Source organism: Aminobacter sp. J41 (assembly GCF_000526635.1).
Taxonomy (GTDB): Bacteria; Pseudomonadota; Alphaproteobacteria; order Rhizobiales; family Rhizobiaceae; genus Aerobium.
In genome coordinates this window covers 56,747-113,552 of sequence record NZ_JAGL01000008.1, presented here as the reverse complement: position 1 = coordinate 113,552, position 56,806 = coordinate 56,747, and the positions used below count along the sequence as shown (strand labels likewise).

General features: G+C 62.5%; 49 protein-coding genes, 2 tRNA genes, 1 other RNA gene and 1 pseudogene. 26 read left to right on the top strand and 27 right to left on the bottom strand.

Going from position 1 to position 56,806, the window contains the following annotated elements; genetic code table 11:
* The first annotated feature begins 58 nt into the window (after positions 1-58).
* On the top strand, positions 59-1,543 hold the full coding sequence (gene tig, locus L630_RS0108045) for a trigger factor (RefSeq protein WP_024847751.1): 1,485 nt from the start codon (positions 59-61) through the stop codon (positions 1,541-1,543).
* A 227-nt stretch (positions 1,544-1,770) separates the two neighbouring features.
* Here the strand turns inward: tig and radC are convergent.
* The 3 genes and pseudogenes from radC to L630_RS0108030 form a co-directional block, all read right to left on the bottom strand.
* Positions 1,771-2,481 (bottom strand): annotated as a pseudogene (radC, locus tag L630_RS21165) (DNA repair protein RadC).
* Between the two features lie 55 nt (positions 2,482-2,536).
* The gene (gene map / locus L630_RS0108035) at positions 2,537-3,370 is read right to left on the bottom strand and encodes a type I methionyl aminopeptidase (protein WP_024847750.1); all 834 of its coding nucleotides are present in this window, start codon (positions 3,368-3,370) and stop codon (positions 2,537-2,539) included.
* A 90-nt stretch (positions 3,371-3,460) separates the two neighbouring features.
* Complete coding sequence (locus tag L630_RS0108030; RefSeq protein ID WP_034329672.1) at positions 3,461-4,900, bottom strand: aldehyde dehydrogenase family protein; 1,440 nt, start codon at positions 4,898-4,900, stop codon at positions 3,461-3,463.
* A gap of 212 nt (positions 4,901-5,112) precedes the next feature.
* Between L630_RS0108030 and L630_RS0108025 the strand changes: the two genes are divergently transcribed.
* Together L630_RS0108025 and L630_RS22415 are read left to right on the top strand one after the other, a co-directional pair.
* Complete coding sequence (locus L630_RS0108025) at positions 5,113-5,343, top strand: hypothetical protein (protein WP_024847748.1); 231 nt, start codon at positions 5,113-5,115, stop codon at positions 5,341-5,343.
* 152 nt (positions 5,344-5,495) lie between these two features.
* The gene (locus L630_RS22415; protein ID WP_280940237.1) at positions 5,496-6,014 is read left to right on the top strand and encodes an Rrf2 family transcriptional regulator; all 519 of its coding nucleotides are present in this window, start codon (positions 5,496-5,498) and stop codon (positions 6,012-6,014) included.
* Here L630_RS22415 and L630_RS0108015 read toward each other — a convergent pair.
* From L630_RS0108015 to L630_RS0108005, 3 genes are read right to left on the bottom strand one after another with little or no spacing between them, the layout of a single operon-like run.
* On the bottom strand, positions 5,969-6,427 hold the full coding sequence (locus L630_RS0108015; RefSeq protein ID WP_024847746.1) for a MarR family transcriptional regulator: 459 nt from the start codon (positions 6,425-6,427) through the stop codon (positions 5,969-5,971). The two genes, L630_RS22415 and L630_RS0108015, sit on opposite strands and share 46 nt — an antisense overlap.
* Complete coding sequence (locus tag L630_RS0108010) at positions 6,424-6,822, bottom strand: rhodanese-like domain-containing protein (protein ID WP_024847745.1); 399 nt, start codon at positions 6,820-6,822, stop codon at positions 6,424-6,426. Before L630_RS0108010 ends, L630_RS0108015 begins: the two co-directional genes overlap by 4 nt.
* Before the next feature lie 18 nt (positions 6,823-6,840).
* Positions 6,841-8,460: a fumarate hydratase gene (locus L630_RS0108005; RefSeq protein ID WP_024847744.1), complete on the bottom strand. Its 1,620-nt coding sequence runs from the start codon at positions 8,458-8,460 to the stop codon at positions 6,841-6,843.
* A 256-nt stretch (positions 8,461-8,716) separates the two neighbouring features.
* Here L630_RS0108005 and L630_RS0108000 point away from each other — a divergent pair, with 256 nt between their 5' ends.
* The 3 genes from L630_RS0108000 (at position 8,717) to L630_RS21155 (ending at position 13,836) form a co-directional block, all read left to right on the top strand.
* Positions 8,717-10,762 (top strand): L,D-transpeptidase family protein, encoded by a 2,046-nt coding sequence (locus tag L630_RS0108000; protein WP_024847743.1) that lies wholly within the window; start codon positions 8,717-8,719, stop codon positions 10,760-10,762.
* A 101-nt stretch (positions 10,763-10,863) separates the two neighbouring features.
* Positions 10,864-10,938, top strand: a tRNA-Val gene (locus L630_RS0107995).
* Between the two features lie 330 nt (positions 10,939-11,268).
* A complete protein-coding gene (locus L630_RS21155) occupies positions 11,269-13,836 on the top strand; it encodes an EAL domain-containing protein (protein ID WP_144708895.1) in 2,568 nt (855 codons plus the stop codon).
* Positions 13,837-13,855: 19 nt separating this feature from the next.
* Here L630_RS21155 and L630_RS0107985 read toward each other — a convergent pair whose 3' ends face one another.
* From L630_RS0107985 to L630_RS0107970, 5 genes are all read right to left on the bottom strand, one after another.
* On the bottom strand, positions 13,856-14,077 hold the full coding sequence (locus tag L630_RS0107985; protein WP_024847741.1) for a ribbon-helix-helix domain-containing protein: 222 nt from the start codon (positions 14,075-14,077) through the stop codon (positions 13,856-13,858).
* The gene (locus L630_RS0107980; protein WP_024847740.1) at positions 14,074-14,271 is read right to left on the bottom strand and encodes a DUF4169 family protein; all 198 of its coding nucleotides are present in this window, start codon (positions 14,269-14,271) and stop codon (positions 14,074-14,076) included. Before L630_RS0107980 ends, L630_RS0107985 begins: the two co-directional genes overlap by 4 nt.
* A gap of 7 nt (positions 14,272-14,278) precedes the next feature.
* Positions 14,279-14,818, bottom strand: coding sequence for an SspB family protein (locus L630_RS0107975; RefSeq protein WP_024847739.1), 540 nt, complete (start codon positions 14,816-14,818; stop codon positions 14,279-14,281).
* A gap of 137 nt (positions 14,819-14,955) precedes the next feature.
* Positions 14,956-15,312: a transfer-messenger RNA gene (gene ssrA, locus L630_RS22410) on the bottom strand.
* Positions 15,313-15,434: 122 nt separating this feature from the next.
* The gene (locus tag L630_RS0107970) at positions 15,435-15,650 is read right to left on the bottom strand and encodes a hypothetical protein (protein WP_024847738.1); all 216 of its coding nucleotides are present in this window, start codon (positions 15,648-15,650) and stop codon (positions 15,435-15,437) included.
* Between the two features lie 226 nt (positions 15,651-15,876).
* On the opposite strand from L630_RS0107970, the gene L630_RS0107965 reads away from it, so the two are divergent.
* The 7 genes from L630_RS0107965 to L630_RS0107935 all read left to right on the top strand — a co-directional run bounded on the left by L630_RS0107965 (position 15,877) and on the right by L630_RS0107935 (position 22,288).
* Positions 15,877-16,671, top strand: a complete 795-nt coding sequence (locus tag L630_RS0107965) for a thymidylate synthase (RefSeq protein WP_024847737.1) — start codon at positions 15,877-15,879, stop codon at positions 16,669-16,671.
* A 31-nt stretch (positions 16,672-16,702) separates the two neighbouring features.
* Positions 16,703-17,707: a DUF4424 domain-containing protein gene (locus L630_RS0107960; RefSeq protein WP_024847736.1), complete on the top strand. Its 1,005-nt coding sequence runs from the start codon at positions 16,703-16,705 to the stop codon at positions 17,705-17,707.
* Between the two features lie 13 nt (positions 17,708-17,720).
* Positions 17,721-18,224: a dihydrofolate reductase gene (locus L630_RS0107955; RefSeq protein ID WP_024847735.1), complete on the top strand. Its 504-nt coding sequence runs from the start codon at positions 17,721-17,723 to the stop codon at positions 18,222-18,224.
* Between the two features lie 157 nt (positions 18,225-18,381).
* Positions 18,382-19,476 carry an FtsH protease activity modulator HflK gene (hflK, locus tag L630_RS0107950; protein ID WP_024847734.1) on the top strand — a complete coding sequence of 365 codons (1,095 nt, stop codon included), beginning with the start codon at positions 18,382-18,384 and terminating at the stop codon, positions 19,474-19,476.
* A complete protein-coding gene (gene hflC / locus L630_RS0107945) occupies positions 19,476-20,435 on the top strand; it encodes a protease modulator HflC (RefSeq protein WP_024847733.1) in 960 nt (319 codons plus the stop codon). The genes hflK and hflC overlap by 1 nt, the downstream gene beginning before the upstream one ends.
* The gene (locus L630_RS0107940) at positions 20,432-20,617 is read left to right on the top strand and encodes a DUF2065 family protein (protein WP_024847732.1); all 186 of its coding nucleotides are present in this window, start codon (positions 20,432-20,434) and stop codon (positions 20,615-20,617) included. Before hflC ends, L630_RS0107940 begins: the two co-directional genes overlap by 4 nt.
* A 141-nt stretch (positions 20,618-20,758) precedes the next feature.
* Positions 20,759-22,288 (top strand): DegQ family serine endoprotease, encoded by a 1,530-nt coding sequence (locus L630_RS0107935; RefSeq protein ID WP_084465845.1) that lies wholly within the window; start codon positions 20,759-20,761, stop codon positions 22,286-22,288.
* A gap of 7 nt (positions 22,289-22,295) precedes the next feature.
* On the opposite strand, the gene L630_RS0107930 is transcribed toward L630_RS0107935, so the two are convergent.
* Positions 22,296-22,865: a GNAT family N-acetyltransferase gene (locus L630_RS0107930; protein ID WP_024847730.1), complete on the bottom strand. Its 570-nt coding sequence runs from the start codon at positions 22,863-22,865 to the stop codon at positions 22,296-22,298.
* Positions 22,862-23,749 carry a phosphoserine phosphatase SerB gene (gene serB, locus L630_RS0107925; protein ID WP_024847729.1) on the bottom strand — a complete coding sequence of 296 codons (888 nt, stop codon included), beginning with the start codon at positions 23,747-23,749 and terminating at the stop codon, positions 22,862-22,864. The genes L630_RS0107930 and serB overlap by 4 nt, the downstream gene beginning before the upstream one ends.
* On the opposite strand from serB, the gene miaA reads away from it, so the two are divergent.
* Entirely contained in the window at positions 23,748-24,677 is a 930-nt protein-coding gene (gene miaA, locus L630_RS0107920; protein ID WP_024847728.1) for a tRNA (adenosine(37)-N6)-dimethylallyltransferase MiaA, read from the top strand. The two genes, serB and miaA, sit on opposite strands and share 2 nt — an antisense overlap.
* Before the next feature lie 9 nt (positions 24,678-24,686).
* Here miaA and L630_RS0107915 read toward each other — a convergent pair whose 3' ends face one another.
* Positions 24,687-26,531: an ATP-binding protein gene (locus tag L630_RS0107915; RefSeq protein WP_024847727.1), complete on the bottom strand. Its 1,845-nt coding sequence runs from the start codon at positions 26,529-26,531 to the stop codon at positions 24,687-24,689.
* A gap of 327 nt (positions 26,532-26,858) precedes the next feature.
* On the opposite strand from L630_RS0107915, the gene L630_RS0107910 reads away from it, so the two are divergent.
* From L630_RS0107910 to L630_RS0107890, 5 genes are all read left to right on the top strand, one after another.
* Entirely contained in the window at positions 26,859-28,649 is a 1,791-nt protein-coding gene (locus L630_RS0107910; RefSeq protein ID WP_245263681.1) for an acetolactate synthase 3 large subunit, read from the top strand.
* 47 nt (positions 28,650-28,696) lie between these two features.
* Complete coding sequence (ilvN, locus tag L630_RS0107905) at positions 28,697-29,275, top strand: acetolactate synthase small subunit (protein WP_024847725.1); 579 nt, start codon at positions 28,697-28,699, stop codon at positions 29,273-29,275.
* A gap of 67 nt (positions 29,276-29,342) precedes the next feature.
* On the top strand, positions 29,343-29,939 hold the full coding sequence (locus L630_RS0107900; protein ID WP_024847724.1) for a LysE family translocator: 597 nt from the start codon (positions 29,343-29,345) through the stop codon (positions 29,937-29,939).
* Between the two features lie 46 nt (positions 29,940-29,985).
* Positions 29,986-30,483, top strand: a complete 498-nt coding sequence (locus tag L630_RS0107895) for a hypothetical protein (protein WP_034329710.1) — start codon at positions 29,986-29,988, stop codon at positions 30,481-30,483.
* A 56-nt stretch (positions 30,484-30,539) separates the two neighbouring features.
* Positions 30,540-31,667: an ATP-dependent RecD-like DNA helicase gene (locus tag L630_RS0107890; RefSeq protein WP_024847722.1), complete on the top strand. Its 1,128-nt coding sequence runs from the start codon at positions 30,540-30,542 to the stop codon at positions 31,665-31,667.
* On the opposite strand, the gene L630_RS0107885 is transcribed toward L630_RS0107890, so the two are convergent.
* Entirely contained in the window at positions 31,664-32,065 is a 402-nt protein-coding gene (locus L630_RS0107885) for an STAS/SEC14 domain-containing protein (protein WP_024847721.1), read from the bottom strand. The two genes, L630_RS0107890 and L630_RS0107885, sit on opposite strands and share 4 nt — an antisense overlap.
* 111 nt (positions 32,066-32,176) lie before the next feature.
* Between L630_RS0107885 and L630_RS0107880 the strand changes: the two genes are divergently transcribed.
* The 4 genes from L630_RS0107880 to ilvC all read left to right on the top strand — a co-directional run bounded on the left by L630_RS0107880 (position 32,177) and on the right by ilvC (position 36,694).
* Positions 32,177-32,917: a pyridoxine 5'-phosphate synthase gene (locus tag L630_RS0107880; RefSeq protein ID WP_024847720.1), complete on the top strand. Its 741-nt coding sequence runs from the start codon at positions 32,177-32,179 to the stop codon at positions 32,915-32,917.
* A gap of 70 nt (positions 32,918-32,987) precedes the next feature.
* Positions 32,988-34,898, top strand: a complete 1,911-nt coding sequence (locus L630_RS0107875) for a potassium transporter Kup (protein WP_024847719.1) — start codon at positions 32,988-32,990, stop codon at positions 34,896-34,898.
* A 96-nt stretch (positions 34,899-34,994) separates the two neighbouring features.
* A complete protein-coding gene (locus tag L630_RS0107870) occupies positions 34,995-35,648 on the top strand; it encodes a TetR/AcrR family transcriptional regulator C-terminal domain-containing protein (protein ID WP_024847718.1) in 654 nt (217 codons plus the stop codon).
* 26 nt (positions 35,649-35,674) lie between these two features.
* The gene (ilvC, locus tag L630_RS0107865; RefSeq protein WP_024847717.1) at positions 35,675-36,694 is read left to right on the top strand and encodes a ketol-acid reductoisomerase; all 1,020 of its coding nucleotides are present in this window, start codon (positions 35,675-35,677) and stop codon (positions 36,692-36,694) included.
* A 62-nt stretch (positions 36,695-36,756) separates the two neighbouring features.
* Here the strand turns inward: ilvC and L630_RS0107860 are convergent, their stop codons facing one another.
* Complete coding sequence (locus L630_RS0107860; protein WP_024847716.1) at positions 36,757-37,197, bottom strand: BA14K family protein; 441 nt, start codon at positions 37,195-37,197, stop codon at positions 36,757-36,759.
* A gap of 151 nt (positions 37,198-37,348) precedes the next feature.
* Between L630_RS0107860 and L630_RS0107855 the strand changes: the two genes are divergently transcribed.
* Complete coding sequence (locus tag L630_RS0107855; RefSeq protein WP_024847715.1) at positions 37,349-38,464, top strand: endonuclease/exonuclease/phosphatase family protein; 1,116 nt, start codon at positions 37,349-37,351, stop codon at positions 38,462-38,464.
* Complete coding sequence (locus tag L630_RS0107850) at positions 38,461-39,198, top strand: NUDIX hydrolase (protein WP_024847714.1); 738 nt, start codon at positions 38,461-38,463, stop codon at positions 39,196-39,198. The genes L630_RS0107855 and L630_RS0107850 overlap by 4 nt, the downstream gene beginning before the upstream one ends.
* Here the strand turns inward: L630_RS0107850 and L630_RS0107845 are convergent.
* The 3 genes from L630_RS0107845 to L630_RS0107835 are packed head-to-tail and all read right to left on the bottom strand — an operon-like array spanning position 39,184 to position 42,528.
* Positions 39,184-40,392, bottom strand: a complete 1,209-nt coding sequence (locus tag L630_RS0107845) for an ABC transporter permease (protein ID WP_024847713.1) — start codon at positions 40,390-40,392, stop codon at positions 39,184-39,186. The two genes, L630_RS0107850 and L630_RS0107845, sit on opposite strands and share 15 nt — an antisense overlap.
* A complete protein-coding gene (locus L630_RS0107840; RefSeq protein ID WP_144706764.1) occupies positions 40,392-41,105 on the bottom strand; it encodes an ABC transporter ATP-binding protein in 714 nt (237 codons plus the stop codon). The genes L630_RS0107845 and L630_RS0107840 overlap by 1 nt, the downstream gene beginning before the upstream one ends.
* Positions 41,106-41,109: 4 nt before the next feature.
* Positions 41,110-42,528 carry an efflux RND transporter periplasmic adaptor subunit gene (locus L630_RS0107835; RefSeq protein ID WP_024847711.1) on the bottom strand — a complete coding sequence of 473 codons (1,419 nt, stop codon included), beginning with the start codon at positions 42,526-42,528 and terminating at the stop codon, positions 41,110-41,112.
* Between the two features lie 327 nt (positions 42,529-42,855).
* Here L630_RS0107835 and L630_RS0107830 point away from each other — a divergent pair, with 327 nt between their 5' ends.
* Complete coding sequence (locus tag L630_RS0107830; protein ID WP_024847710.1) at positions 42,856-43,884, top strand: PAS domain S-box protein; 1,029 nt, start codon at positions 42,856-42,858, stop codon at positions 43,882-43,884.
* 375 nt (positions 43,885-44,259) lie between these two features.
* Here L630_RS0107830 and L630_RS0107820 read toward each other — a convergent pair whose 3' ends face one another.
* The 8 genes from L630_RS0107820 to L630_RS0107785 all read right to left on the bottom strand — a co-directional run bounded on the left by L630_RS0107820 (position 44,260) and on the right by L630_RS0107785 (position 56,596).
* Entirely contained in the window at positions 44,260-45,624 is a 1,365-nt protein-coding gene (locus tag L630_RS0107820) for an HlyD family type I secretion periplasmic adaptor subunit (protein ID WP_024847709.1), read from the bottom strand.
* Entirely contained in the window at positions 45,621-47,753 is a 2,133-nt protein-coding gene (locus tag L630_RS21150) for a peptidase domain-containing ABC transporter (protein WP_034329660.1), read from the bottom strand. The genes L630_RS0107820 and L630_RS21150 overlap by 4 nt, the downstream gene beginning before the upstream one ends.
* A gap of 6 nt (positions 47,754-47,759) precedes the next feature.
* Positions 47,760-48,056 carry a hypothetical protein gene (locus L630_RS0107810; protein WP_024847708.1) on the bottom strand — a complete coding sequence of 99 codons (297 nt, stop codon included), beginning with the start codon at positions 48,054-48,056 and terminating at the stop codon, positions 47,760-47,762.
* Positions 48,053-49,291, bottom strand: a complete 1,239-nt coding sequence (locus tag L630_RS0107805) for a GTP-binding protein (protein ID WP_024847707.1) — start codon at positions 49,289-49,291, stop codon at positions 48,053-48,055. Before L630_RS0107805 ends, L630_RS0107810 begins: the two co-directional genes overlap by 4 nt.
* 7 nt (positions 49,292-49,298) lie before the next feature.
* Positions 49,299-54,740 (bottom strand): DUF4082 domain-containing protein, encoded by a 5,442-nt coding sequence (locus tag L630_RS0107800; protein WP_024847706.1) that lies wholly within the window; start codon positions 54,738-54,740, stop codon positions 49,299-49,301.
* A gap of 180 nt (positions 54,741-54,920) precedes the next feature.
* Positions 54,921-55,493, bottom strand: coding sequence for an NADPH-dependent FMN reductase (locus L630_RS0107795; RefSeq protein ID WP_024847705.1), 573 nt, complete (start codon positions 55,491-55,493; stop codon positions 54,921-54,923).
* Positions 55,494-55,654: 161 nt separating this feature from the next.
* Positions 55,655-56,260: a glutathione transferase GstA gene (gene gstA / locus L630_RS0107790; protein WP_024847704.1), complete on the bottom strand. Its 606-nt coding sequence runs from the start codon at positions 56,258-56,260 to the stop codon at positions 55,655-55,657.
* 260 nt (positions 56,261-56,520) lie between these two features.
* Positions 56,521-56,596: transfer RNA gene (locus tag L630_RS0107785), tRNA-Lys, on the bottom strand.
* Positions 56,597-56,806 lie beyond the last annotated feature (210 nt).

Here is a 56,806-nt window from a genome sequence, read left to right as displayed (position 1 = left end):
CGCACGCTGAACGGCGAGCCGCCGGACCCGGCGGCTAGACGAAGACAAAGGTTTTGAGATGCAGGTTACCGAAACGCTCAACACGGGGCTGAAGCGCCAGATCAAGGTGATCGTCCCAGCCTCCGACCTGGAAGCCAAGCTCACTGAGCGGCTTTTCGCGGCTAAGGATAAGGCACGCATCAACGGCTTCCGTCCCGGAAAGGTGCCGATCCAGCACCTGCGCAAGATGTACGGCAAGTCGTTCATGGCGGAGGTCGTCAACGAGATCCTCAACAACTCGACCCGCTCGATCCTGGAGGAGCGCGGTGAGAAGGCTGCGATGCAGCCGGAAGTCATCATGACCGAGGATGAGGCCGAGGCCGAGAAGATCCTCGCCGGCGCTGCCGATTTCGAGTTCTCGCTCGAGTACGAGGTTCTGCCGGAGATCGAGCAGAAGGACCTGTCCACGCTCAAGATCACCCGCCTCGTCTACGACGTTCCGGAAGAGGAAGTTAACGAGCACGTTGAACAGGTCGCGAATTCCGCGCGCACCTACGAGGAGAAGAAGGGCAAGGCCGAGCAGGGTGACAAGGTCACCTTCGACTACCTCGGCAAGATCGACGGCGAGGCCTTCGAGGGCGGCGCTGCCGAGGATGCCGATCTCGTCCTTGGCTCCAACCAGTTCATCCCGGGCTTCGAGGACCAGCTGGTCGGCCTCAAGGCCGGCGAAGAGAAGGTCATCACTGTCACCTTCCCTGAGCAGTACCCGGCCGCTCATCTCGCTGGCAAGGAAGCCACTTTCGACATCAAGGTGAAGGCTGTCGCCAAGCCGGCCGAGCTCGAGCTGAACGACGAAGTCGCCAAGCAGCTCGGTCTTGAGAGCCTCGAGAAGCTCCGCGAAGTCGTGAAGGGCCAGATCGAGAGCCAGTACGGCGCGGTTACCCGCCAGAAGGCCAAGCGCCAGCTGCTCGACGCGCTGGATGAGGCCTACAAGTTCGAGGCTCCGTCGAAGCTGGTCGACGCTGAGTTCAACAACATCTGGGCCCAGGTCAACAACGACCTCGCTCGCGCTGGCCGCACCTTCGCTGACGAAGGCACCACCGAGATCGAGGCTCGCAACGAGTACCAGCGCCTTGCAGAGCGCCGCGTCCGCCTCGGCCTGGTCCTGGCCGACATCGGCGAGAAGGCCGGCGTCCAGGTCACCGACGAGGAGCTGCAGCGCGCCCTGTTCGACCAGATCCGCCGCGTCCCGGCGAGCCAGCAGCAGCAGGTCTACGAGTTCTACCGCAGCAACCCGAACGCGCTCGCAAGCATCCGCGCGCCGCTGTTCGAGGAGAAGGTTGTCGACCACCTGCTGACCGTCATCTCCGTCGACGACAAGAAGGTCTCGAAGGACGAGCTGCTCGCTGATGACGAGGAAGGCGAGGGCGAGGCCAAGGAAGAGAAGAAGCCGGCCAAGAAGGCTGCTTCGAAGGCCAAGGCTGCCGATGAGGCAGGCGAGGGCGAGGCCAAGAAGAAGGCCGCTCCGAAGAAGAAGGCCGCCAAGGACGACGCTGCCGAGTAAGCGCTCCTGGCAAGGAATCGAAAAGGCCGCCTCCGGGCGGCCTCAGACTGCTGACAAAGTTCCGCGAGCCTTCAAATCAGACTTGTTGATTCCGATCCGTTCTCACTTTGACTCTGAGACGTTCCGTGAATCTCGGTCTCCGGAAAGGTGCGTCGAGGGTTTGTCAACAAACTGAGGCCGCCTCCGGGCGGCCTTTTTGTTTGCGTGGAGTTCCGAGGAGCCGCTGGTCAGATCAGCTGCAAGCCCTTCAGGCTCGCATGGCCGTGCTTGCCGATAATGATGTGGTCATGGACGACGATGTTCAGCGGCCGCGCGGCCTCGATGATGAGCTTCGTCATCTCGATATCGGCGCGCGAGGGCGTCGGATCGCCGGAGGGATGATTATGGACGAGGATGATGGCGGTCGCCGACAGTTCCAGCGCGCGGCGAGCCACCTCGCGCGGATAGGCGGGCGTGTGGTCGACCGTGCCGACTTGCTGCACTTCGTCGGCGATCAGCACGTTCTTCTTGTCGAGAAAGAGGATGCGGAACGTCTCGCGTTCCTAGAACGCCATTGCCGTGCGGCAATAGTCGAGAACCTGCTGCCAGGTGCCGAGTAGGGGGCGCTTTGCGATCTCGCCACGCGTCATGCGGCGCGCGGCTTCGGCGATCACCTTGATGTCCAGCGCGACGCTGTCGCCTACGCCGCGCACTTCGCGCAGCAGGTGCGGCGGTGCGCCTAAGACCTCCGCAAAGGAGCCGAAGCGGGCAATCAGCGCCTTGGCTATTCCCTTGGTGTCGGCGCGCGGGATCGAGCGGAAGAGCAGGAGCTCGAGGAGCTCGTAGTCGGCGAGGGTGGTGGCCCCGTTTTCAAGGAAACGGTTTCGGAGGCGATCGCGATGGCCGAGATAGTGTGGCTTGTCCGCCTTCCAGGGCGGCGCAGGAGCCGGTTGCGGCATGGCAACCGGGAACTCGGAGAAGAAGCCGCGTTCGTCTTCTTCCCCGCCCGTCATGTCACTTCCCGATCGTGATGCCGGGGGCAAACAGGCCCGCCGGGGAGAGGGTAAAGACCTCGCAGCCGGTCTCGGTGACGCCGACCGCATGCTCATACTGCGCGGTAAGCGAACGGTCGCGGGTGACAGCCGTCCAGCCGTCCGACAGCACCTTCACATGCGGCTTCCCGAGATTGATCATCGGCTCGATCGTGAAGATCATGCCTGGGCGCATCTCGACACCCTCGTTGGCATGCCCGTAGTGCAGGATGTTCGGCGCGTCGTGGAACAGGCGGCCGACGCCGTGGCCGCAGAAGTCGCGAACCACCGAGCAGCGCTCGGCCTCGGCGTAGGCCTGGATCGCGGCCCCAATCGCGCCGGTGCGTGCGCCGGGCTTCACGGCAGCAATACCGCGCATGAGGCATTCGTGCGTGACTTCCAGCAGGCGCTCCGCGGCACGCTTGATCTGGCCGACCGGGTACATGCGGCTGGAATCGCCATGCCAGCCATCAACGATGTAGGTGACGTCGATGTTGACGATGTCACCCTCGCGCAGCGGCTTGTCGTCCGGAATGCCGTGGCAGACGACGTGGTTGATCGAGGTGCACACCGAGCGCGTATAGCCGCGGTAGTTCAGCGTGGCCGGGAGAGCGCCGTTGTCCATGCCGAACTCGAACGCGAAACGGTCGATCTCGAGCGTCGTTACGCCGGGTTTCACGAATGAGACGAGTTCGTCGAGGCAGCGCGCGGTAACCTGGCAGGCCTTGCGCATGCCTTCAAAGGCTTCCGCGTTGTAGAGACGGATCTGACCGGTATTGCGAAGCGGTGCCGTCTCCGCATCGAGATAAGTGACCATTTGGCCGCTACCATCCTAGAAATTTACCAGTCCTTCATTTCGCACCGAAGGCGCTCGGGTTCAAGGGGTGCGGGTGCAAGGCTGCCGTGCTTACGCCGGCCAGCCCGACACTGCCTTGATCTCCAAAAACTCCTCGAGGCCAAAGACACCGCCTTCGCGGCCGATGCCCGACTGCTTGTAGCCGCCGAAGGGGCTGCCGGGAGCATTCGACTTGCCATTGAGATTGACCATGCCGCTGCGCAGCTGGCGGGCAACGCGGCGCGCACGCTCCGGATCGCCGGTCTGGATGTAGCTCGACAGGCCGTAGGGCGTGTCGTTGGCGATGGCGATCGCCTCTTCCTCGGTCTCGAAGGGAATCATCGCCAGCACCGGCCCGAACACTTCCTCCCGGGCGATCGTCATGTCGTTGGTCACGTCGGCAAAGACGGTTGGCCGGACATAGTAGCCGCGATTGAAACCTTCCGGGCGGCCCGGACCGCCGGCGACGAGTCGCGCGCCTTCCTTTATCGCAATTTCGATCAGGCGCTGGACCTTGTCGAACTGGGTCTGTGAAACCAGCGGACCGATGTGGTCGCCATCCTCGGCCGGGTTGCCGACGCGCACCTTCGCGGCGTGACGTGCGGCGACTTCGACAGCCTGATCGTAGACTGGACGCTCGACCAGCATGCGGGTCGGCGCGTTGCAGGACTGGCCGGTGTTCTCGAAGCAGTGGTTGAGACCGCGCACCACTGCATCTTCGACATCCGTGTCGGCAAAGACGAGATTTGGCGACTTGCCGCCAAGTTCGAGCGCAACGCGCTTCACTGTGTCGGCCGCGGCCTTTGTGACGGCGACGCCGGCGCGGGTTGAGCCAGTGAACGACATCATGTCGATGCCCGGATGGCGCGACATGGCCTCGCCGACGGTCGGGCCGTCGCCGTTGACCATGTTGAACACGCCGGCGGGGAAGCCAGCCTCGTCCATCATCTCGGCGAAGATGATCGAGGAAATCGGCGCGATTTCGGAGGGCTTCAGCACGACCGTGCAGCCGACGCCGACGGCCGGCACCACTTTCAGCGCCACCTGGTTCATCGGCCAGTTCCACGGCGTAATCAGGCCGCAGACGCCGATCGGCTCGCGGATGATCCGCTCATCCTGGAATCGGTCGTTCAGTGGATACTCGAACTGGAAGCTTTTGAGAGCGTAGATGAAGTTGCGGATGTGGTAGCTGCCCGCAGCCGCTTGCTCCTCGATCGCGAGGCGAATCGGGGCGCCCATTTCCTCGGAAATCGCCTTGGCCATTTCCTGCGCGCGACGCTTGTAGATCTCTAGTAGCCTCTCGACCCGGGCGACTCGCTCCTCGTGCGGCGTTGCCGCCCAGGCAGGGAAGGCGCGACGCGCTGCTTCGACCGCGATGTCGACATCCGCTTCGGAACCGAGCGAAATGATCGCGTAGGGCTGCTCGTCGGCGGGATTGATGACTTCGAACTCCCACGGCTTCACCGGCGGGACCCACTTGCCGTCAATGTAGAAATCCGTCCGTCGCAACATTCCGCTGCCTCCTCAAAAACTCTGCACGCCTGACAGTCCATAGCCGGTTTCGAAGGCTACGGCACCTGGTGCGACACGTGATTCATCATGTGCGTAAACCACATATGTGGACCGCCGCCCGATCATTAAAATGCGGGCTTTCCCGTTTTACCTATGGAAACGGTTGCGGGCGCAAACCCGTCGCACATGGGGGGCGACATGGAGAGATGCCTGTGACCACGACCTTTCCGGCCGTACGCCGCCATTTGGAGGAAGCCTATCGCCTGCTCGGTGGGAACGATGAACTGAGCGAAAGAACGCGACAGGCTCTTGATATCCTGATCGACGCGCTCCTCGCTGCCGAGTATCGTGCGCCCCGGAGGAGCGCGACGATCATCGATTTCCCGGCGCAGCCAAAGCCAAGGAAACGGGGACAGATGTCTTCGCAGCCGACCGGCAAGTAGGCGCGCTGCAGCGGGCGTCGCATATCCGTTAGGCAAACGCGCAATTCTGTCGCATTTGCTGTTGTATGTGAGAAGCGCCGGGCCTATCAGACAAGCAACGGATGCGGCTAGGGAAATACTCGGCAGCCGCCACAACCAGTCGGCGGGGCCGACTGTCTGCAGGGCGCGAGCGATGCTCACCAGAAAGGGCAAAATACGGGCTGAAGGCATTGATGCACCTGGCGCATCTGCCGCCTGGTCAGTTCGAGTTCGTCAGCGAGATCGCAATCGCCAATAACATCCCGAAGAAGTTTTTGGACGCGATTTTGGGCGAGCTGCGCAATGCCGGCTTCGTCCATAGCCGCAAGGGCAAGGATGGCGGCTACCGGCTCGCCAAGCCAGCTTCCGAGATCAAGGTCGGTCATGTCATCCGCGTGCTGGATGGCCCGCTGGCTCCGATTCCCTGCGCCAGCCAGACCAGCTACCAGCGCTGTGAGGATTGCGACGAGGCGACCTGCCAGGTCCGGCATGTGATGCTGGAGGTTCGGCAGGCCGTGGCAACGGTGCTCGATAATCGGAGCCTTGCCGAGATGCGCGACGCGGCCATGACGACGTGGCGACGGTGCTGCTGCGTTCGCAGGGCTGATCAGTCTTCGCCGGTATCCAGCATCTGCTCGATTCGCCGCATCTGATCGCCGAGCGCATCGCACTGGGCAGGCGTTGACTGCGCCATCACCTTGTCGAGCAGCTGCGTGTAGACCTTTAACGCCTCCATCAGCTTCTGGGTGCCTGTGTCGGTCAGGTAGAGGCGGATGATGCGCTTGTCTTTAGGGTCGCCCTCGCGCCGGACCAGCCCTTGCGTCTCGAGCTGCGGTACCAGCATGGTGATGTTCGAGCGGCCGACGAGCAGCTTTCGCGCCACTTCGTGCTGCGACATGCCGGGGTGACGAAAGATGTTCATCATCACGTCGAGCTGGCCGATCTTGAGGTCGAGCGCCGCAAGCTCGCGGGTAAGCGCACGCACAACCGCTTTTTCCGCCCGCACCAGCGCAATCCAGTTGCGGAAGCGCGGATTGTCCCAAGGGAGGGCGCCGGTTTCGCTCATGCCCGCTCGCGCGGGGCCGTGTCGACCGGAAGCTCCGCCTTCTTCCAGGCGCCAAAACCACCCTCGATATGCATGACGGGTTCAAGCCCCATGTCTTGCGCGGTCTTGGTGGCAAGCGCTGAGCGCAGCCCGCCAGCGCAGAAGAAGATGAAGGTCTTGCCGCTGGCGAAGATCGGCTTGTGATAGGGGCTTTCCGGATCGATCCAGAATTCGAGCATCCCGCGCGGCGCGTGGAATGCTCCGGGTACGCGGCCTTCGCGATCCAGCTCGCGCGGATCGCGAATGTCCACCAGGACGACATCGTCCGACTGCGCCAGACGATGCGCCTCTTCGGGCGTTACGGCCCTGATCGCGGCATTGGCTTCTTCGAGTAGTTGCTTGTAGCCTTTCCTCATCGCCATGCCGCAGATCTCCTAGCCGAGGTTGAGTTCCTTGAAGAAGTCGTAGCCCTTGTCGTCGATGACAATGAAGGCGGGGAAGTCCTCGACCTCGATGCGCCAGATCGCCTCCATGCCGAGTTCCGGATATTCGACCACCTCTACCTTCTTGATGCAATCCTGCGCGAGACGCGCGGCCGGACCGCCGATCGAGCCGAGGTAGAACCCGCCATGCTTGGCGCATGCCTCGCGCACCTGACGCGAGCGGTTGCCCTTGGCAAGCATGACCATAGAGCCGCCGAACGACTGGAACTGGTCGACATACGAGTCCATACGGCCGGCGGTCGTCGGGCCGAACGAACCCGAAGCATAGCCTGCCGGGGTCTTCGCCGGGCCGGCATAGTAGATCGGGTGGTTCTTGAAGTAGTCCGGCATCGGCTCGCCGCGCTCAAGGCGCTCGCGGATCTTCGCATGCGCGAGGTCGCGTGCCACGATGATCGGGCCCGTGAGCGAAAGACGCGTCTTTACGGGGTGTTGCGACAGCGTCTTGAGAATCTGCTCCATCGGCTGGTTGAGGTCGATGCGCACGACGTGCGAGGTCAGCTTCTCCTCGTCGATGTCGGGCATGAAGCGCGCCGGGTTGGTCTCCAGCTCCTCGATGAACACGCCGTCGCGAGTGATCTTGCCCTTGGCCTGGCGGTCAGCCGAGCAGGAGACGCCGAGGCCGATCGGCAGCGACGCGCCGTGGCGCGGCAGGCGGATGACGCGGACGTCATGGCAGAAGTACTTGCCGCCGAACTGCGCGCCGACGCCCATCTGCTGCGTCAGCTTGTGGATCTCGGCTTCCATCTCGATGTCGCGGAAGGCGTGGCCTTCCGGGCTGCCTTGGGTGGGCAGGCCGTCGAGATAGCGGGTCGAGGCGAGCTTCACAGTCTTGAGGTTCATCTCAGCCGAGGTGCCGCCGATGACGATGGCGAGGTGATAGGGCGGGCAGGCCGCCGTGCCGAGGGTCAGGATCTTTTCCTTCAGGAAGTCGATCATGCGGTCGTGCGTCAAGAGCGACGGCGTGCCCTGGTAGAGGAAGGTCTTGTTGGCCGAGCCGCCACCCTTGGCGACGAACAGGAACTTGTAGGCGTCCTCGCCCTCTTCGTAGATGTCGATCTGCGCCGGCAGGTTGTTCTTGGTGTTCTGCTCCTCGAACATCGAAAGCGGCGCGAGCTGCGAGTAGCGCAGGTTCTTGCGGTTGTAGGCGTCCAGCACCCCCTGGCCGAGCCAGGCGTCGTCGCCGCCCTCGGTCCAGACGCGGCGGCCCTTCTTGCCCATGATGATCGCCGTGCCGGTGTCCTGGCACATGGGCAGCACGCCGCCAGCGGCGATATTCGCGTTCTTCAGGAGGTCATAGGCCACGAAGCGGTCGTTGTCGGTTGCCTCCGGATCCTCGAGGATCGAGGCGAGCTGCTTCAGGTGGCTGGGACGCAGCAGGTGGTTGATGTCGGAAAACGCGGTTTCGGATAGCAGGCGCAGCGCTTCCGGCTCCACCGTCAGGACTTCCTGGCCGCGGAAGGTATCCACGGAGACGTAGTCGGAAGTCAGTTTGCGGTAAGGAGTATCGTCGGAAGCAAGAGGGAAGAGATTGGCTGCTGCCGGATTGGCCATGGCTATGCGTCCCGAGTAAGGTTCGTCGATGGCAGCCTCTTAGACCATGGTCCTGAAAAGTAAAAAGGGGATTCGACTCATTCCGCAGCGTTGGAAGGCGGTTGAATGCCGCATGACCCTGCGTCGGGTTGTGCCTGTGGCTCAAAGGCCGCACACGACGCCCCGCGTGACCGCATTCGCCGGCGCGACTTAACGGATTCAGGCTGAATCACTATAGTCGGGACATGTTCGGGGAACTCGCGCAGGTAGAATATTTATGACGACCACTCGCTACGCCAGGTTGCTGGCGCTTTCGACCGCGGCCACGCTGACCGCATTCGCTACCTGCACGGCACCGGCTTCGGCGCAGACGCTGTTCGACATGCTATTCCGTGACCGGCCGCGCCATGCGCCGCAGCAGCCACCGGCCGTCATGGCTCCCCCCGAGCAGCCGAAGAAGGTGGTGACGCCGCCGAAGGTCGCCGGACCACAGTATTACACCTACAAGACGGACCCGCTGGTCCGGGTCGACTTCTCCGCGATCGTGCCGCAGCGCCAGGGTGACGGTGCATCGCTTTCCGCACCCGGCATCGACCACACCACCGTCGGCACCATCGAGGACCGGATCGAGGAAGTGCTGGAGGACGCCAAGGCAGCCGAGGTCTCAAGCCAGCCAGAAGGCGCTTCGAGCCCGGCCACAGCGCCCGAGCCGGCCTCCGACGCTGCATCGACACCGCCGTCCACCGAAACCCAGACCGAAATCACTGTCCAGGCAGAGGCACCTGCCGCTGAGCCGCTGACCGAAGAGCAAATCCGCAGCCTGCAGGACTTTGCGCTGCTGGCGGAAAAGAGCGTCGCCGAGGCGCTGGTTGCGTATTACAGCCAGGAGCCGAGCTTCATCTGGGTTGCCGACGGCGCGATCACCGAAAAGGCGCAGGCCGTTCTGAAGACGCTCTCGCAGGCTGACCAGGAGGGTCTCGACCCGCACGACTATGCTGTAACGGTGCCGGGATCGGACGCGGGCGAGGGCGCTTTTGCGGCCTTCGAGATGGAGCTGTCGGCCCGCGTGCTGCGCTATGCGCGCGATGCGCACAATGGCCGCATCGATCCGAACCGCATCTCCGGCTACCACGACTTCAAGCCGAAGGAGTTCGACGGAGTAAATCTCCTGCGCGATATGCGCGCCAGCACGGACGTCGTCGCCTTCCTCGATGGGCTGCACCCGCAGAACGCCTATTACAAGGCGCTGCGCGCGGAGCTTGCCCGCCTGCGCGAAAGCGCCGAGAACGACATCATCGTTGACCCGAAGACGGTGGTGAAGCCCGGCCAAACCAATCCGGAATTCGCAAAAATCCTGACGCTGATCAGCCGACGTGCCGACGAGACGTTCCGGCTTGAGCACGGCGACGTCCTGACGCGCCATCTCGGCAGCGATACTTATGCGCAGGAGCTGGTTCCCGTCATCAAGGCCGCCCAGCGCATGGTCGGCATCGGCGACGACGGGGTGATCGGTCCGCGTACGGTGCTAGCGATCGCCGGCGAATCGAAGGCTTCGTCGATCGAGAAGGTGAGGATCGCGATGGAGCAGATCCGCTGGCTCCCGTCCGACTTCACCGACCGGTACGTCTTCATCAACACGCCCGCATTCGAGGCGTACTACGTCGAGGACGGCAAGCAGAAGCTGTCGATGCGCACCGTCGTCGGCCGCATCGAGACGCAGACCTTCTTCTTCCAGAACGAGATCAGCTACGTCGAATTCCACCCCTACTGGGGCATGCCACGCTCGATCCTTGTTAACACCTACCTCCCGCGCGTCCTCAAGGACCCGAGCTATTTCGACCGCAACGGCTACGAGGTGGTCGACCGCAACGGCCGCGTTGTTTCCTCGACCGCGATCGACTGGTCAGCCTATGGCGCCAACATCCCGTTCGATGTGCGCCAGCGTCCGGGGGCCAACAACGCGCTCGGCGAAATGAAGATCATGTTCCCGAACCCGCATGCCATCTACATGCACGACACGCCGGACAAGCATCTGTTTGCCCGCGAGAATCGCGCACTGTCGAACGGCTGCATCCGCCTGGCCGATCCGCGCGCCATGGCGGCCGCAGTTCTCGGCTGGGACAAGGAGCAGGTAGCAAAGCGCCTCCAGGCGCCGCACGGCCGCGAGACGCTCAAGGTGAAGGTGCCGGTCTACGTCTCCTATTTCACCGCCTGGCCGGAAGAATCGGGCGAGGTCCGCTACTTCAACGACGTCTACAGCCGCGACGAAAAGGTCCGCGCGGCGCTCGACAAGGTCGGTGCGCTGCGCGCCGCGGGTGTCTGAACGACCCCAGCGGAAGAAAGCGCGGAAGGTGCATCTTCCGCGCTTGACTTGATCACGAGGCACTCGTTATATCGCCCCACTTCGCCGGTTCGGTCGGCGCAGGGCGCGTAGCTCAGCGGGAGAGCACACCCTTCACACGGGTGGGGTCACAGGTTCAATCCCTGTCGCGCCCACCATTGAAAGCCTCGGCGTTTTCAATGGATTTTTCCAAATCCGAAAATTTACCAGACAGAAGAAGCGGCTGCTGGTCACACTCTGGTCACAGCAAGATCTGTAGTCGCCGTTGCGCAAGGACCGGGACGCTTGTGGTTCCGCTCCTGCTGAACTGCGCGGCTTCGAGAAATCCTCTGGTGAGCGAGATCTATTCTTCAAGCACGCTCCTGGTCTGATATTACGCAGCGGAAACGCATTATAGAGCGTCCGGTCGCTTTTGATGTGGCGCAATGAAACCTTAATGTGTTTGAAGAAGATTGCGCTAATATACACAATCAGTGGACACGACTTTGATGGTCCGACCTCAGGACGAAGACTCTCCACGTAATACGATTTGCTCACCTGTAGGCGGGGATCAGTCGCTTTTCGATGCACTCGCATGTGCTGCCCCTGGTCTTGTCTGGGTGTGCGACGATGAAGGGCGCGTCGAGTTTATGAATTCCCACTGGTCGGCGTTCACAGGGCTTGCCCAGGAACAGGCGATGGCCCATGGCTGGCTGGATGTCATTCATCCGGCTGACGCGGCGGCTTTTCGCGCCCGGATATCGTTGGGCAAGCGCGGCACGGACAACATTCAGGAGGAAATTCGTCTCCGTTGTTCTGATGGCATGTACCATCGCCACGTCCTGCGGGTTCACCGAGTTCGAGAGGGCAAGTGGGTCGGATGCGCAATCGACGCCCACGATTGGCTCACGACCGAACTGCGTGATGCAACCCAGGGCGCGATCCTGGAGATGGTGATCTCCGGAGCGGAACTGTCGCATTTGCTCAACGAACTTTGCCGGGCTGCCGAGCGTCAGATACCCGGTGCGACCTGCAGCATATTACTGGTGGACGCCGAAGAGGGTAAGTTCGTTACCGGAAACGCTCCCAATCTCCCGAGCACTCTCATCGAAATGCTGCGCGGGGTCCGGATCGGCACCGGAGTTGGTTCGTGCGGTACCGCTGCTTTCGAAAGGCGCGATGTCATTACCACGGATATCGCCACTGACCCGTTATGGGTCGAATGGAGAAGGTGGGTGCTCCCTCTCGGGTTTCGCGCCTGCTGGTCTCAGCCGGTTTTCGCATCTAGCGGCGAGGTAATCGCTGCATTCGGTTTCTACTTCCGGGAAAATCGCTCTCCGACGCCTGCGGAAATGCGGGAGCTTGCTCGAATTCGCGGCCTTGCAACTCTTGCCATCGAACGAGCCAGGATCCTCGAGGCTCTGCGGGAGAGTGAGGAGCACTACCGCCACACGGTTGAGCAGAATCCGCAGATACCGTGGACAGCCGACCGACATGGAAACATCCTCAGCGTGTCCTCCCGCTGGACTGGGAAAACCGGCATCGCTCAGGCGGATGCCCTTAGGCAAGGCTGGCTTGAGGCTTTGCACCCCGATGATGTCGAAGCCACGGTGGCCACGTGGCAGCGCGCGCTGGCCTCCGGACAGCCCTACGACATGAACTATCGCATACGCCTGAGATCCGGGGAATTTCGCTGGATCCGTGCCAGGGCAACAGCTCGAAGGGATGAACTCGGCGCGATTATACGGTGGTACGGCACAGTTGAGGATATTCACGAACAGTATCTCGCGAACGAGAAGCTCAAGCGCCAGGCGTTCCATGATGAGCTGACGGAGCTTCCGAACCGACGGAAATTCGTTGAGGAACTGAACAGTCGCCTGCAAGCCGCTGGTGGCTTCATTTCGCTGATGGTGCTTGACCTTGACGACTTCAAGCTCGTCAACGACCGATACGGGCACATGACCGGAGATGCGGTACTCCGCTTGTTTGCCCGCTATTTGCAGCGGCTGAAGAAGGAGAATGAGTTCGTTGCCCGTCTCGGCGGCGACGAGTTCGCGATCATCTGCGAGCACGTGCGTGACGAGTCATGCCTGCTGGCGCGCGCCCGGGAAATTGAAGACAAGCTCGAAGCGTATCTGAAAACGAACAAAAAGACACGGTCATGCCGTCCGAGCATCGGATGTGCAATCGGCCGCCCCGGGGACAACCCGGATGAGGTTTTCAAGCGCGCTGACCTTGCGCTCTACGCGGCTAAGGGGGCCGGCAAGGGCATCGTGAAGCTGTTCGATCCGAGCATCCGCAGTGCCGCCTCCCGACGAAGCGAAGCGTTCGATCTCGCTCGCACAGCGCTGCGAGAGAACTGGGTCGTACCCTTTTATCAGCCCATCGTTAACCTCAAGGACCAAAGCGTCCGGGGCTATGAGGCGTTGCTGCGTATCAGGCATCCGGAGAAGGGCATTTTGGCACCAGCGGCCATCATGGATGCGCTGGACGATCCCCGCCTAGCAGATGCCATCGGTACGCGAATGATCAGCCTGGTCATTGATGACATGGCGTCGATGGCGGAAAGGGGAATGTCGCACGGGCAGATATCGATCAACCTCGCGACGGAGAACCTCGTAAATCAGGACTTCGTTTCCAACCTGCAGCATCTTCTCGCAAGCCGCGAACTGCCAAGGAAGTCCATCAAGCTCGAAATCACCGAACGCGTTCTTATGAATGAACTCGGAAGCAGGGTTATCGAGAATCTCAATGAGTTGCGCGAGAGCGGTATCGGAATTTCCCTCGATGACTTTGGGACGGGATATGCGTCTCTGGTTCATCTTCAGTCCCTTCCGGTAGATGAAATCAAGATTGATCGGTCCTTTGTCTGCGGGCTGGGAACGAAGGCGAACGAAGGTGTCATCGTTCAGGCAATGCTCGGGCTCGCCAAGGCGTTAGGACTGGTCACCGTCGCCGAGGGCGTTGAAACTCTGAGCGAGGCCCGACAGCTTACGGAATGGGGGTGCGACTTTGGTCAGGGCTATCTGTTCGGGCGCCCCTCGTCTGTTGAACAGACGAAGTCCGTGGCTGCATAAGCAGCGGCGAACGCGGATGCTAACGCGTTCCGCGTTTCACCTCCTCCAGCACGAACACCCTGAGTGCTGAGGACAGATTCGTGTCCCTCGGGCGCGTTTCATCGACTTCGGCGACGAGGGCCGCGACCGAGAGCCCGCGCTCAGCAGCGATGCGCGACAGTTCGTCGAAGAAGGGTTTTTCGAGGGAAAAGCTGGTCCGGTGTCCGCGGATCGAGATCGACCGCTTTTCGACCGTGCTCATGACTCGTCGGACTGATCTGATCGTTCGCGCCGGTGCGCTTCGATGCGCGCGATCTCGTGCTCGCGCTTGGCCCTCGCGAGCGTGCGTTCGGCCTTGGTCAGGCCGTGGAGGGTACGGTTCTGGTCGGCGACCTTTTCCTTCTCGGCGCGCGCCTTGTGCTTGCGCGCCATGCGAAGGTTGACGACCTCGCCCATGTGAAGGCTACTTCTTGCGGAACGCGTCGAGGGAGACGACGTCTGCGCCCTTGCCGGGTTCCTTCGGCTCCTCTTCGGACGGTTCCTTCTTCTCGGTGGCGACCGGCGCCTCGCGGGCAGGGGCAGGGGCGCCCGGAGCCGGCTGCAGCGTTGCCACCGGTGCTTCCGGCGCGTTCTGCACCGGTGCCGGTACCGGCACGTCGAACTCCAGCTCGAAGTTGACCGAAGGATCGTAGAAGCCGCGCACGGCGGCAAACGGCACTTCCAGCTTCTCCGGAATGTCGGAGAAGGAGAGGCCCACCTCGAACCCGGTCTCGGTGACCTTCAGGTCCCAGTACTGGTACTGGAGCACGATGGTCATCTGCTCCGGATAGCGCTCGCGGATGCGGCTCGAAATCCGCACGCCCGGGGCGTTGGTCAGGAAGGTAATGAAGAAGTGATGGTTGCCAGGCAGCCCCGTCTTCGCAACTTCTCCAAGCACCTTGCGCATCACGCCGCGCAGGGCTTCCTGGACGAGAATGTCGTAGCGAATGTGGTCGTCAGCCATAGGCGTAGGGTTTCCGTGAATCGAACCCGCTTGGTGTAGTCAAGCGCGAGGCTTGCGTAAACCGGATATAGCGCTTTGCAGCGATAGCAGCAAAGACAAACCACATGCAGATACGCGAAATTGAAGGCTGGAAGGGAAGTGGAGGTTTCTGTTGCCAGGTACCTCCGAACCCCGCCTGAAGGTGCTATCCCACAGGGCTTGATTCGAGACTATCGCGCCGCATTAAGCAGCGAGACGTGCCTCAGCATAGTTGTCGTTGGCAACTATAAGGGTAGCCCGATAACGGTGGTACAATGCCGGGAAAAAGGTCGATCTTTACACCCTCGTCGATCCTGTTTCGCCCCCATCAGCAACAGCGGCGAACCGCTGTTCCTGGTGGAGGCGCCGGGTACCGCCCCCGGGTCCGATAGGCTTATTACACCGCCCGTTTATTTCCATAGTCGGCCGAAACCGACGCCGCGAATATAGGTAGTCTCGTGCGCGATTGGAAGGGTTCGTTCACGCGGTTCGCGGGAATTTTTCGCCGCGATGTTGCGGATTTACAAAGGGCGGTGAAGAGGGGTTGGCGGGCCGGTTCAGGAGGGGGCAAGGTCAAGTGTGCCCTTCGGGCGGCTGCTTACCTTCCGCTCCGTTGCGGATCAGCATCGCGCTGCGTCGCGAGGCCCGGAAAGGGAATGACGTTGGAACTTTCCAGTGGAGCCTTTACCGTCATGATACCCGAGATCAGCAGGTCGATCGCCAGCCGCGCATTGGTCCTGAATTCGTCGTCTCCAGCCAAGTGTTGAGCCGCGCGGGCAAGATGCCAGCGTGCGAGATCGAGTTCGCAGTTCATGAGATTCCCCGGTTCGGATGACCGATTGGGTAAATGAGTCTCGCCTACAGATGGTGAACGAAACCGATCGCATTTAAGTCAATTTTGACCAGTTATGGGGTGACGGCCGTATAGCGGGCTCCCGGCTGTGCGTGGACGGCTCAATCCGTTGACAAGGGGCTTCAGACGAAAGACTCGTCAGCACGGATCGGCTAGGATCGCGCCAGAATCTCATGGATGGCGGACGATGCGGCAGTACCTCGACCTTCTTCAACACGTGCTCGACAATGGCGTCGACCGCGGCGACCGCACCGGCACCGGCACGCGCGGCGTGTTCGGCTACCAGATGCGGTTCGACCTCAGCGAGGGCTTTCCCGTCCTGACGACGAAGAAGCTGCACCTGCGCTCGATCATCCACGAACTGTTGTGGTTCCTCGCCGGCGATACAAACATTCGCTATCTTAACGAGAACGGCGTGACGATCTGGGATGAGTGGGCCGACGAGAATGGCGACCTCGGCCCTGTCTACGGCTCGCAGTGGCGTTCGTGGCCAAAGCCCGACGGCGGCTCGATCGACCAGATCGCGAATGTGATCCAGCAGATCCGCACCAATTCGAACTCGCGCCGCCTGGTGGTGACGGCCTGGAACCCGGCTGAGGTCGACAACATGGCGCTACCGCCGTGCCACTGCCTGTTCCAGTTTCATGTCGCCAACGGCAAGCTGTCGTGCCAACTCTACCAGCGGTCGGCGGATATTTTCCTCGGCGTACCGTTCAACATCGCTTCCTATGCGCTGCTGACGATGATGGTCGCGCAGGTGACGGGACTGAAGGCCGGCGAGTTCATCCACACCCTCGGCGATGCTCATCTTTATTCCAACCATTTCGACCAGGCGCGCGAGCAGCTGACCCGCACCCCCAAGCCGCTGCCGGACATGCGGATCAACCCGGAGGTCACGGACCTTTTCGCGTTCAAGTTTTCAGATTTCACGCTGGAGAACTATGTCGCAGATCCAAGCATCAAGGCGCCGATCGCGGTCTGATGCGGCAGGCGGATTGATAGGGAGGGGCACTTTGAAGAAGTATTTGCTCGCGGCGACCGCCGCATCCCTGCTCGGTGCCGCGCCGGCCCGCGCCAACGACACAATGGCCGAACTCAAGACCGGCGGACTGGTGTTCGTCCGCTCGGATGCGGTCGAGATGGAGAGCGAGGACCTTTACATCTCCGAGGACGAAGTGCGCGTCGACTACGTCTTCCGCAACACGGGTGGCGCAGACGTCGAAAGCATCGTCGCATTCCCGATGCCGGAGATCGAGGGTAACCCGTGGTCGGATGTCGCGATCCCCGACCGCGAGGCCGACAATATGTTCCAATTCACCATCGAGGTCGACGGAAAGCCGTTCGAGCCTGAACTGGAGCGGAAGGCTTACGCCGTCGGTCTCGATGTGACCGAGCTGCTGCGTCAGCACAACGTTCCGCTCAACCCTTTTGCCGAGGCAACAGTCGAGGCCGTCACGAAGCTGCCGGAAGCGGTGAAGCAGGACTGGCTCGCGCGCGGCATGCTGGTGCGCGAAAGCTGGGATGCGGGCGAGGGCATGCAGGAGCATGACGTGCCGGTCTGGTCGCTGCGGGCGACCTATTGGTGGCGGGCAAAGTTCCCGCGCGGCGAGCGCATTTCCGTACGCCACCGCTATCAGCCCAGCGTAGGCGGCACCGTTGCAGTCACCTTCATGGAGGACGGAAAGGCGACCGGTGAGGGCCTCACAGAATATCGTGACAAATATTGCGTCGACGATGCCTTCCTAAAGAGCGTCGAGCGCCGCGCGGCGGAAAACCCGGACAAGGTTGCGCCCTTCTACGAGAACTGGATCTCCTACGTCTTGACCACCGGCGCCAACTGGGCAGGTCCGATCAAGAAATTCCGGCTGGTGATCGACAAAGGCGCGGCTGAAAACCTCGTCAGCTTCTGCGGGACCGGCGTTCGCAAGACCGGCGAAACGACGTTCGAGATGACGGCCGAGGACTTTTATCCGCAGCAGGACATCAATGTGCTGCTCCTGAAGAAGATCGAGCAGTGACGGAGATCCGCATATGATCGTGACCATTGTGGTGGGTGTCGCGGAGAATGGTGTAATCGGACGCGACGGCGGCCTGCCATGGCGGCTGTCGACCGATCTCAAGCGCTTCAAGCAAACCACGATGGGAAAGCCCATCCTGATGGGCCGTAAGACGTGGGAGTCGCTGCCGAAGAAGCCGCTGCCCGGCCGCCAGAACATCGTCATCACACGCGATGCGAAATATGCCGCGGAAGGTGCGGACGTCGTTCATTCGCTCGAGGAGGCGATCGCGCTGGCCAAAGGGACGGGTGCGGAGGCTGCGAGCATCATTGGCGGCGGTCAGATCTTCGTGGACGCACTCCCGTTCACCGACCGGCTCGACGTCACCCACGTCCTCGCCTCGATCGATGGGGACACGTTCTTCCCGAACATTGACCCCGATGTCTGGAAGGTCGTGTCGAGCCAGGACTATCCTGCCGGCGAGAACGACAGCCACGCGACGCGCCACGTCATCTATGAGCGGATCCCTGGCGCATAAGGCCGCACAAAGGCTTGCGCACGCGCGAAAGGAGGGCGCTTCGCATTGAAAGCACCTGAACGCATCCCTATAACGCGATACAATGGCAACACGCGGGGGGTAGTTCCTCTGCACGTCGCGATTTCCAACGACACGATATCCTAGAAAGAGGAAATTCATGCCCTGGAGCAATCAGAACGGCGGCGGCGGCCCTTGGGGCGGCGGCAGCGGTGGAGGAGGAGGCCCCTGGGGGCAGGGGCCGCGAGGACCGAGTGGTCCGGGCGGCAATCCTCCTGATCTTGAAGATATTATTCGCCGCGGCCAGGACCGTCTGAGGCAGGCGCTGCCCGGTGGCGGCGGCGTGAACCCGGCGATGCTGGGCCTCATCGGCCTGGTGCTGGTCGTGCTCTGGTTCTTCCAGGCGATCTACACGGTCCAGCCGGATGAGCTGGCCGTCGAGCTTCGCTTCGGTAAGCCGAAGGAAGAAGTGTCCGAGCCAGGCCTGCACTTCCACTGGTGGCCGGTCGAAACTGTCGAGAAGGCGACCGTGGCCGAGCGCCTCATCAACATCGGCGACAGCCGCGCGGGCGGCGCTTCGGGCCTGATGCTCTCGGGCGACCAGAACATCGTCGATGTCCGCTTCTCCGTGGCCTACCAGGTCGCGAACCCTATGGACTACCTCTTCCGCGTCTCCGATCCGGATGCCACGCTGCGCCAGGTTGCAGAGAGCGCGATGCGCGAGGTTGTCGGCCGCCGCCCGGCCCAGGACATCTTCCGCGATGACCGCCAGGGTATCGCCGAGGACGTCCGCGAGATTATCCAGGCGACGATCGACGACTACCAGGCCGGCCTTGCCATCACCGCGATCTCAATCGAGGACGCGGCACCGCCGCGCGAAGTGGCGGACGCGTTCGAAGAGGTTCAGCGCGCCGAGCAGGACGAGGACCGCTTCGTCGAAGAAGCCAACCAGTACTCCAACCAGCAACTTGGCCGCGCCCGCGGTGAGGCCGCGCAGATCCGCGAAGAGGCTGCCGCCTACAAGACGCGGGTCGTGCAGGAAGCCGAAGGTGAAGCCCAGCGCTTCGTCTCCGTCTACGAAGAATATGCCAAGGCACCAGACGTGACACGCCGCCGCCTGTTCCTTGAGACCATGGAAAACGTTCTCCAGGGCTCGAACAAGGTCATCGTCGGGCAGGGCAACGGGCAGGGCGTGATCCCATACCTGCCGCTGCCTGAACTGCGCCCCGCCGGTCAGCAGGGAGGTAACAACTGATGGCAAACCGTATTCCAATCTTCGCTGTCATCGGCGCCATCCTCCTCTTCCTGCTGTGGTCGTCGATCTACGTGGTCAACGAGCGCCAGCAGGCGATCGTCCTGCGTTTCGGCGAGATCGTCGATGTGAAGTCTGAGCCCGGCATCTACTTCAAGCTGCCCTTCGGCTTCATGGAGGCTGACAATGTGCAGCTGATCGAAGACCGCGTCCTGCGCTTCGACCTCGATGACATCCGCGTGCAGGTATCCGGCGGCCGCTTCTACGAAGTGGACGCCTTCATCGCCTATCGCATTTCCGATCCGCGCCGGTTCCGTCTGGCCGTCTCGGGCAGCGTGCCGCTCGCCGAGCAGCGCCTGCGTACCCGCCTCGACGCTGCCCTGCGCCGCGTCTACGGTCTGCGCGGCTTTGAGGCTGCGCTGTCGGAAGAGCGTTCGTCGATGATGCGTGAGGTTCGCGACCAGCTGCGTCCGGACGCGACGTCGCTCGGTCTCGAGATCGTCGACGTCCGCATCCGCCGCACCGACCTGACGCAAGAGGTCTCGCAGCAGACTTATGAGCGCATGCGCGCCGAGCGTCTGGCCGAGGCCGAGCGCCTGCGTGCCCGTGGCCGTGAGGCTGCACAGCGTATCCGGGCCCGGGCCGACCGCGAGGTCGTCGAGATCGTCGCCGATGCGCGCCGGGAGTCGGAGATCCTGCGAGGCGAGGGCGAAGCCCAGCGCAACGCGATCTTCGCCGATGCCTTCCAGCGTGACCCCGGCTTCTTCGAGTTCTACCGCTCGATGGCAGCCTACGCGAAGGCGCTCGAGGGTACGGGAACGACCATGGTCCTCTCGCCGGATTCGGACTTCTTCCGCTACTTCGGCAGCATTGACGGCAACGCGCCGGCCAACGGTCCTGCGACCGCGCCGAACGCGACGCCGGCTCCGACGGGCGGAATCACCACCGGCGCGACCGAGTGAGTGATCTCCTAGTGGCAATAGGGCTCGTCCTCGTCATCGAGGGCGTGCTCTATGGCGGCCTGCCGAACCTTGCGAGAAGGCTGGCCGCCGAAGTGCTTTCCATGCCAGAACAGGCAATGCGCGTGGCGGGGCTTTTCGCCATGGCGCTTGGCGTTGCGATCGTGTGGCTTGTGCGAGGCTGATCTCGGCTGTCGAATCCGCACCGTCACGCGGGATTGACAGGAAATGGTTCCCGCGCGGTCGCAAACGTGCCGTATTGTTTGTCATCATCCGTGGTGAGGCCTCCGGGGCTCCAACCCACTCCTGATCCTGGTAGAATGCTCATGAAGACGTCGCTGATCGCATCCCTCTTTTCCAAGCGTTCTGCCTGCACAGCGCTCGCGCTGGTGATGCTGGGGACGTCTTCGGGCCTGACACCTTCAGTCGCGTGGGCGCAGGAAGTCACGCCCACGCCGCAGACGCCGCCGGTTCATGGGCCGGCATCGGTCGCTGACCTTGCCGAGCCGCTGCTGGAGGCGGTCGTCAACATCTCGACGACCCAGAATGGCCGACCGGCGCGCCGCACACCCGGCTCGCCGCAGCCGGGCCTGCCGGAAGGCTCGCCATTCCAGGAATTCTTTGACGACTTCTTCAATGAACGCCGCGACAACGACCGCAGCGGCCGCAAGGTTCAGTCGCTCGGTTCCGGCTTCATCATCGATGCCAAGGAAGGCATCGTCGTCACCAACAACCACGTCATCACCGACGCGGACGAGATCGAAGTCAACTTCGCCGATGGCGGCAAGCTGAAGGCCGAGCTTGTGGGCACAGACCCACAGACGGACCTTGCGGTCCTCAAGGTCGATCCAACCCTGCGCGAGCTGAAGCAGGTGGAATTCGGTGATTCTTCGAAGATCCGCATCGGCGACTGGGTCATGGCGATCGGCAATCCGTTCGGCCTTGGCGGCTCGGTTTCGATCGGCATTGTCTCGGCGCGCGGCCGCGACATTAATTCCGGCCCGTATGACGACTTCATCCAGACTGACGCCGCGATCAACCGCGGTAATTCGGGTGGCCCGCTGTTCGACATGCACGGCCAGGTCATCGGCATCAATACGGCGATCATCTCGCCCTCCGGTGGCTCGATCGGCATTGGCTTCTCGATCCCGTCGCAGCTTGCGGTTGGCGTCATCAGCCAGCTGCGTGAGTTTGGCGAGACACGACGGGGCTGGCTCGGTGTTCGCATTCAGCCGGTGACGGACGAGGTTGCTGAAAGCATCGGCCTCGACCGTTCCCGCGGCGCGCTGGTGGCCGGTGTCATCAAGGGTGGACCGGTTGACGACGGCTCGATCCAGCCGGGCGACGTCATCCTGAGCTTCGACGGCAAGGAAATTCGCCAGATGCGCGACCTGCCGCGCATCGTTGCCGAGAGCCCGGTCGGCAAGGCGGTCGACGTCGTCGTCTTCCGCAAGGGTGGCGAGGTCACCGTCAAGGTCACCCTCGGTCGGCTGGAAAACGCGGCACAGGCGGCGGGCACGGAGTCCGAGGCAGCGCCGGACGATGCTGAAGCCGCGACGGTTGATGTTCTTGGTATGACTCTCGGCGAGCTCGATGATGCCCGCCGCGAGGAATACGGCATCAACGAGAGCCTCACCGGTGTCGTCGTTACCGCCGTCGAGGACGGTTCGACTGCGGCCGAGAGTGGCGTCGTTCCGGGAACGGTCATCACCGAGATCGGCCAGGAAGCCGTGACGTCCCCGCAAGAGGTAAAGGACCGTCTTGCCGAGCTGAAGAAGCAAGGCCGCCGCAACGCGCTGCTGATGCTCTCCTCGCCCGACGGCGAGCTGCGCTTCGTGACGATCCGGATGGATTGATCGGACTTCAGGCGCCGTCAATCTGGCGGCGCCATTCCTCACGCTTCAGCCTGTAGAACACGTGCCGCTTCAGGTGCGGGTGCGTGTCGGGCACGCGCGGATGATCGAAATCGCACGACGGATCGTGCGTGAAGCCCAGCCGCTTCATTACCGCGATCGACCGATCATTGTCCTGAACTGCGAAGGAAACGATTTCCGGCAGGCCCAGCCCCTCGAAGCCGAAGCGCAGAAGTCCCCGCCCTGCTTCGGTCACAAAACCGTGGCCCCAGTTCTCGCGAGCGAGCCGCCATCCGATCTCTATGAAGGGTTCTGGCTGCGCTTCTGGGATATTGTCGCGGTGGAGGCCGACGAAGCCGATCGCTTCGCCCGTTGCCTTGAGTTCTAGCGCCGCAAAGCCGTAGCCGCGCGCTTCATTGTCGGCGCGCAGCCGGTCCATCATGGCGTCCGCCTGTTCGCGGGTGCGCCGGAAGGGAAAGAAGCGCATCACCTCGTCGTCCGAATTGATCAGGTGGAAGAGGTCGCGGTCGCGATCTTCCCAGTTGCGGATGACGAGGCGTTGCGTTTCCAGTCGGATCATGCAGCGAATTCGTCGCGCTTGTAGCCCTGCAGGTAGAGCAGGGCGGTGAGGTCGGCGTGGTCAATGCGGATACGCGCCTGCGCGGCCACTGTCGGCTTTGCATGCAGGGCAACGCCCGCGCCCGCCAACTTCAGCATGTCGAGATCGTTGGCGCCGTCGCCGACGGCAATCGCGTCCTGCGGGGTGATGCCAAGCTTTTCGCAGATCTCGATCAGCGCGCTCGCCTTGGCTTCGCGGCCAAGGATTGGATCGGCGACCTGGCCGAGCAGCTTGCCATCCTTTTCGAGCAGTGTGTTGCCGCGGTTTTCCTGGAAGCCCAGCTTCTTTGCGATCGGACCGGTGAACGACAGGAAGCCTCCTGAGACGAGCGCGGTATAGGCGCCGGCCTTGTTCATCGTTGCAACAAGAGTGGGGCCGCCTGAGGCCAGCGTCAGGCGGGTCTCGATCAGGCGGTCGATGACCGCGGTCTGGAGGCCCGCGAGGAGGGCAACGCGCTCGCGCAGCGCCGGTTCGAATGCGAGCTCGCCGTTCATCGAGCGGGCGGTGATCGCCGCGACGTGCTCCTTGAGCCCGACCTCGTCAGCGAGCTCGTCGATGCACTCCTGGTCGATCATCGTCGAGTCCATGTCGGCAATGAGCAGCTTCTTGCGCCGTCCTTCGGCTTCCTGCACGACCACATCGACCGGCTCGCCGCCGACTGCTTCCCGTGCAATGCTCTGCGCCTCGGCTTCTTCGATGCCCTCCGGCAGGAAGAGATCGACAGCAACGTTCGTGGCAAGCCAGTCGATGCGGCTTGCATGCAGTGCGCCCGAAGCCTTATCAGCCAGCGATGCGGAAAGAACTGGGCTTGCGGGATTGGCGATAAGCGTGGCGACGAGTGACATGGACGTTTCCGGAACTGCGGCTCCCGTGGAGCCCTTGAAGAACGCGATCCTGATAGCTGGCCCCACCGCCAGCGGCAAGTCGGCGCTGGCAATCCGTCTCGCGCAGAAACATGACGGCATCATCGTCAACACAGACTCGATTCAGGTCTATTCCGTGCTGCGTCTGCTCACGGCACGGCCAAGCGATGCCGACATGGACATGGTGCCGCACCGCCTCTATGGCCATGTGCCGCCGTCTGTTTCCTATTCGACAGGCGAATGGGCGCGTGCCGTCGAACCACTCATTCGCGGCGACGAATTTACCGGGCGAACGCCGATTTTTGTCGGTGGCACAGGCCTTTATTTCCGCGCGTTGACGAAAGGTCTCTCTTCCATGCCGGAAGTCGCGCCGGAAATTCGCCAGCGCTGGCGCGAGCGGCTGCAGGAACAGGGGCCCGCTTCTCTGCATGCGCTGCTTGTCCGGCGCGATCCGGTGGCGGGCGCTGCCATTCGCCCGAGCGATGGCCAGCGCATCGTTCGCGCGCTGGAAGTCGAGGAAGCATCGGGCAAGCCGATTTCATGGTGGCAGACCAAGCGCGGCAACCCGCTGGTCGATGCCGAAAACGCCAGGAAGATCGTGCTGGAACCGGAACGGCCGCTGCTCGCTCAGCGCATCAGTGACCGCTTCGACGGCATGGTGGCGGGCGGCGCGCTTGATGAAGTCGATGAAATGGCGAAGCTCGATCTGGACCCGACGCTGCCGGCGATGAAGGCGATCGGCGTGCGCGAGCTGATCCAATACCGGCGCGGCGCGCTTTCGCTGGACGAGGCCGTCGAACAGGCAAAGACCTTGACCCGACAATACGCCAAGCGGCAGTCGACCTGGTTTCGCACCCAGCTCGATGATTCATGGCTGCGGATCAGGGACGCGAACGAGCTTCCGGACTAGGCAGCGATATCATTCGTAGAGGCGGCGAAGCGTATCGTCGTCCCAGCGCCGGCTTGGCCTGTCCTCTAACGACGTGCGCTCGGTCGCCCGTGACCCGAACCGCGGCGCGCCGAACGGCGGATAGTTATCGGCGCGCTCAGGGGCGCCCAAATCCATCGACCGAACCGGGCTGCCGGGAAACGGGATGGACTCGCTTCGGTCGATGCTGCGCATGCTCTGTACCAATTGGTGCAGCTGGAGTTCGTCGTTGTCGAGGGCGGGATCGTCGGCCGAGCCATGATCCGTCATCGGCAGCTCTTCCGGCTTCAGCTCCTCGAACTTCATGCGCATCGTCGTGGCAACACCCTCGCCGAAGGCGATCGCCTCGCGCTGGCCCATCGACGACAGGAACGAGAGAGTCGAAGCCGAGCTGTCGGCGATTGCCGAGCGGACGATGTCCTGGTCGGTTTCGTTTGCAAGGCGCATTGCGAACACGGTGGAACACTGCGACAGCACTGTCGGATCGAGTTCGCCCGGGCGCTGGGTGACGACGCCCAGATAGCAACCGTACTTGCGGCCTTCCTTCGCTATACGCGATAGCGCGTAGCGGGTGGGCGCAAAGCCGAGCTTTGGATCGGCCGGCATGTAGCGGTGCGCTTCCTCACACAGCACCAGCAGCTTCAGCCTGCCGCGGCTGTTCACGGCGACGTCGAAGGCGAGCCGGCCAAGGATGGCGCAGACCGAGTTCACCACTTCCGACGGCAGGCCCGACAGATCGAGACAGGTGATCGGCCGGCCCTGATGCGGAATGCGGAAGATGCGCCCGACCGTCTCGTGGATGTTGTCGTCCACCATGCGCGGCGCGAACATGAAGCGGTAGCGCGGATCTGCCACCGCCGCCTCAATACGAGCGCGCAGGGCCCGGTAGATCGGGCGATCGTTCTTGGCCTCGAGCTGGCCCATACGCTCGTCAATGATGCGGATGACGTCCGCGATGCGGTAAGGCACCGGCGTATCGGCGGTCAGGCCCGCGGCATCGCCATAGCGGCGCACCAGGGTCTGCTGCGGGCTCCGATAGGCATGCTTGGCGAGCGGGACCAGCTCGCGCAGAAGGTCGACCTCCTCACCGACCGGCTCGCGGCCGCGATAGAGCACCTCGACCAGCTCCTCGAGTTGGAACAGCCAGAAGGGCAGGTCGAGCGTCTTGATATCGATGCGGATCGAGTCGTTCGGAAATGCTGCGGAAAATTCGTTGTGCGGGTCGAGGATCAGCACGCGCAGTTCAGGACGCGCCTGGACCGCCTTGCGGATCAGCAGCGAAACGGCTGTTGACTTGCCGACACCGGTGGTGCCGACAACGGCGAAATGGCGGCTGAGCGTGGTGTCGATGGCGATATTTGCTGCAATCGCCGCGTCCTGCGACAAGTGGCCGATTGTGATCGTCTCGCGGCCGCCGAGATCGTAGATGGCGGCGAGGTCGCGCTGGCGGATACGGTGAGCAACCGCGCCGACATGCGGATAGACGGTGATGCCACGGTCGAAGAGCGGCTTGTTGCCTTCCTGGTCACGGACTTCGCCGACCAGCTCGACATGGACCTTGATCGGTACCATGCCCTCGTCGTCCCACTGCTCGACCGGCGTTTCGACGCGATAGACGAGACCGACCGTGCGGATGCTGCCGAGGTTGATCGAGATCATCCGGCCGACTGACCAGGCGCCGGGATTGGCAGCTGCGTCTGCTGCGGCAAAGGCCGCAAGCGTGGCGCGGGAACCATCGCAGCCGACGACCCGGCCGATTATGCGCGAATCCGGCTGCGTTGCGTCACGCCGTTCCTGGTTCGTGACCTCGCCGAGCTTCTCACGTTCGACAAACATCAATGGCGATACCCCGCGTTGTGGAGGTCACCATAGGCGGGGCAAGTTAAGGGCGCGTGTGACGCAATGGTTGATCGGGCGTAAAGAAAGAAGACAGCCGCTTACGCCGCGTCGCTTTTCTGTTGACATGCGAGCGCGGCGGTACTTATTGTCCGCGCCATGATCAAGAGCACCATTCTTGTAGTACGAACGCGTATGGGCAAGGCGGCGTAGCCGCCGGGCGACAGCACCCCATGCGCGAAACCGAGGCTCCTCCAAGGGGCCTTTTTTATTGCCCTGAACATCGATAAACGACAGCCACGACCGAGATAAAACGGGAAGAGACCGATGAATACCAACGCAGGACACGAAGCCGGCAGACGCGAAATGACCGGTGCGGAGATGGTGGTGCAGGCGCTGATCGACAACGGCGTAGAGCACATCTTCGGATATCCTGGTGGGGCGGTCCTTCCGATCTATGACGAACTCTTCCAGCAGGACGCGATCCAGCACATCCTGGTCCGCCACGAGCAGGGCGCCGGCCACGCCGCCGAAGGCTATGCCCGTTCGACCGGTAAGGCCGGCGTTGTCCTGGTGACTTCGGGTCCGGGCGCGACCAACGTCGTGACCGCACTGCAGGACGCGCTCATGGACTCGATCCCGCTGGTCTGCATCAGCGGGCAGGTTCCGACCTCGCTGATCGGTTCGGACGCGTTCCAGGAGTGCGACACCGTCGGCATCACGCGCCCTTGCACCAAGCACAACTGGCTGGTGAAGGACGTCAACGACCTCGCCGCGATCCTGCACGAGGCGTTCCATGTTGCCACCACCGGCCGTCCGGGCCCAGTGGTCGTCGACATCCCGAAGGACGTCCAGTTCGCCAAGGGCATCTACACGCCGAAGCAGGAAGTTCGTCGCACCACCTATGCGCCAAAGCTCCAGGGCGACATGGAAGCGGTGAAACAAGCCGTCGCGCTGATGGCGAACGCCAAGCGCCCGATCATCTATTCGGGTGGCGGCGTCATCAACGCCGGTCCGGAGGCGAGCCAGCTGCTGCGCGAGCTGGTCGAACTGTCTGGCTTCCCGATCACCTCGACCCTGATGGGCCTCGGCGCCTATCCGGCTTCCGGCAAGAACTGGGTCGGCATGCTGGGCATGCACGGCACCTACGAGGCGAACATGGCGATGCATGACTGCGACGTCATGCTGTGCCTGGGTGCTCGTTTCGACGACCGCATCACCGGCCGCCTCGACGCCTTCTCGCCGAACTCGCGCAAGATCCATGTGGACATCGACCCCTCGTCGCTGAACAAGAACGTCCACGTTGACGTGCCGATCCAAGGCGATGTCGGCCGCGTGCTGGAAGACATGGTGCGCCTGTGGCGCGCGAGCGTGAAGGGCGACAAGGCCGCGCTGAAGCCGTGGTGGGACCAGATCGATCGCTGGCGTGCGCGCAATTCGCTTGCGTTTAAGCCTAACGACGACGTGATCATGCCGCAGTATGCGATCCAGCGGCTCTATGAGCTGACCAAGGACCGCGACACCTTCATCACGACGGAAGTCGGCCAGCACCAGATGTGGGCGGCGCAGTACTACGGCTTCGAGAAGCCGAACCGCTGGATGACCTCCGGCGGTCTCGGGACGATGGGCTATGGCCTGCCGGCGGCGCTGGGCGTTCAGATCGCGCATCCGAACTCGCTGGTCATCGACATCGCCGGCGATGCTTCGGTGCAGATGACGATGCAGGAGATGGCGACGGCCGTTCAGTACAACGCGCCGATCAAGATCTTCATCCTGAACAACCAGTACATGGGCATGGTGCGCCAGTGGCAGCAGCTGCTGCACGGCAACCGCCTGTCGCATTCGTACACCGAGGCGATGCCCGACTTCGTGCTGATGGCTCAGGCGTTCGGCGCGCACGGCATCCGTTGCGACAAGCCGGCCGACCTCGACGAGGCGATCCAGGAGATGATCGACGTGAAGAAGCCGGTCCTGTTCGACTGCCGCGTGGCGAACCTCACCAACTGCTTCCCGATGATCCCGTCCGGCAAGGCGCACAACGAAATGCTGCTGCCTGACGAGGCCACAGACGAGGCGGTTGCGAATGCGATCGACGCAGCTGGGCGCCAGCTTGTCTAAGACGTGCAAAAGCGCTCGCGAGCATCATTCCTAGGAAGAGATTTGACATGAACGCCCAACTGCAACCCACTGGCTCCGCTTACTTTATGTCGAAGGAAACGGCGGCCGCTGAGCGTCACACGCTAGCAGTCCTTGTAAGCAACGAACCGGGTGTCCTGGCCCGCGTCATCGGTCTGTTTTCCGGTCGAGGCTACAACATCGACAGCCTTACGGTCTCCGAGACGGAGCACGAGAAACACCTGTCGCGCATCACCATCGTGACGCGCGGCACGCCGCACGTGCTGCAGCAGATCAAGACCCAGCTGGAGCGCATCGTGCCGGTCCACAAGGTCAACGACCTGACAGTAAACGCCAAGGAGATGGGACAGGACCATCCGCTGGAGCGCGAGTTGGCGCTGGTGAAGGTGGCTGGAAGCGGCGAAGCTCGCGTCGAGGCGCTGCGTCTCGCGGAAGCGTTCAAGGCGAAGGTGGCCGACGCGACGACCGAACACTTCATTTTTGAGATCACCGGCAAGAGCTCGAAGATCGACCAGTTCATCGCGATCATGGAGCCGCTCGGCCTGATCGAGGTATGCCGTACCGGTATCGCCGCGCTCAACCGCGGACCGCAGGGCATGGATCGCTAAAACCGATCCTTTTTTCATCATCTGAGACAGGACCGGGAGCCAGGCGCTCCCGGCGCGGGTGAAGTTCGTGACGTGGGATGTCTTTTTCGCGCTGGTCGTCTTCGCGTTTGTCACGTCGATCACGCCCGGCCCGAACAATGTGATGCTGATGGCGTCCGGCGTGAACTTCGGGTTCCGGCGTACCCTTCCGCATATCTTTGGCATCGGCATCGGCTTCCTCAGCCTGCTGCTGGGCGTGGGCTTCGGCCTTGGCGCCTTGCTGACCGCGTTTCCGGCCGCGCATGTCGCGCTGAAGATCGCGGGCGGAGCCTACCTGCTTTACCTCGCCTGGCGTGTGGCGATGACGCGGTCGATCAGTGAAGGGAAGGGCGGCTCGGCCCGCCCCATGACCTTCCTTGAGGCCGCGGCGTTCCAATGGGTGAACGTCAAGGCCTGGGTGATGGCGATCACCGGCATCTCCGTTTACTCCTCGTCGACCTCGCCGTTTCTGTCGGTGATCCTGGTGGCGGTTGCCTTCGCGCTGGTGAACCTTCCGTGCGTCTCGACCTGGGCGGCGTTCGGCGTTGCGTTGCGCGGCTTCCTGTCTGAACCCACCCGGCTGAAGTGGTTCAACATCGCCATGGGCATCGCGCTCGCCGCAAGTCTGTGGCCGATGCTTCAGTAGTCCTTGGTTCAAGCCGGGTGACGTAAAGTAATGTTGGATGGCGCTCATGTTGGAGCGTATTTCCATCAAGCGGATAATTGGCGCTGCATGCATTCTTCTGGCGCTGTTATTCGCTGTGGGGTGGTACACCCGTGAGGATCCTGCAGATAAGCCTTATCTGCGGGTCATGGGCGGTGGCTTCATTATCAACTACCGCGTCGCCGACATGTATTATGGCTTCACGGCGATCGTACAGCGGCCGCTGCCTACTGGCACGATCGTAGAGGCGAAATTCGAAAATCCCGAAGGGGGCGAGCCGTTCGTCGTACGCCAGCGCATGGGCGGGCCGGACATGACGCGATTCTCGATGCGCTCGCCCACCGTACACGGCGTCAAGGCGAAGCAGCCTTACGAGGTTTCGCTTCGCATCCTCGACCGCGAGGAGACGCAGACGATCTGGGAGTACAAGACGCACTTCACCAGCCAGCTGGATGGCTCGTTCGTGCCCGAGAAGCCGCTGACGATCGGTCCGGGTTACACGAAGAACCCCGAACTTGACGACTGAGCAGCCATGCAGGGCTGGGTCTTGTAACTCGCCTCCGAATCCCCCACTGAAAGCGCATGCAGTTTTCTCCCCAACAGGACGCGGCGCTGAAGGCGGTCGATCGGTGGCTGAAGGAAGGCCGCAAGCCGATCTTCCGGCTGTTTGGCTATGCCGGCACTGGCAAAACGACGCTCGCGCGCCATTTCGCCGAGCATGTCGACGGTTCTGTCCAGTTCGCCGCTTTCACCGGCAAGGCGGCTCAGGTGCTGCGCTCGAAGGGCGCGACCAATGCCCGCACACTCCACTCGCTGATCTATCGCCCGCGCGGCGAGGAAGCGGTGGAAGACGAGACCACCGGCAAGACCTCAATTGCGCCGACCTTCTCGCTGAACCGCCAGAGCCCGGTCGCCAAGGCCAAGCTCGTCGTCGTCGACGAGTGCTCGATGGTTGACGAGCAGCTCGGCCGTGACCTCATGAGCTTCGGCACCCCGATCCTCGTTCTCGGCGATCCTGCCCAGTTGCCGCCGATCAGCGGTGGCGGCTTCTTTACCGAGCACGAACCGGATCACCTGCTGACCGAAATCCATCGCCAGGCGCGTGACAATCCGATCATTCGTCTTGCACTTGAGGTGCGCGAGGGCAGGGAGATTGAGTACGGCGAATACGGTGCCGCAAGAGTGATTGGCCGCGACGAGGTCAACCAGGATCTCGTCCTGTCGGCCGACCAGGTGCTTGTGGGCACTAATCGTACCCGCCGCCGCTACAACCAGCGCCTGCGCCAGCTGAAGGGTTTCGATGCGTCCTATCCGCAGGCGGGCGACAAGCTGGTGTGCCTGCGCAACGATCCGGCCAAGGGCTTGCTGAACGGCTCGCTGTGGAAGGTCATGACCTCATCACGCGAGACGGTGAAGCCGGGCATAAACCTGCTGGTGTCGCCGGAAGAGGATGATCCGGATCGCGGCGTTGCCAAGATCAAGCTGCTGAAGGCCGCGTTCGAGAACCCGGACGAGGAAATTCCGTGGCAGCAGAAGAAGCGCTTTGACGACTTTGACTACGGCTATGCCCTGACCGTCCATAAGGCGCAGGGCTCGCAGTGGAACGAGGTGGTGCTGTTCGACGAAAGCTTCGCTTTCCGCGAAACGCGCCAGCGATGGCTTTATACCGCCATCACCCGTGCGGCCGAGCGGCTTACCGTCGTCCGCTAGGCCTTTCCGGCGGCCTCGACTGCCCCGACGAACGCCCAGGCGCGTTCTTCGTCATCGGGGTCGAACGTCTCGATCTCGATTCTCGGGCTGAGCAGCGAGGCGATGTCGCTCGCCCAGCCACTTTCTCCGATTATCGCGCAGCGGGCGACGTGCTCTGACGTCTCTTCCCGGAGGAGCCGCGCCGTGTCGCCCGAAAGGTCCGAGACGTCGAAGCTCTGCAACCCGACGATGCGGATCAGCAGATTGATGCGGTCCCTGATGGTGTAGGCACCTTCCAGAAGCCCGAGCATGTTCTCCGCGTCAGCGGAAGAAAAATCGTCGGAGATCTCGAGTGCAAAGACCTGCAGCGTGCTCGTGCCAACGCGCTTGACGGCCGGGATGCGATCCAGCGGAAGCAAGTGTGTCCCTCCAGTTGCTTCAGTCCAGTTCCTGGAACACATGAAAGGCGGTGCCTGTTCCCGCCGGAGGCGATATATCGGTCAGGATACAAGAATCGGACCGTCGCGACCATGCCTGCCAAGCTCTCCGTAAATCTCAATGCCGTGGCTCTTCTGCGCAATCGCCGCGATTTGCCGTGGCCGAGCGTGATCCACCTCGGTCGTATTGCGGTGCAGGCCGGTGCGCATGGCTTGACGGTGCACCCTCGTCCGGATCAGCGTCACACCCGCCGCAGCGACTTGGCTCCACTTCGCGCGCTGATCGATGATGAGTTCCCGCAGGCAGAGTTCAACATCGAGGGCTATCCGGACGAGGCCTTCCTCAACCTCGTCGAGGAACACCAGCCGGATCAGGTCACCCTCGTTCCGGACGACCCGGCACAGCCTACCTCGGACCACGGCTGGAACTTTGTCGAGCAGCAGACGTTCCTGACACCAATCGTCAAGAGGTTGAAGAAGGGCGGATTCCGGGTGTCGCTGTTTGCGGAGCCGGACCCGGCAGGAATGGCCGAAGCAAAGGCAACAGGGGCGGACAGGGTCGAGTTCTACACCGGGCCTTATGGATCCACCCATAGCGATCCCGTCGCTGCCGAGCGCGAGCTGAAGAAGCTTGCTGTCGCGGCTGAGGCCGCACGCGCGGCAGGGCTTGATGTCAACGCCGGGCACGATCTGACGGTGGCCAATCTTCCGGCACTGACTCGGCATATTCCTCACCTCGCTGAAGTGTCGATTGGCCATGGCCTGACTGCCGATGCGCTGGAATATGGTATGGCGACTACAGTGACGCGCTTCCTCAAAGCCTGCGGATGGTAACCGCAGGCCATTGCCAGTGACGCAAGGGAGCGTGTATTAGCGCCGTCCATTTGGCGCAGGAGAGCGGCGCATGGACGAAAAGCGGCACGACGCGGCTGAAACACCACCGGAGCAGGAGTGCGAACCGCCGGCTTCCAGCACAGCTGCGCTAACGCTGGGCGCACTCGGCGTGGTCTACGGCGATATCGGTACCAGCCCGATCTACGCCTTCCGGGAGGCCGTCCGCGCCGCAGCCGGCGATGGTCCGAACACCGACTACGACATCCTCGGCATCCTGTCGCTGATCCTGTGGTCGCTGATCCTGATCGTGGCCGTGAAGTACATGCTCATCGTTCTGCGTGCCGACAACCGCGGCGAGGGCGGTGTTCTCTCCCTGATGGCCTTGGCCCGCCATGATGCGGGCCGCTTCACCGGGCTGATCGTCATGCTCGGCATGGCTGGTGCCGCCCTGTTCTATGGCGACGCCGTGGTGTCTCCGGCAATCTCGGTGCTGTCGGCGGTCGAGGGCCTGGAGGTCGTCACTCCGGCGCTCAGTAACTGGATCGTGCCGATCGCCGTCGCGATCCTGATAGGCCTCTTCTTCGTCCAGAAGTACGGCACCGGGCGGGTGGCGATAGTCTTCGGCCCAATCACTGCGGTCTGGTTCGTGGTTCTGGCGGTGATCGGCCTGTATCACGTCATCCTCAACCCCTACGTCCTCATCGCGATCAATCCGTACTACGCCTTCTACTTCCTGTTTCAACATTCCGGGGTCGCGATGGCCGTCTTCGGAGCGATCTTTCTCGCAATCACCGGTGCCGAAACGCTTTACGCTGACCTCGGCCATTTCGGCCGCCGGCCGATCATGCTGGCCTGGTTCATCCTGGTCTTCCCGGCGCTGCTACTGAACTATTTTGGGCAGGGCGCCTACGTCCTTCACAACCACGACTCCCGCCAGCCTCTGTTCGAGATGCTGCCCGAGTGGGGGGCGCTGCCGTTCGTGCTCCTCGCCATGCTTGCGACCGTGATCGCGGGGCAGGCGGCCATTACCGGCGCCTTCTCGCTGACCCGCCAGGCGATTCAGCTGAGCCTCCTGCCGCGTCTCGATGTCCAGCACACGTCCGCCGAGCAGTCCGGCCAGATCTATGTGCCGCAGATCAACATGTTCCTGCTGATCGGCGTCGTCATCCTGGTCCTCGCGTTCCGCTCCTCAAGCGCCCTTACGGCCGCCTACGGCATTGCGCTGTCCGGTGCGATGGTTGTGACCGGCCTGCTGCTGTTCTTCGTGATCTGGAAGGTTTGGCATAAGCCGCTCTGGCTCGCTATTTGCGGCATGCTTCCCTTCCTGTTCATCGAGCTGTCATTCTTCGGCTCGAACCTGCTCAAGGTGAAGGATGGCGGTTGGGCAACTATCGCTATCGCCACCGCCGCGTTTGTCATCATCTACACCTGGCGCCAAGGCAGCCGGTACCTGTTCGAGAAGACACGCAAGAGCGAAGTGCCGCTCACCGTGCTGACGACGAGCCTTGCCAAGAAGGAGATGTATCTCGTTGACGGCACCGCGGTGTTCCTGACCGGCGATCCGGAGAGCGCGCCGACGGCGCTGCTGCACAGCCTCAAGCACTACAAGGTGCTTCACAAGAGCAACATCATCCTTTCGCTGGTGACCGAGGACCGCCCGCGCGTACCTGAGTCGGAGCGCGCCGAAATCGAGGAGATCAACGAACTCTTCTCCAAGGTGATCCTGAAGTTCGGCTTCATGGAGCAGCCGAATGTGCCGAAGGCGCTGGCGCAGCTGCGCAAGAAGGGGCTGAAGTTCGACATCATGACCACGTCGTTCTTCCTGTCGCGCCGCACGCTGAAGGCGTCCGCTGCCTCCGGAATGCCGATCTGGCAGGACAGGCTCTTCATACTGATGGCACGAAATGCGTCGGAAGCGACCGCCTACTTCCAGATCCCGACGGGTCGGGTGGTCGAAATCGGCACCCAAGTCATCATCTGACCGTTCGTCAGAAGGTTTTTCTCAACGCGCTCTTGCGCGGATGATGAATGTGCGCGATAAGCCGAACCGTAACGTACGGTACGGCGACCCCGCAGGATGAACACCGCAGCTCGCATAGAGGCAGGAGAGGACGTGACCACCCGTCAGGGTGAGGTCCTTGATGCCGTGCTTGACCTGCTGGTGGAGGGCAGCGCGCTGACCATGAACGCGGTTGCCCGGCGCGCCAGCTGCTCGAAGGAGACGCTCTACAAGTGGTTCGGCGACCGCGACGGCCTCCTGCGCGCCACCGTGCAGTGGCAGGCATCGCGCGTGCGCGCCGGCAACTACGAGCGCCAGAAGCTGGACACCGCGGCGCTGCGCGAGAGCCTCGAGCAGTTCGCCGCCAACTGGCTCGCCGTCATTTCGTCCCGCACTTCGATTGCGCTCAATCGCGTCGCCATTGCCGACGCCGGCTCCGGGAAGAGCAATCTCGGTGCCATCGTGCTGGAGAACGGCCGCTTCGCCATCGGCGAGCGCCTGAAGCCGCTGCTGGAAGATGCGCGTGAGGCGGGGCTGCTCCGGTTTAACGACGCCGAAGAGGCGTTTCGCACCTTTTTCGGCCTGGCAGGTCGCGACGTGCAGATCCGCCTCCTGCTTGGCGACACAACGCTGAATCTCAGCAAACAGGATATCGAGCGCGATGCCGCCGAGGCAACGCGTCAGTTCTTCGCTCTTTATGGAGCAAGTCAGCTGCCGGCGGAAGCCGGTTAGGATCAACGGAAGGGAAGGACCCCAAAATGCGCGTTTACTATGATCGCGACGCCGATCTTAATCTGATCAAGGGCAAGAAGGTTGCCATCGTTGGCTACGGCTCGCAGGGCCGCGCTCACACGCTCAACCTGAAGGACTCAGGTGCGCAGGAACTCGTCGTCGCTCTGCGTCCGGGCTCCCCGACCGTGAAGAAGGCCGAGGCCGACGGCCTGCGCGTGATGTCGGTTGCCGAGGCTGCTGCCTGGGCCGACCTCATCATGATGGCTGCGCCGGACGAGCTGCAGGCTGACATCTACAAGAACGAGATCGCCGCGAACATCCGTGACGGCGCTGCGATCGCCTTCGCGCACGGCCTCAACGTCCACTTCGGCCTGATCGAGCCGAAGTCGACCATTGACGTCGTCATGATCGCGCCGAAGGGCCCGGGCCACACCGTCCGCGGCGAATACCAGAAGGGCGGCGGCGTGCCGTGCCTGGTCGCTGTCCACCAGGACGCTTCGGGCAACGCCCTCGACCTCGCTCTGTCGTACGCCTGCGGCGTCGGCGGCGGCCGTTCGGGCATCATCGAGACCACCTTCAAGGAAGAGTGCGAGACCGACCTGTTCGGCGAGCAGGTCGTTCTCTGCGGCGGTCTGGTCGAGCTGATCCGCGCCGGCTTCGAGACGCTGGTCGAGGCTGGCTATGCTCCGGAGATGGCCTACTTCGAGTGCCTGCACGAAGTGAAGCTGATCGTTGACCTCATCTACGAGGGCGGCATCGCCAACATGAACTACTCGATCTCGAACACCGCTGAGTGGGGCGAGTACGTCACTGGCCCGCGCATCATCACCGCCGAGACCAAGGCCGAGATGAAGCGCGTCCTGAACGACATCCAGACCGGCAAGTTCACCTCGGAATGGATGCAGGAGTGGAAGTCGGGTGCAGCCCGCTTCAAGGGTATCCGCCGCATGAACGACGCTCACCAGATCGAGGAAGTCGGCGAGAAGCTGCGCGGCATGATGCCGTGGATCGCCAAGAACAAGCTGGTCGACAAGGCCCGCAACTAATCAGCCGCGAGGCTGAAATGATGAGGCCGGCGGAGCGATCCGCCGGCCTTTATTTTTTGCCCTCAGCTGTAGGGCGAGATGCACGCCCGGCGCGGGCCGTTGTAGGGCTGGAATGTGTTCGTGTAAGCGTCGTAGGACCGGTAGCGGTTGTAGCACCAGTTCACGTGCGCCTGCGACAGGCCGTAGTGGCGGCGCGGCAGCGTGCGATAGACGCGCGGGGCCGTTCCGAACTCGAAGTAGAAGCCCGAGCGCGGACCAAAGAACCGCGGCGGCCGGTGACGATCCCAGCGGTCCCACCTTCTGTCGTGACGATCCCAGTGGCGCCGGTGCCAGCGGCGATCGCCCCAGCGGTTTTCGACCAGCTGAACGTCGCTGGCCGTGCTGACTGAGGGTTGCGCAAAGCTCATTCCGGCCGGCCCCGCAGCCGACGCAGTGGAGGTCTGCGACACCACGCCCACTGCGAGCGAAGCCAGAACGGCGAGGGCTGACAATGTGCTTTTCATGACGTGCTCCTTCGTCCAGTACCTTGCCTCAGACCGAAGCCCCCATGTCTGATGGTCCCATTCTGCGAAACTGCGCATGAATGTGGGATGAACGTGACAATGCATGCGGCGGCGCTTGCGTTTTGGCGGCCATGTTGGTCACATGCCGCGCATGTCCCTTCGCCTCGCCACCTTCAACGTCGAGAACCTGATGAACAGGTTCGACTTCTCCGGCTTCCGCAACGCGCTCAACCAGGATCGGGTGCTGTCGCTGTACCAGATCAAGGACGAGGCGGAGTACAGGCAATACGAGGCTGCCCGCACGATCGCGCACACGGACGATGCCCGGCAACTCAGTGCACTCGCAATTGCCGCGACGCGCGCGGACATCCTCTGCCTGCAGGAGGTCGACAACATGGAGGCGCTACGTGCCTTCGAATATGGATACCTGTTCAAGATGGTCGGGCAAGGCTACCGCGACAAGTACACGACGCCCGGCAATGATGGCCGCGGCATCGACGTTGCCGTCATGGTGCGCGCGGAGACCTCGCACGGCCAGCCGATCGAGTTCGTGCGCATGCAGAGCCACGCGCATCTGACTTACGACGATCTCGATCTCTACGACGACGATCTTGCCCAGCTCGGCGAGAAGCCGCACGAGCGCATCTTTCGCCGCGACTGCCTTGAGCTCGACCTAAAGGTCGGCGGCAAGCCGATCACGATCTACAGCGTTCACTTCAAGTCGATGGGCGGCCCGCCGCGCAACGGCAAGGACAGCCGCATGTCGACCATGCCGATCCGCATGGCGGAAGCTGCGGCCGTGCGAAAGATCATCGAGAACCGGTTCGGGCGCGAGCATGCGCCGGACAAGCGCTGGGCGATCTGTGGCGACCTCAACGACTACCGCGAAAGGGTCCTCGTCGAGGGCGACATCTTTTCGAACTTCGACTTCAGGCCGGTGCAGGAGGGTATTTCCTGCGTCGATGTCCTGACTGCGGGAGATTTCTGCGAGAACGTGGTGGAGCGGCGGCCGGAACTCGACCGCTGGACGCTCTACCACACGCGCGGACCTGCCGAGCGGCATCTGTGCCAGCTCGACTACATCCTGCTGTCGAAGTCCTGGGCGCAGTCCAATTCCATGGCTGTCCCGGAAATCGTCCGAAACGGCCAGCCGATGCGCACGCCGTTCCCGCCGGGACAGGAAGTGCCGCATTTTCCCCGGGTCGGCTGGGATCGGCCAAAGGCGTCGGATCACTGCCCCGTCGTGGTGGAGATCGCGATCATATGAGCTTCGACCTTCCTGCGGACGCGATCATCCCGCTCCGAGACCTGAGGATCGCGCTTGACGAAGGTCCGCACCCGTTCGAGCTGCAAAACCTTCCGACGATCGAGGATTTCTGGGGAAAGACCGCCGCAGCCAATCCGGCGTTGTTCGACGGTAGGGTCGCGCTGTTGGCGCGCCTGTCATTGCGCGACGGCTTGCTCGATGGGCGCTGCCATCTTGTCCGCTATGCGACCTTCCTCTACTGGCGCTCGCTGCGGCCGATCCCGCATGCCGGCCACGCGTATGCCAGCGCGATGCTGGTCAGCTCCGACAACGCGCTTATTGCCGCGCGCATGGGGCTGAAAACCGCGAATCCGGGCAGGGTCTACTTCGCATCCGGCACCTTCGATACCTCCGATTTCCGCGATGGTTATGTGGACCCGCTCGCAAACATGCATCGCGAGGTGAAGGAGGAGACTGGGCTGGAGCTTGACGGCACGCCGCGCGAACCCCGCTACCATCTCCTGTCGAAGGTGAGTGGCACCGTCCTGTTTCGGCGCTATTTCCTCGATCGCACCGCAGAGGAAATCGAGGAAGCGATCCGCGCCCATGTGGCGGCGGAAGACGAGCCAGAGATAGAGGGGCCGGTCGTGATCCGCTCGGCCGACGACGTGCCAACCAACATGGCCGACCACATGCACGAGCTTGTCCGCTGGCACTTTGCGACGCCAGCGGATGTCTCGTCACTCGTGACGTAGAGCTTCGATCGGGTCGAGCCGGGCACCGCGCAGCGCCGGGAAGAAGCCAAACACCATGCCGATCAGGGCAGAGAATCCGACGGCGAGAAGCATCACCGACACGCTCGGCACGAACGGGATCGACAGCGCCAGGGAGGCGACGCCTGCGAGGCTCAGGCCGATGATGATCCCGATCAGGCCGCCGAGCAGCGATAGCACCGTCGCCTCCACCAGAAACTGGACGAGGATGTGCCTTTCGTGAGCGCCGATGGCAAGGCGGATGCCGATCTCGCGGGTACGCTCGGTCACCGACACCAGCATGATGTTCATGATGCCGATGCCGCCGACCAGGAGAGACACGCCGGCGAGCGCGCCCAGCATGCCGGTCATGACCTGGGTTGTGCTGGTCATCGCGTCGGCGATCTGGGTCATGTCGCGGACGTCGAAATTGTCTTCTTGGTCGGGGCCGATGCGGCGCGAATCCCGCAGGATATTCTGCACGTTGGCCACTGCCTGCGTGGTCGAGGCACCGTCCTTTACGGCGATGTAGATCTGGCCGATGTCGCGGTTGCCGGCAATGCGGCGCTGGAACGTCGTCAGCGGCATCATCACCACGGCGTCCTGGTCTTGGCCGAAGCCGGACGTGCCCTTCGCTTCGAGAATGCCGATGATGCGGCAGCTCATGCGGCCGACGCGGATCGCGGCGTCCGTCGGGTCGCCGTCGCCAAAGAAACGGCTGCGGACCGTCTGGCCGATGACGCAAACATTGGCACCCCCGCGCAATTCCGATTCAGTAAATTCGCGTCCCGACACGATCGACCAGTTGCGGGCAACGAAAAACTCGTTGTCGGTACCGGTGACCTGTAGGGACATGTTGTCGGAGCCGTAGACGACGCGCACCGTACGCTGGGCGGCCGCCGAGATCGCATCGACGTTCTCGAGTTCGGCAACCAGCGCCTGGACGTCGATGTTGCTCAGCGGGCGTGGAGTGAAGTTGGTGTCGCCGCCGCGCTGGGGGCGCATCGCCTGGACCGTCAGCAGGTTGCTGCCGAGCTTGGAAATGTCCTGCTTCACCTTCTCGGTCGTGCCCGAGCCGATGGTCAGCATCGCGATCACCGCTGCGACGCCGATGACGATGCCGAGCAGCGTCAGGAATGAGCGCAGAGCGTTGCGTCGCACGGAGCGCAGGGCGAGCTTGATCGTCTCCCAGAGCATCACGCAGCCTCCCGGTTAAGCTCGTCGGCAGCGATTTTGCCATCGACGAAGGTAATGACGCGGCTGGCATAGGCTGCGATGTCAGCCTCATGGGTGACTAGGACGATCGTCAGGCCCTGTTCCTTGTTGAGGCGGGTCATCAGATTCATGATTTCGTGGCTGCGCGCCGTGTCGAGGTTGCCGGTGGGCTCGTCAGCGACGAGCAGGGTGGGGCGGGCCACGATCGCGCGGGCGATCGCGACACGCTGCTGCTGGCCGCCGGACAGTTCCGCCGGCGTGTGGTGCTCTCGGCCCTTCAACCCGACTTCGGCCAGCGCCTGCATTGCCAGCGCCCGGCGCTCGCGCCCCGGCACGCCGCGATAGATCAGCGGCAGCTCGACGTTTTCGACCGCGGTGGTGCGCGGCAGTAGGTTGTAGCCCTGGAAGACGAAGCCGATGTAGCGGTTGCGCAGCGTCGCGCGGCGCGTCCGGTCAAGCCGGCCGGCATCCGCGCCGAGGAAGCGGTAGGTGCCATCGGTTGGCGTGTCGAGGCAGCCGATGATGTTCATCGACGTCGACTTGCCCGAGCCGGAGGGGCCCATGATCGCCACGAACTCGCCGCGAGTGATGGTGACGTTCACGCCCGCCAGCGCGTTCACCCGCGCCTCGCCCGTGCCGTAGGTCTTCCACACGCTCTCGAAGCGCAGGAGAGGCGGTTCGCTGTGCACGTTCATCTGCTTATTCTCCGGGAGGCGGAGGGGGCGGCGCGTCGGACCGTGCGTTGTTGCTGGGCCCGGCAGTCTCACCGGGGCCGCTGCCCGGGCCACGGCCCTCGCCGTTGCCCCGTCCGGCTCGCTGTGGGCCCGCACCGGTGCCGATGATGACGCGGTCACCTTCCTCGAGACCGGACAGGATTTCTGTCTTTTCGCCGTCGGTCGCGCCGGTAACGACACGCACCTGTTCGGGCTTGCCATCTCGCAGGACGTAGAGAGGGCGACCCTCGCCAACGCTGCCGCGCGTGCCCTGCCCACGCTGCTGGCGCATCGGCGGGCGCGGCATGAAAAGCTGCTGGATCGACCAGCTGCTCTGGCTCGCGGTCTCCTGCGGCGGGCTGAACCGGAATGCAGCCGACGGAATGAGGAGGACGCCGTCGTCCTCGCGGGTGACGATCTCAACCGTTGCCGTCATGCCGGGGCGCAGCAGCAGTTCGCGATTGTCGACATCGAGGCGTGCCTGATAGGTCACCACGCCGTCGGTAACGGTCGAGGCATAGGAGACGTCGCGGATCGTCGCGTTGAACGTGCGGTCAGGAAAGGCATCGACGGTGAAGCGCGCGTTCTGGCCCGCCTGAACGGCGCCAATGTCAGCCTCGTCGACGGCAGCCTTGAGCTCCATCCTCTCGAGGTTCTCGGCAATCACGAATAGCACCGGCGCCTGCATGGATGAGGCGACCGTCTGGCCGGGGTTGACCGAGCGGCTCAGCACCGTGCCGTCGATCGGTGCGTAGATGGTGCTCTTGGCAAGGTCAGCCTGCTGCAGCTTGAGATCGGCTTCAGCGACAGCAAGCGAGGCTTCCGCGCTGGCCACCGCGCTGACGGCGCGGTCGTAGGCGGCCTCCGCCGTCTCGACCGACTGGTCCGTCGCGTTGCCGCGGGCCTTGAGCTGGCGCGTGCGGGCGAGCGTCTGTTCGGTTTCGCGCACGGTTACCTGCGCATCCATGAGCTTTGCCCTGGCGGCGGCGACGTTGGCTTCCGCGCGTTCGATCTGTGCCAGGATACGCACCGTGTCGAGCTCCGCCAGCACGTCGCCCTTGGCGACGCGCTGGTTCTCCTCGACGGCGACAGCGCGCACGATGCCCGAAAGCTCGCTCGATACCTCGACCTGCGTCAGCGGCTCCAACGTACCGGTGGCCGACACCTCGACCGTAATCGGCCCGCGCTGTGCCTCGACGGTGCGATAGAAGACCGTTTGCTGCTGCTGGGATCCGCCGAGCTGCCACCAGGCAAGTCCGCCGACCGCTGCAAGCACGACGGCTGCACCCCGCCAACGCCTGAACCGGAAGCGAGGCTTGCCCTTGTCGTTGAGATCAAGAACCTGCTCTATCGATTCTGCACCGGTCTCCCGCGCACTTTCCGCGCGCTCGACGATCTGGTCCATGCGTTCGTCCAGTCCTGAAAAAGAATCCCTTCGGCGCACAAATCGTGAAACGGGTAGGGGATTTCAAATTAAAGTTTGGCCATGTTTTGCGGGCGAAAGTGCTCGGGCACCGTAATCCGTTGCGATTCGTTAAAAAAGTTGCCGTTGCGTAAACGCAACTTCATCTTCTTCTAAAACATTGTTACGCGCCTCTGCCCTCTTAGGGCGGGTGGCGTCTCGGGCAACAGGTCCCGCTGCTTTTGGGTAGCGGGACCACCAAAAAATCCTTCTCCTGTCATCGGAACCTTGAGGCTGCCCGGGAGTTGGTGCGCGTCCCATGGAACACAGATGAGCAGCAAGACCTATCAGCGGCCCGAAAGCGACGGCATCTCCGATGCCCGGCTCGCCGCTATCGTTGATTCATCCTTCGACGCGATCATCAGCAAGGACCTCAACAGCATCATCGTTAGTTGGAATGCGGCGGCCGAAACGCTGTTCGGCTACAGCGCTGAAGAAGCAATCGGCAAGTCGATCCTGATGCTGATTCCGGAAAGCCGGCGCGGCGAAGAAACCTCGATCATCAACCGCATCAAGGCGGGTGTGCGGGTAGACACCTTCGAGACCGTGCGGGTCCGCAAAGACGGTTCGTACGTCCCTGTATCGCTCACCGTTTCTCCCATTCGCAACAGCCAGGGCCAGATCGTTGGTGCCTCCAAGATCGCCCGAGACATATCGCAGGCCAAGGACGCCGAGCGGCAGATCCGCCTTTTGCTGCGCGAGGTGAACCACCGGGTGAAGAACCAGTATGCGGTGATCCTGTCGATCATCCGCGAGACGGGAAAGCGCTCGAAGAGCATTGGTGACTATGAGGCGCGCCTGCGCGAGCGCATCATGTCGCTGTCGAATGCCCATGACCTGCTGGTTCTGGGCGACTGGGTAGGGGCCGAGCTGGCGCAACTCGCCGCCGACCAGCTGCGCGCGTTTCCGAACGAGAACCGCATCTTTATCAACGGCCCGATCGTCACGGTCTCGCCCAATGCCGTTCAGCATCTCGCAATGGCGTTTCATGAGCTTGCGACCAACTCGGCCAAGCATGGCGTGCTGGCGTCAGGAGCCGGAAGCATCGTCATCCAGTGGGCGATAGCGCTGCGTCCGAACGAGGAAGCAGAGTTTCGCCTGGAATGGATCGAGACTTTCTCCGAGCCCTTCCTCGAAGGCATCATCGAGGGCGCGCAAGGACAGGGATTCGGAACCGTAATCCTCAAGCGGGTAACGCCCCAGGCGCTGGGCGGATCGGCAACTTACGAGTCCGGTGCTTCGCGCGTGGCCTGGACCCTGACCGCCCCGGCCAAGAACGTCATCAACCCGAGATCATAGATCTCGTCGTGCTTCCGCTGAGCGCAAATAAAAAGCGCCCCTTCGCCAGGGAAGGGGCGCCAGATTAGTTTGCTATCGTCCTACGACAGGAAACCGAGCAGCCACAGCACGATGATTACGGGAATCGGGATGCCGATCAACCAGAGTAGTCCGCCACGAAGCATGTTGTTCTCGCTCTAATACTGTTGTTGCAGAACAATGCACGGATGAGGCAGAAGTTCCCTTTTCGGCCTCCGGCCATCTTCGTTGCGACGCATAGGGTGGAAGCGGCCCCTGACGAACCTCCTGGGATCACAAGCGTGTGAGAAGCCAACCGCGGGGGGCTTTTGGAAGGTGCAGGCGGCTGCCATGGGAGCCGCCTGCACTCCTTTGAAGTCAGGGCTCGCGAATACTCTCGTCGAGACCCTTGATCAGCGGATAGAGGAAATAGCTGATCACACTGCGCTGCCCGACCTTGATTTCGGTAGTGACGGTCATACCCGGCAGCAGAACCGGCGCGTCGCCGCCCGGGCTCTTCAGCAGCGAGGAGTCGACTTCCACATGCGCGCGGAACTGGTGGGGGGCACTTTCGGCCGGCTGAGCCCCCGGCTTGGCGAAGGTGCCGTGGCTGACCGTGCGCACACTGCCATGGGCCGCACCATACTTTTGGAACGGGAAGGCATCGAACTTGATCCGGGCGAGGCTTCCTTTGTCGACGCGGGCGATGTCGCGGGGATGAATGTAGACCTCCGCCTCAAGCGGCACATCGAGCGGCACCAGCGTCATCAGCGGTTCCGCATCCTTGACCACTGACCCTATCGACCGGTCCGCCGTCTGCAGCACTACCGCGTCGGCTGGGGAGCTCAGCGCAACCATATTGTGCCGCAGCTCCATTTTCTTCAATTCCTCGCGGACGCCTTCGCGCTCGCTGCGCAATTCGCTGAGCTGTTCCATTGTCGCACGGCGGTAGTCCTCGATGAACACCTGCCGGTCGGCCTGCAGCTTGGCCAGCGTCCGCGATGCCACCATTGCAGCGCCCGTCACACGTGACAGGTTTGCGTCCACATCAAGCCGCGCGTCGCGCGAGCCGAGAAGGTTGAGGAGCGAGCCCGTCTCGCGCTCGTAGAGCGCCTTGCGCGCGTCCTCGATGCGGCCGAGATTGTCCCGGCGAGCAACGAGAACTGCTTCCTCATTCCTGCTGCTTTCGAGCGCCGCCTGCTGGGTCGCGATCTGCTCGTCGAAATTGCGCATCTGCGCGTCGTAGAAGGCGCGGCGCTGGCGAAAAAGCTCGACTTCATGCTGCGCCTCCGTGCTGTTTTCCGCAATCCCCGCGTAGTCCGTGCCGCTTAGTTCCGCCTCGAGCCGCGCGATCTGTGCGTTGAGCGTAGCGTGCCGAGCGCGCTTCTGGTTGAAGTCGGCTTCGCTGAAGGTGGGGTCGAGCGTCGCCAGCGTCTGGCCTTTGCGCACGAGATCTCCGGGCTTCACGTCGAGCGAGCGAATGATCGAGGTCTCGAGCGGCTGGATGATGATCGTCGGCTGCGTGGTGACCAGCTCGCCTTGCGCGGTGACAATCTCGTCCATCTGCGACAGCGAGGCCCAGGTGACCGCGCTGATGATAAGCAGAGTGAGGCCGTAAAGCGTGACCCGCGACACCACCGGCGGTGGCCTGCGTTCGATCTCGATCGAGTCGCTCTGAAACTCGGTGGCGACCGGAATTTCCCGTTGTTCCTTACCAGCATTGGGCTCGACCTGATGGCTCATGCGACGATCCTCATCTGCTGGTTCCACAGGTGCCGGTAGGGCACGCAGTTGGTGACGAGATGCTCGTGCTTGCCGATCTCGGCGATGCGGCCGCGGTCAATCACCATGATCGCGTCGGCGTCGACCAGCGTGGAGAGCCGGTGCGAGACGATGATCAGTGTTCGGCCTTCCGCGATCTGGCGCAGGTTCTCGCGGACGATCGCCTCGCTGTCCGGGTCGAGCGCGCTGGTCGCCTCGTCGAGAATGAGGATCTTAGGATTGGTGATCAGCGCGCGGGCGATCGAGATGCGCTGGCGCTGCCCGCCGGAAAGATTCGTGGCGCCTTCCTCCAGCACCGTATCCAGCCCGCGGGGCAGACGCGAGATGAACTCCTCCGCGCCGGCCATCCTCGCGGCCGCAATAATCTCATCGACCGTCGCATCGGGCTTCGTCGCGGAAATGTTTTCGGCGATGGTGCCGCGAAACAGGAAACTCTCCTGCAGGACGACGCCGACACTGCGGCGCAGGTGCACGAGGTCGATTTCGCGAAGGTCGAAGCCGTCGATTCGAACGATGCCTTCCTGCACCGGATAAAGGCCCTGGATGATGCGGGTGAGGGTGGTCTTGCCTGAGCCGCTTCGGCCGACAATGCCGACGATCGAGCCCTCCGGGATGGTAAAGGAGACGCCGTCGAGCGCTGGTGCGCCGTCCGGCCCGTAGCGGAACGTCACGCCCTCGAACTCGATCTGGCCCTTGAGTTGCGGCTGGACCCCGCGCTGCTGTTCGGCGCGTTCGGGACGCTGGTTCATGATCTCGCCAAGCATCCGCACTGACAGCGCCACCTCCTGATATTCGTGAACCATGGTGACGATCTGCACCAGCGGCCCGGAGACGCGGCCGGCAAGCATGTTGAACGCCACCAGCGCGCCGATGGTCATGGCCCCGGAGAACACGTCGAGAGCGCCCAGCGCGACGATCGCCACGGTCATCAGCTTCTCGAGGAGGCCGGTGAGCGCCTGGGCGACGGTCGAAATCTTGTCCACGCGGAAGCGAACCGACGTCAGTTGCGCCGAGCGGTCATCCCACGCCTTGCGCTGGCGCGGCTCCATCGCAAGCGACTTGACCGTCTGCATTCCATGAATCGTCTCCACCAGCAGTGCCTGCCGCTGGCCTTCGGCCTCGTAAAGCGTCTTCAGTCTCCGCTGGAACGGCCCAACGAGCGACAACACGACGAGGCCGACGAGCAGTGTAAACCCCAACACCACGAGAGTGAGCTTGACGCTGTAGAGCAAAAGCACCGGAATGAAGACGAGCAGCGACAGGCCGTCGAGGAAGGTGATGAACAGCCGGCCGGTGAGGAACTCGCGGATGCGGCTCGTCTGCTGCATGTGCTTGACGAGGACGCCTGCAGGGCCTTGCTCGAAGAGGCCGATCGGCAGGCGCAGCAGGTGGCCGAATGTCCGGCTCGCCACGCGCACGTCGATCTTGTTCGTTGCGTAAAGCAGAAGGTACCGGCGCAGGAAGGTGAAGATCGCATCGAAGATCAGGGCAACGACGATGCCGATCGTCAGCACCAGCAGCGTCGAATAGGCCTCGTGCACCAGCACCTTGTCAATGACGAGCTGGAAGAAGATCGGGCTGATCAGCCCAAGCCCGTAGAGAATGAGCGCTGCAATGGCGACATCGCGGAACAGGCTGCGCTGGCGGATGAGTTCCGGCAGGAACCAGCGGAAGCCGAACGGCTGTTCCTCGTCGGTCAGCCGGAACTTCCGCTTCATGAAGATGACGATGCCGGTCCAGGCGGGAGAGAACTGTCTTTCGGTGAGGAGAAGCGCCTCTGGCTTGTGGGCGAGGGGATCCAGCACGCGTACCACTGGGCCGTCAGGCGTACCCTGCATGCCGGCAATGATGACCCAGTTGCCGTTCTCCAGCTTGGCGAGAACGGGATAGGCCTGCCCGAGGCGCTGCAGTTCTTGCCAGCTGAGGGTGGAATGTTTCGCGCGAAAGCCCGCATCCTGGGCGATGCGCAGGAGACGGGGGACGGAGACCGGCTCGTCCCCGATCGCGTAGTCATGCATCAGCCTCTCGGGTGACAGATCGACGCCGTGGTGTCGGGCAACCAGGGCAAGGCACTGAAGGCTGGTGTGCATGATGACCTAGTTGAAGTTGGGCGACAGGTTGTTCGTCTTGGCGTCACGGTTCGCGGACTGCGCTGCTTCCGGCGAAACACGCCTAACCGCTCCGGCATCGACCAGACCGTTGAGCGCCTTCTGCATCAGGTCGACGGCGTTAGCGAAGGCGTCGACAGGCATGATGACGCGCTGGCGGAATACGGGCTTCGGCTGGCCCTTCTCGTCCTTCTCGGTGGCGGACAGGCTCATGAAGTCGATGCGCACGATCGTGCCGGTGACGGTGATCTCGCTAATGCCGTCGGCGTAGAGTTCGTTACTCATGATGTTGCTCCTGAGAGTTGGCGCACGTCGCGCGGGGTGAAGAGGAAATTCGGTGGAATTGCTCGCGGCAGCAGCGACGCTGCGGGGAAGTCTTCGGCCAGGCAGTCATCCAGCGCGGCACGAATGGCTGCCTCGTCCATGGTCGTGCCAATGAAGACGAGTTCCTGGCGGCGGTCGCCCCATGGCATCTGCCAGTGGCGCTTCATGATCTCGCCGAAGGCGGCGTGACGAGGCCACAACTGCCGCGGGACCGAGGCCCACCACCGCCCTTTTGCCTCCAGCCGGCGCTGTGCGCCGGCGAACGACAGGGCCATTGTTTCGTCGGGGCTGTCCGCGACCCAGAGGTGGCCCTTGGCACGCAGGACGCCGGAAAAATCATTCTCGACCAGCGCCTGCAGTCGGCTCCTGTCGAACGGGCGCCGCTCAGCGTAGACGAAGCTCCTGACCCCATATTCCTCCGTTTCGGGGACATGGTCGGCAAAGCCGAACAGTTCCTTGTGCCACAGCGGATGGCGCGAGGATTGCGCCTCGCTGTAGAGGTTTACGTTGAGGATCTTTGACGCATCGATCCGTCCATAGCTGGTTTCATAAACCACCGCATCTGCATTGAGCGCGGCGACGACGCTGCGGATCTCACGACGCGTCTCCTCGGAAACGCAGTCGATCTTGTTGATGAGGATGATGTCGGCGAACTCGATCTGGTCGACGAGAAGGTCGACGATCGTGCGGTAGTCGCTGTCGTCGCGAACCTCGCCGCGGTCCACGAGGAACTGCGTGCTAGAATAGTCCGCCAGCAGGTTGGCCGCATCGACAACCGTAACAATCGCATCGACACGAGCGAAGTCTGAGAGGGAAACGCCGTTTTCGTCGCGAAACGAGAAGGTCGCCGCGATCGGCAGCGGCTCGGCAATTCCGGTCGCCTCGATCAACAGCATGTCGAACCGGTTTTCGCTTGCGAGCCGCGTGACCTCGCTCAAAAGGTCGCCGCGGAGCGTGCAGCAGATGCAGCCGTTTGAGAGCTCTACCAGCGTTTCGTCAGTGTGTGACAGCTCCGCGCCGCCGTCCCGCACCAGGTCGGCGTCGATGTTCACTTCGCTCATGTCGTTGACGATCACGGCAACCCGGCGACCCTCCCGATTGTTGAGTATGTGGTTCAGGAGGGTCGTCTTTCCGGATCCAAGAAATCCGGTCAGGATCGTCACAGGCAGGCGGGAATCATCGGCAATGTGCGTCATGATCTTGCTACGCTGCCAGCTGCGGCCGGAAGGTGACGTCCACATAGTAGTTCGTGTTGTTGTACGAGGACGTCGGGAACAACCCGGCCGCTCCGTAGGCGAACACCCCGTTGCCTCCGCTCAGTGCGGACGACAGCGCTGTGAGGTTGCCGCTGGAGTGCTCGTTCTGGAAATAACCAGCGGTTGCCGAGTAGTTCCCGTTGGTGTGGTACGAGACGACATAGGTGGTGCCGGCATCGATCTCCACTTCCTCGGTGAGCGCCATGGTCTGCCAGCCGCTGGCGGACTCGCCGCTGAATGTGACGCTCGAGAGCAACTGCCCTGTAGCGGTCCACAGATAGCCGGTATGCGTCCCGGTGTTCTGCGGTCCTTTGTAGAAGCTGATGCCGGTGATCCAGCCATCGACATCGGCGGTAAACTTCATGCCGAGGTTGACGGAGTCAGGATCGTTGACCGAGACGGTCGCCGGGACGTCTGCGTCCGAGAACAGCCGCTGCTCCAGGTTCGGGGCCCGAACCGACAGCGAGACGGTGGCGCTGTCGAAACCGCCGTTATTGTCAGCGATCGTGTAGGTGAAGCTCGCGTCGCCGCTGTAACCGGCCGTCGGTGTGAACGTGATCGTGTTCGTCAGGTTGTCGAAGGCGACGATGCCGTTTTCTGCCTGGCTGACGCCGGTGATAACCAGCGGGTCGGCGTCTGCATCGCTGTCATTCGCCAGCAATTCTGCAGCCGAGATGACGAGGGACTTCCCCTGGTTTGTCTCGAAGCCGCCGTCGTTTACAGCGACCGGTGCCGAGTTTCCGGTGTTGGGTTCGAAGATAACGTCGACCCAGTAGTTGGTCGCGCCGCTCGCCGACGGGAACACCGTGGAGTTGCCATAGGCATAGACGCCGGCATTGGTGGGGGCCGTCAGTACACCGCTGGTATGCGACGTCGTGAAGTAATTCGGCGATGCAGCATAGAAGCCGTTCGAGTGATAGCTCGCCACGTAGGACGTGCCGGCCACAACGGTAATCGGTTGCGAGAAGGTGACTGTCTGCCAGCCGCTGGCGGACTCGTTGCTGAAGATAGCGGTGGCCAGCAACTCGCCCGTGGCCGTCCAGAGCGTACCGGTGTGGGTGCCGGTGTCCTGCGCGCTCTTGTAGTACCGGATGCCCGTGATGGTTCCGGCCGCGCCAACGGTGAATCGGACGCCAAGCTCGACGGAACCGGGATCGTTGTCCGCTGGTATGGTGGGCGATACGTCGTCCGAGAACAGTTTGACCGTCGTATCAGGTGGCACCACGGACAAGCTGACCGTCGCCGATGAGCTGCCGCCCCGACCGTCCTCGATTGTGTAGGTAAAACTTGCCTCGCCGACATAGTCCGCATTTGGCGTAAAGGTGATCGTGTTGGTCTGGCTGTCGAAGGTGACGGTGCCGTTCTGCGCCTGGCCGACGCCGGTGATAACCAGCGGATCCGCGTCTAGATCGCTGTCGTTTGCCAGCAACGCGGCAGCCGTAAGAATGAGCGGGGAGCCGACGTTAGCCACGAAGCCTTCGTCGTTCACGGCGACGGGTGCCAGGTTCTCCGTGTTGGGCTCGAAGATGACGTCGACCCAATAGTTGGCTGCATTGTACGACTGCGTCGGGAACACGCTGGAGTTGCCGTAGGCATAGACGCCAGCGTTCGCGGGGGCCGTCAGCACGCCGTTGGTATGCGATGTCGTGAAGTAGTTGGGTGACGCTGAGTAGAAGCCGTTCGAGTGGTAGCTCGCCACATAGGTCGTACCGGCTGCAACCGTGATCGGCTGCGAGAAGGTGACTGTCTGCCAGCCGCTGGAGGATTCGTTGCTGAAGGTTGCTGTCGCAAGCAACTGGCCGGTTGCGCTCCACACAGAACCCGTATGCGTACCCGTGTCCTGTGCGCTCTTGTAGTACCGGATACCCCTGATGGTTCCTGCCGTAGTCGCGGTGAAGCGGACCCCGAGCTCTACAGATAGCGGATCGTTGACCGCCAGCATTGTCGGCGCCACCTCGGTCGGGAACAATTTTACGGTCGTGTCGGGGGGCGCCACGACCATGTTGACCGTAGCTGTCGAACTCCCGCCCTGACCGTCCTCGACGGTGTAAGTAAAACTTGCCTCGCCAACAAAGTTGGCATTGGGCGTGAAGGTGATGGTCCCGGCGACGGGGTCGTAGTCTATCGTCCCGTTGGTTGCTTCCGAGACATGAGTGATCGTGAGCGGATCCGCGTCGATATCGATGTCATTGGCAAGAAGAGTACTTACCGGAATGACGAGCGCATTATTGCGCACCACGTCGATGTTGTTGTCATTCTGGGCTACCGGCGCTGTGTTGACCGTGTTCTGATGGAAGACGACATCGACCCAGTAATTGGTTGCCTGGTACGAAGAGGTAGGAAACGCCGTACTGGACGAATAGGTGTAAACACCGTTGCCGCCAACCGTCGAAGCCTCGACAGCCGTGAGCGGGCCGTTACTGTGCGCCTGTTCGAAGTAGCCAGGTGTCGCCATGTACGTACCATTCGAATGGTAGGAGGCGACGTAGGTTTGCCCGGCAGCGATCGTGATCGGTGTTGAGAAAGTCGCTTCCTGCCACCCGCTTCCGGACTCGTTGGTGAACGTGACGGTTCCGAGCAGGTCGCCGGATGCCGTCCACAGAGAAGCCGTATGAGTTCCGGTTTCGCCAGTCGCCTTGTAGAAGCGCATCGCGGAGATGGTGCCGCTCTTCGAGGCGGTGAACTTCATGCCAAGTTCAAGCCCCTCACCGTCAGCTGACGGCGCACTCGTCGGCGCGGCCCCTTCATCAAAAATGGAGATGCCGGCCATAGCTTCGTCGACAGTCAGCGAAACGGTTGCCGTGGAGGTTCCGCCGCGCCCGTCGGTGACGACATAGGTGAAACTTGCTGGTCCGAAATACCCATCATCAGGCCGGAAGGTGACTGTACCGGCCTGGAAATTGAGAGTTACGGTCCCGTTCTGGGCCCCGCCGACTGAAAGTATCGAGAGAAGATCACCGTCGGCGTCGTTGTCATTGGCGGTCAGTGCGGCAAAGGACAGCGTCAGCTTGCCGTTGCGGTACACCATGAAGCCGGTGTCGTCCTCCGCAACCGGTTGCGTGTTCGGTCCCGCGTCGAAGACCACGTCGACCCAGTAGTTCGAGTTCTGAAAGCTCTCCGTTGGAAATACGCCCGGCGTCGTGGTGTAGGTGAAGACACCGGCACCTGGCTGCACCGTGATCGGGCCACGTGTAATCGGGCTGGTGAAGTACTGTGTGTCTAGCGAGTAGTAGCCCTTGGTGAAGTAGGATGCGGTGTAGGTCTTGCCGGCCTGGATCTGAACCGGATTGTCAAAGAGCACGGTCTGCCATCCGGAGAGCGACTCGTCCGCCTTAGTCGAGGTGGCCGTGGCGATCAGGTTGCCCTGATCGTCCCACAGGTTCACGACGTGAGTGCCGATATTGTAGAAGCCCTTGTAGAAGCGGATTCCCTCGATCTCGCCGCCGATTGACGTCTGGAAGCGTACACCGACCTCGATGCCGTCGCGGTCCAGAGCCGTCTCCTCGGCGGGCTTATTGGCGAATGTCCAGATGCTGGAGGTGTCCGGCAGCGAAACCGTGACGTTCGCGCTGGAAGTCGGTGTCTCGAGGTTCAGGCTATCGTCCACCGCGCGCGACATCATGGTGTAAGTGCCGGTCGCCTGTGCAGTCCAGGTGTATGTCCAGTTTTCGTAGCCCTGCGCCTTCCACCAGGATTGACCGCCGTCGGTCGAAACCTCGATGCCGGCGACGACGCCGCCGCCTAAATCGTAGGCGATGCCCGTAACGGTGACGCGCTGCCCCTCGACAAAGTGTGCGCCGACAGACGGCGATGTGATTTGGGAAACCGGCGCCAGGAAGTCGGTCGACTTCGTGGCAACCACCAGGCTCGCCATGAGAGTTTCCGGCTGGATCCCCATGTCCGCGAACATGTTGACCATGGCCTGTTGGACGTTGGGATCTGTCGGTGTCGGTGCGCCTGCATGGTTCTCATCCAGGCCCCAGGACCAGAACACGGTGCCCGCGCCGAACACGAGCGCCCCGCTCGGCGCGCGGTACATGGTCAGGCTGTGGGTGGCTTCTTCCGTGCCAATGGTCGTTCCGTAGTCGCGCAGATAGGTGTCGACCACCAGCGTGGTCGACGACATGTTGATCAGGCCGGCCGGACGGTAGCCATTCTCGACGTCGGAATCCCACTCGTAGCCAAGCAGGTTTGGAACGAGCGAATAGGTCTCGCCAGGCTGCAGCTCGGCAACCTCGGTGTTGCGCCAGAAGCGCAGCCTCGACATGTCGTAGGGAATGGTCATCGTGTCGAGCCGGTACGAGTCGACAGTGAACATTGTGCCCGTCAGGGAGTTCTCAGGCTCCTGTCCAGGATCCGCGAATCGCGGATCGCGCCACGTGCCGGTGTGGATGTCGCTCGGATCAATGCTAACGCCTGCCCAGGTCTCCTTGTAGGCGACCATCGTTCGGTAGGGAGTCCCGTTGCCGTCGACGCTGTCTTCCCACCGGATCTTCCAGTAGACCTCGTTGCCGCTCCAGAACGCGAGGTTGACGCCGGAATCGCGCGCCGCCTCAACGTTGGCCCGCTGTTCGGCCGACCAGTATTCGTCGTGCCCGACGGACAGGAACGCCTGATGGTTGAGAAGCTGGGCGCCGTTGCGCGTGGAATCGACGCCAGAGATGTAGGAGACGTCGTAGCCATTCTGCTCGAGCCATCGGATCGCTGAATGCTCGACACCGAAGATGAAGTCGTGCGTGCCGCCGGCGGGGCTGGTGTTGGTGATGAAGGGACGATTGTAGCTGACCTTGTAGGCGCGGCCGATAGCAGTGAGACCACAGCTGCAGTTCGGCGGCATCCAGGCGATCATGTCAGCAGGATCAATGGGAACATTGCCTGTGTAGAGGCTCGCGCCGCCCCATGCGTTGTAAGCTTGCCAGGTGGTATCGGAGGTCTGGAAGACGATGTCGCTGGTCGAGCCGTCTTCGCGGACGATGAATGGGATGTGGCTCGAGCCCTCTACGCCATCCTCCCGCACAAGCTTGGCGATATAAACGCCCGAGACCGAGTCTTCTGGTATCTGCCAGGTGGCGGAGACTTCCCAGTTGCCGCAGTCGATCAGTCCGGTTGTATAATCGACGATCGGGTGCGGCTGGATCTGCGCTTGGGTGAGCTCCTGGCTGATCGTGGCGACCTTTCGGGCGCCGTCCCCATTGTAGTAGCCGAGGCGGTAGATCTCGATCCGATACTTGGTCGCGTCGGTGGCAATCTTGAACTCGACGGTCTCGCCGACGTTGCTGCTGATCTGCGTCGCAAAGCCCTGGATACTGGGATCGCCGTCGCCGTCGATTCCCCATTCCTCGATAGGGTTGCCCTGCTTCTGGTTTTCCAGAACGATCTTGTTGGTCATGTGCCGCCCCTGAGGTTTGCACTGTATCCGTAGCTGGCGCTGATATTCGGCCTGGCGCTTTCGCGCGGACAGCGCACCTTTTGGAGCGTCGCAGTACCCAATGGGGGAGGGGGTATTATCGCTACATCATTTTGGATGATGTGCCGGAGCCCCGATGGAAGAAGGCCCCGGCTGGGATGCTTATGCGTCTCGCGGAAGGATCGACCAGACGCGCGTAATGAAGCCTGCGAATTCATTCATGAAATTGCGCAGGAACTCTTCCGTGCCCGGATTCGTCACCTTGCCGTCGTCGGTGATCAGGTTGGGCGTGAACTGGATATAGGCCTCGATGGCATTCATTTGCGGCGAGTTGCAGAAGCTCAGCACGCTTTTTAGGCTCTGCTGTGCAACCGCCGTCCCGATCATGCCCGGTGACGTGCCGATGATCGCTGACGGCTTGCGGGTGAAGGAATTCTGGCCGTAAGGACGGCTCGCCCAGTCGATGGCATTCTTCAGGCCGCCCGGAATGGAGCGGTTGTACTCCGGCGTGACGAACAGCACGGCATCGACCGCCGCGATTGCCTCTTTAAACTCCCGTGCAACCGGCGGGAAATCGGCGTCGTAGTCGTAGCTGTAGAGCGGCAGGTCCTTGAACGGAATCTCCGACATCTGAAGCTGCGGCGGCGCCAGGAGCGTCAGGGCTTTCGCCAGCTTGCGGTTGATCGAGGCCTTCGCGAGGCTTCCGACAAAATATCCGACCTTGTGCGTAGTCATGTCTTGCTCCTGTCCGTGCGCCCCTTCGCATGAGCAAGACTTAGGGCGCTCCGCGCGGATGACCGCCTGAGCGTGAAATTGGAGGCAAATTTTTCGGGCAGGTGGGATTGGACTTGAAGAGAAGGTGCGGGCAGGGTGCCCGCACCGGTCCCGCCGCTTTGTTAAGCGAGACCTTCTTCCTGCAGTGTCTTCTGGACCGCAGGGCGGGTGGCAACGGCACCCATGAAGCGCTCGATGTTCTTGTAGGACGAGGTGTCGACGTTGACGAAGCGCGTCCAGCCGAGCACGGTCCAGAGATAGGCATCGGCAGCCGTGAAGGTGTCGCCGAGGAGGTACTCGTTATCCGCGAGGTGTGCGTCGAGATAGGCGAAGCGCTTGGCGAGATGCTCACGCGCGGCTGCCTTCGCATCCTCGCTCGTGCCCGGCTTGAACAGCGGGCTGAAGCCCTTGTGCAGTTCGGACGAGATGAACGCCAGCCAGCGCTGGGCGCGGTAGCGGTCGATGCTGCCGAAGGCCGGCATAAGCCCCGATTCCGGCTTCTGATCGGCGATGAACTGAACGAGGATCTGCGCCTCGGTCAGCGAGTCTCCATCAGCGGTCAGGAGCGTCGGCACATAGCCGTTCGGATTGACCGCGAGGAAATCGTCCCCGGCCTCAGTTTTCTTGGTCGCAAGGTCTACACGGACCAAATCGAGCGGCACCGCTGCCTCGTTTGCCACAAGATGGACCGCGAGGGAGCATGCGCCGGGACTGTAGTACAATTTCATTCTGGTCTTACCCCTGATTGAGTAGACCGCCTCCAGACATGATCCTGACAAATCACGCAAGAGGTTGTTTTTGCTCAGTATCGCAATCGTGATCAGGTGAAGTTTTCGACCCTAAGACGAGTGCGAACATCCGGCACACGCTGCCTCTGCGAGTGGTTGCCCCCCCGGCATTTAACCCACGGATAAAAGGCTCTGCGCGCGCATAAGCGATACTCGCTTCGGCGAGATCAATCAGCGGAAATTCTAGGAGGAAGAAGAGATGGTGGGTGATGTAGGGATCGAACCTACGACCCGCTGATTAAGAGTCAGCTGCTCTACCAACTGAGCTAATCACCCGCCGGGTTCGCTGCGAACCGTTGTTGTCCGCCGCGAGTGAGGGGGGATATAGAGGGTGATTTTCCCGCTGTCCAGCACCAAAAATCGAAATTCGCGATTTTTGTTGGATGGCCCGGTTTCCCGCAGCTGAGGGTAGGTCGGCGGGGGTGGGTACAGATCGTGTTCTCATCCGTCGCCTGCAAGAAAGCGCCAAGAAATCATTGGCTTCCG

Excerpts from the sequence above, each read along its gene's own strand:
- L630_RS0108030 (WP_034329672.1), bottom strand. The coding sequence starts at position 4,900 with ATGTTGCGACGGACGGATTTCTACATTGACGGCAAGTGGGTCCCGCCG.
- L630_RS0107820 (WP_024847709.1), bottom strand. The coding sequence starts at position 45,624 with ATGAGCCATCAGGTCGAGCCCAATGCTGGTAAGGAACAACGGGAAATT.
- L630_RS0107915 (WP_024847727.1), bottom strand. The coding sequence starts at position 26,531 with ATGTTTGTCGAACGTGAGAAGCTCGGCGAGGTCACGAACCAGGAACGG.
- L630_RS0107980 (WP_024847740.1), bottom strand. The coding sequence starts at position 14,271 with ATGGGCGAGGTCGTCAACCTTCGCATGGCGCGCAAGCACAAGGCGCGC.
- L630_RS0108000 (WP_024847743.1), top strand. The coding sequence starts at position 8,717 with ATGACGACCACTCGCTACGCCAGGTTGCTGGCGCTTTCGACCGCGGCC.
- hflK (WP_024847734.1), top strand. The coding sequence starts at position 18,382 with ATGCCCTGGAGCAATCAGAACGGCGGCGGCGGCCCTTGGGGCGGCGGC.
- L630_RS0107895 (WP_034329710.1), top strand. The coding sequence starts at position 29,986 with ATGTTGGAGCGTATTTCCATCAAGCGGATAATTGGCGCTGCATGCATT.
- L630_RS0108005 (WP_024847744.1), bottom strand. The coding sequence starts at position 8,460 with ATGGCCAATCCGGCAGCAGCCAATCTCTTCCCTCTTGCTTCCGACGAT.
- L630_RS0107985 (WP_024847741.1), bottom strand. The coding sequence starts at position 14,077 with ATGAGCACGGTCGAAAAGCGGTCGATCTCGATCCGCGGACACCGGACC.
- L630_RS0107810 (WP_024847708.1), bottom strand. The coding sequence starts at position 48,056 with ATGAGTAACGAACTCTACGCCGACGGCATTAGCGAGATCACCGTCACC.
- L630_RS0107850 (WP_024847714.1), top strand. The coding sequence starts at position 38,461 with ATGAGCTTCGACCTTCCTGCGGACGCGATCATCCCGCTCCGAGACCTG.
- L630_RS0108010 (WP_024847745.1), bottom strand. The coding sequence starts at position 6,822 with ATGAGGAAAGGCTACAAGCAACTACTCGAAGAAGCCAATGCCGCGATC.
- L630_RS21150 (WP_034329660.1), bottom strand. The coding sequence starts at position 47,753 with ATGCACACCAGCCTTCAGTGCCTTGCCCTGGTTGCCCGACACCACGGC.
- L630_RS0107840 (WP_144706764.1), bottom strand. The coding sequence starts at position 41,105 with ATGAACGTGCACAGCGAACCGCCTCTCCTGCGCTTCGAGAGCGTGTGG.
- L630_RS0107830 (WP_024847710.1), top strand. The coding sequence starts at position 42,856 with ATGAGCAGCAAGACCTATCAGCGGCCCGAAAGCGACGGCATCTCCGAT.
- miaA (WP_024847728.1), top strand. The coding sequence starts at position 23,748 with ATGGACGTTTCCGGAACTGCGGCTCCCGTGGAGCCCTTGAAGAACGCG.
- L630_RS0107975 (WP_024847739.1), bottom strand. The coding sequence starts at position 14,818 with ATGGCTGACGACCACATTCGCTACGACATTCTCGTCCAGGAAGCCCTG.
- L630_RS0107800 (WP_024847706.1), bottom strand. The coding sequence starts at position 54,740 with ATGACCAACAAGATCGTTCTGGAAAACCAGAAGCAGGGCAACCCTATC.
- L630_RS0107890 (WP_024847722.1), top strand. The coding sequence starts at position 30,540 with ATGCAGTTTTCTCCCCAACAGGACGCGGCGCTGAAGGCGGTCGATCGG.
- L630_RS0108015 (WP_024847746.1), bottom strand. The coding sequence starts at position 6,427 with ATGAGCGAAACCGGCGCCCTCCCTTGGGACAATCCGCGCTTCCGCAAC.
- L630_RS0107970 (WP_024847738.1), bottom strand. The coding sequence starts at position 15,650 with ATGAACTGCGAACTCGATCTCGCACGCTGGCATCTTGCCCGCGCGGCT.
- L630_RS0107935 (WP_084465845.1), top strand. The coding sequence starts at position 20,759 with ATGAAGACGTCGCTGATCGCATCCCTCTTTTCCAAGCGTTCTGCCTGC.
- L630_RS0107910 (WP_245263681.1), top strand. The coding sequence starts at position 26,859 with ATGAATACCAACGCAGGACACGAAGCCGGCAGACGCGAAATGACCGGT.
- L630_RS0107835 (WP_024847711.1), bottom strand. The coding sequence starts at position 42,528 with ATGGACCAGATCGTCGAGCGCGCGGAAAGTGCGCGGGAGACCGGTGCA.
- L630_RS0107965 (WP_024847737.1), top strand. The coding sequence starts at position 15,877 with ATGCGGCAGTACCTCGACCTTCTTCAACACGTGCTCGACAATGGCGTC.
- L630_RS0107805 (WP_024847707.1), bottom strand. The coding sequence starts at position 49,291 with ATGACGCACATTGCCGATGATTCCCGCCTGCCTGTGACGATCCTGACC.
- gstA (WP_024847704.1), bottom strand. The coding sequence starts at position 56,260 with ATGAAATTGTACTACAGTCCCGGCGCATGCTCCCTCGCGGTCCATCTT.
- tig (WP_024847751.1), top strand. The coding sequence starts at position 59 with ATGCAGGTTACCGAAACGCTCAACACGGGGCTGAAGCGCCAGATCAAG.
- L630_RS0107860 (WP_024847716.1), bottom strand. The coding sequence starts at position 37,197 with ATGAAAAGCACATTGTCAGCCCTCGCCGTTCTGGCTTCGCTCGCAGTG.
- hflC (WP_024847733.1), top strand. The coding sequence starts at position 19,476 with ATGGCAAACCGTATTCCAATCTTCGCTGTCATCGGCGCCATCCTCCTC.
- L630_RS0107930 (WP_024847730.1), bottom strand. The coding sequence starts at position 22,865 with ATGATCCGACTGGAAACGCAACGCCTCGTCATCCGCAACTGGGAAGAT.
- L630_RS0107955 (WP_024847735.1), top strand. The coding sequence starts at position 17,721 with ATGATCGTGACCATTGTGGTGGGTGTCGCGGAGAATGGTGTAATCGGA.
- ilvN (WP_024847725.1), top strand. The coding sequence starts at position 28,697 with ATGAACGCCCAACTGCAACCCACTGGCTCCGCTTACTTTATGTCGAAG.
- L630_RS0107875 (WP_024847719.1), top strand. The coding sequence starts at position 32,988 with ATGGACGAAAAGCGGCACGACGCGGCTGAAACACCACCGGAGCAGGAG.
- L630_RS21155 (WP_144708895.1), top strand. The coding sequence starts at position 11,269 with ATGGTCCGACCTCAGGACGAAGACTCTCCACGTAATACGATTTGCTCA.
- L630_RS0107795 (WP_024847705.1), bottom strand. The coding sequence starts at position 55,493 with ATGACTACGCACAAGGTCGGATATTTTGTCGGAAGCCTCGCGAAGGCC.
- map (WP_024847750.1), bottom strand. The coding sequence starts at position 3,370 with ATGGTCACTTATCTCGATGCGGAGACGGCACCGCTTCGCAATACCGGT.
- L630_RS0107855 (WP_024847715.1), top strand. The coding sequence starts at position 37,349 with ATGTCCCTTCGCCTCGCCACCTTCAACGTCGAGAACCTGATGAACAGG.
- serB (WP_024847729.1), bottom strand. The coding sequence starts at position 23,749 with ATGTCACTCGTCGCCACGCTTATCGCCAATCCCGCAAGCCCAGTTCTT.
- L630_RS0107845 (WP_024847713.1), bottom strand. The coding sequence starts at position 40,392 with ATGCTCTGGGAGACGATCAAGCTCGCCCTGCGCTCCGTGCGACGCAAC.
- L630_RS0107870 (WP_024847718.1), top strand. The coding sequence starts at position 34,995 with ATGAACACCGCAGCTCGCATAGAGGCAGGAGAGGACGTGACCACCCGT.
- ilvC (WP_024847717.1), top strand. The coding sequence starts at position 35,675 with ATGCGCGTTTACTATGATCGCGACGCCGATCTTAATCTGATCAAGGGC.
- L630_RS0107880 (WP_024847720.1), top strand. The coding sequence starts at position 32,177 with ATGCCTGCCAAGCTCTCCGTAAATCTCAATGCCGTGGCTCTTCTGCGC.